Annotated in this window: 46 protein-coding genes and 2 pseudogenes; 28 read left to right on the top strand and 20 right to left on the bottom strand. The window is 61.2% G+C overall.

The window, feature by feature from the left end:
* From AB7F49_RS20615 to AB7F49_RS20585, 7 genes are all read right to left on the bottom strand, one after another.
* The coding region (locus tag AB7F49_RS20615) for a ketopantoate reductase family protein (protein WP_428525761.1) at positions 1-447 on the bottom strand (447 nt) is incomplete at its 3' end.
* Between the two features lie 38 nt (positions 448-485).
* On the bottom strand, positions 486-1271 hold the full coding sequence (locus AB7F49_RS20610; RefSeq protein WP_428525759.1) for a polysaccharide deacetylase family protein: 786 nt from the start codon (positions 1269-1271) through the stop codon (positions 486-488).
* A complete protein-coding gene (locus AB7F49_RS20605) occupies positions 1268-2104 on the bottom strand; it encodes a polysaccharide deacetylase family protein (protein ID WP_428525757.1) in 837 nt (278 codons plus the stop codon). The genes AB7F49_RS20610 and AB7F49_RS20605 overlap by 4 nt, the downstream gene beginning before the upstream one ends.
* 20 nt (positions 2105-2124) lie before the next feature.
* Positions 2125-3141 (bottom strand): ABC transporter ATP-binding protein, encoded by a 1017-nt coding sequence (locus AB7F49_RS20600; protein WP_428525755.1) that lies wholly within the window; start codon positions 3139-3141, stop codon positions 2125-2127.
* The gene (locus AB7F49_RS20595; protein WP_428525753.1) at positions 3131-4126 is read right to left on the bottom strand and encodes an ABC transporter ATP-binding protein; all 996 of its coding nucleotides are present in this window, start codon (positions 4124-4126) and stop codon (positions 3131-3133) included. Before AB7F49_RS20595 ends, AB7F49_RS20600 begins: the two co-directional genes overlap by 11 nt.
* A 1-nt stretch (position 4127) precedes the next feature.
* On the bottom strand, positions 4128-5057 hold the full coding sequence (locus tag AB7F49_RS20590) for an ABC transporter permease (protein WP_428525751.1): 930 nt from the start codon (positions 5055-5057) through the stop codon (positions 4128-4130).
* Positions 5054-5995 (bottom strand): ABC transporter permease, encoded by a 942-nt coding sequence (locus AB7F49_RS20585; protein WP_428525749.1) that lies wholly within the window; start codon positions 5993-5995, stop codon positions 5054-5056. Before AB7F49_RS20585 ends, AB7F49_RS20590 begins: the two co-directional genes overlap by 4 nt.
* Before the next feature lie 325 nt (positions 5996-6320).
* Between AB7F49_RS20585 and AB7F49_RS20580 the strand changes: the two genes are divergently transcribed.
* Positions 6321-7718 carry an MmgE/PrpD family protein gene (locus AB7F49_RS20580; protein ID WP_428525747.1) on the top strand — a complete coding sequence of 466 codons (1398 nt, stop codon included), beginning with the start codon at positions 6321-6323 and terminating at the stop codon, positions 7716-7718.
* Positions 7719-7740: 22 nt separating this feature from the next.
* Here the strand turns inward: AB7F49_RS20580 and gcvA are convergent, their stop codons facing one another.
* A complete protein-coding gene (gcvA, locus tag AB7F49_RS20575; protein WP_428525746.1) occupies positions 7741-8631 on the bottom strand; it encodes a transcriptional regulator GcvA in 891 nt (296 codons plus the stop codon).
* 457 nt (positions 8632-9088) lie between these two features.
* On the opposite strand from gcvA, the gene AB7F49_RS20570 reads away from it, so the two are divergent.
* Together AB7F49_RS20570 and AB7F49_RS20565 are read left to right on the top strand one after the other, a co-directional pair.
* Positions 9089-10255, top strand: coding sequence for an acyl-CoA dehydrogenase family protein (locus AB7F49_RS20570; RefSeq protein WP_428525744.1), 1167 nt, complete (start codon positions 9089-9091; stop codon positions 10253-10255).
* A gap of 9 nt (positions 10256-10264) precedes the next feature.
* Positions 10265-12328: an acetate--CoA ligase family protein gene (locus AB7F49_RS20565; RefSeq protein ID WP_428525742.1), complete on the top strand. Its 2064-nt coding sequence runs from the start codon at positions 10265-10267 to the stop codon at positions 12326-12328.
* A 262-nt stretch (positions 12329-12590) separates the two neighbouring features.
* On the opposite strand, the gene AB7F49_RS20560 is transcribed toward AB7F49_RS20565, so the two are convergent.
* Positions 12591-13436, bottom strand: a complete 846-nt coding sequence (locus AB7F49_RS20560; RefSeq protein ID WP_428525741.1) for a universal stress protein — start codon at positions 13434-13436, stop codon at positions 12591-12593.
* A gap of 145 nt (positions 13437-13581) precedes the next feature.
* Here AB7F49_RS20560 and AB7F49_RS20555 point away from each other — a divergent pair, with 145 nt between their 5' ends.
* Genes AB7F49_RS20555 through AB7F49_RS20545 form a run of 3 tightly spaced genes read left to right on the top strand, consistent with a single transcriptional unit; the run spans position 13582 to position 16612 of the window.
* A complete protein-coding gene (locus AB7F49_RS20555; RefSeq protein WP_428525739.1) occupies positions 13582-14685 on the top strand; it encodes an MlaE family ABC transporter permease in 1104 nt (367 codons plus the stop codon).
* A 3-nt stretch (positions 14686-14688) separates the two neighbouring features.
* Positions 14689-15480, top strand: coding sequence for an ABC transporter ATP-binding protein (locus AB7F49_RS20550; RefSeq protein WP_428525737.1), 792 nt, complete (start codon positions 14689-14691; stop codon positions 15478-15480).
* 10 nt (positions 15481-15490) lie between these two features.
* Positions 15491-16612, top strand: coding sequence for an ABC-type transport auxiliary lipoprotein family protein (locus AB7F49_RS20545; protein ID WP_428525735.1), 1122 nt, complete (start codon positions 15491-15493; stop codon positions 16610-16612).
* Between the two features lie 57 nt (positions 16613-16669).
* Here AB7F49_RS20545 and AB7F49_RS20540 read toward each other — a convergent pair whose 3' ends face one another.
* Positions 16670-16873, bottom strand: coding sequence for a hypothetical protein (locus tag AB7F49_RS20540; protein WP_428525733.1), 204 nt, complete (start codon positions 16871-16873; stop codon positions 16670-16672).
* A gap of 26 nt (positions 16874-16899) precedes the next feature.
* On the opposite strand from AB7F49_RS20540, the gene AB7F49_RS20535 reads away from it, so the two are divergent.
* From AB7F49_RS20535 to AB7F49_RS20500, 8 genes are all read left to right on the top strand, one after another.
* Positions 16900-17214: a hypothetical protein gene (locus AB7F49_RS20535; protein ID WP_428525731.1), complete on the top strand. Its 315-nt coding sequence runs from the start codon at positions 16900-16902 to the stop codon at positions 17212-17214.
* Positions 17215-17332: 118 nt separating this feature from the next.
* A complete protein-coding gene (locus AB7F49_RS20530) occupies positions 17333-18583 on the top strand; it encodes an MFS transporter (RefSeq protein WP_428525729.1) in 1251 nt (416 codons plus the stop codon).
* Between the two features lie 31 nt (positions 18584-18614).
* Positions 18615-22373 carry a nitrate reductase subunit alpha gene (locus AB7F49_RS20525; RefSeq protein WP_428525727.1) on the top strand — a complete coding sequence of 1253 codons (3759 nt, stop codon included), beginning with the start codon at positions 18615-18617 and terminating at the stop codon, positions 22371-22373.
* On the top strand, positions 22370-23902 hold the full coding sequence (gene narH, locus AB7F49_RS20520) for a nitrate reductase subunit beta (RefSeq protein ID WP_428525726.1): 1533 nt from the start codon (positions 22370-22372) through the stop codon (positions 23900-23902). The genes AB7F49_RS20525 and narH overlap by 4 nt, the downstream gene beginning before the upstream one ends.
* A 10-nt stretch (positions 23903-23912) precedes the next feature.
* Positions 23913-24542, top strand: a complete 630-nt coding sequence (narJ, locus tag AB7F49_RS20515) for a nitrate reductase molybdenum cofactor assembly chaperone (protein WP_428525724.1) — start codon at positions 23913-23915, stop codon at positions 24540-24542.
* 3 nt (positions 24543-24545) lie between these two features.
* Complete coding sequence (narI, locus tag AB7F49_RS20510) at positions 24546-25265, top strand: respiratory nitrate reductase subunit gamma (protein ID WP_428525722.1); 720 nt, start codon at positions 24546-24548, stop codon at positions 25263-25265.
* Positions 25262-25978: a peptidylprolyl isomerase gene (locus AB7F49_RS20505; protein WP_428525720.1), complete on the top strand. Its 717-nt coding sequence runs from the start codon at positions 25262-25264 to the stop codon at positions 25976-25978. Before narI ends, AB7F49_RS20505 begins: the two co-directional genes overlap by 4 nt.
* 107 nt (positions 25979-26085) lie before the next feature.
* Positions 26086-28797 (top strand): bifunctional acetate--CoA ligase family protein/GNAT family N-acetyltransferase, encoded by a 2712-nt coding sequence (locus tag AB7F49_RS20500; RefSeq protein WP_428525718.1) that lies wholly within the window; start codon positions 26086-26088, stop codon positions 28795-28797.
* Positions 28798-28816: 19 nt separating this feature from the next.
* Here the strand turns inward: AB7F49_RS20500 and AB7F49_RS20495 are convergent, their stop codons facing one another.
* Entirely contained in the window at positions 28817-29026 is a 210-nt protein-coding gene (locus tag AB7F49_RS20495) for a hypothetical protein (RefSeq protein ID WP_428525716.1), read from the bottom strand.
* Between the two features lie 59 nt (positions 29027-29085).
* Positions 29086-29763: a helix-turn-helix domain-containing protein gene (locus AB7F49_RS20490; RefSeq protein ID WP_428525714.1), complete on the bottom strand. Its 678-nt coding sequence runs from the start codon at positions 29761-29763 to the stop codon at positions 29086-29088.
* A 386-nt stretch (positions 29764-30149) separates the two neighbouring features.
* Between AB7F49_RS20490 and AB7F49_RS20485 the strand changes: the two genes are divergently transcribed.
* The 7 genes and pseudogenes from AB7F49_RS20485 to AB7F49_RS20455 all read left to right on the top strand — a co-directional run.
* On the top strand, positions 30150-31439 hold the full coding sequence (locus tag AB7F49_RS20485) for a PAS domain S-box protein (protein ID WP_428525712.1): 1290 nt from the start codon (positions 30150-30152) through the stop codon (positions 31437-31439).
* Complete coding sequence (gene fixJ, locus AB7F49_RS20480; RefSeq protein ID WP_428525710.1) at positions 31429-32052, top strand: response regulator FixJ; 624 nt, start codon at positions 31429-31431, stop codon at positions 32050-32052. The genes AB7F49_RS20485 and fixJ overlap by 11 nt, the downstream gene beginning before the upstream one ends.
* A 385-nt stretch (positions 32053-32437) precedes the next feature.
* Positions 32438-33235, top strand: a complete 798-nt coding sequence (locus AB7F49_RS20475; protein ID WP_428525708.1) for a helix-turn-helix transcriptional regulator — start codon at positions 32438-32440, stop codon at positions 33233-33235.
* Positions 33236-33370: 135 nt separating this feature from the next.
* Positions 33371-35704 carry a TonB-dependent siderophore receptor gene (locus AB7F49_RS20470; RefSeq protein WP_428525706.1) on the top strand — a complete coding sequence of 778 codons (2334 nt, stop codon included), beginning with the start codon at positions 33371-33373 and terminating at the stop codon, positions 35702-35704.
* 82 nt (positions 35705-35786) lie between these two features.
* On the top strand, positions 35787-36620 hold the full coding sequence (locus AB7F49_RS20465; RefSeq protein WP_428525704.1) for a siderophore-interacting protein: 834 nt from the start codon (positions 35787-35789) through the stop codon (positions 36618-36620).
* Positions 36589-37425: an alpha/beta hydrolase gene (locus AB7F49_RS20460; protein WP_428525765.1), complete on the top strand. Its 837-nt coding sequence runs from the start codon at positions 36589-36591 to the stop codon at positions 37423-37425. The genes AB7F49_RS20465 and AB7F49_RS20460 overlap by 32 nt, the downstream gene beginning before the upstream one ends.
* Positions 37376-38374: pseudogene (locus tag AB7F49_RS20455) on the top strand (ABC transporter substrate-binding protein); the annotation flags it as partial. The gene AB7F49_RS20460 and the pseudogene AB7F49_RS20455, both read left to right, overlap by 50 nt.
* A 124-nt stretch (positions 38375-38498) precedes the next feature.
* Here AB7F49_RS20455 and AB7F49_RS20450 read toward each other — a convergent pair.
* Positions 38499-38912 (bottom strand): oligopeptide/dipeptide ABC transporter ATP-binding protein, encoded by a 414-nt coding sequence (locus AB7F49_RS20450; protein ID WP_428525763.1) that lies wholly within the window; start codon positions 38910-38912, stop codon positions 38499-38501.
* Positions 38913-38990: 78 nt separating this feature from the next.
* Between AB7F49_RS20450 and AB7F49_RS20445 the strand changes: the two are divergent.
* The 7 genes and pseudogenes from AB7F49_RS20445 to AB7F49_RS20415 all read left to right on the top strand — a co-directional run.
* Positions 38991-39446 (top strand): annotated as a pseudogene (locus AB7F49_RS20445) (amino acid ABC transporter permease); the annotation flags it as partial.
* A gap of 52 nt (positions 39447-39498) precedes the next feature.
* Entirely contained in the window at positions 39499-40224 is a 726-nt protein-coding gene (locus AB7F49_RS20440) for an amino acid ABC transporter ATP-binding protein (RefSeq protein WP_428525702.1), read from the top strand.
* Between the two features lie 441 nt (positions 40225-40665).
* Positions 40666-40794 (top strand): hypothetical protein, encoded by a 129-nt coding sequence (locus AB7F49_RS20435; protein WP_428525700.1) that lies wholly within the window; start codon positions 40666-40668, stop codon positions 40792-40794.
* A gap of 307 nt (positions 40795-41101) precedes the next feature.
* A complete protein-coding gene (locus AB7F49_RS20430; protein WP_428525698.1) occupies positions 41102-41941 on the top strand; it encodes a succinate dehydrogenase iron-sulfur subunit in 840 nt (279 codons plus the stop codon).
* Positions 41942-41949: 8 nt separating this feature from the next.
* Positions 41950-42339 (top strand): succinate dehydrogenase, cytochrome b556 subunit, encoded by a 390-nt coding sequence (gene sdhC / locus AB7F49_RS20425; protein ID WP_428525696.1) that lies wholly within the window; start codon positions 41950-41952, stop codon positions 42337-42339.
* 1 nt (position 42340) lies between these two features.
* Positions 42341-42724, top strand: a complete 384-nt coding sequence (sdhD, locus tag AB7F49_RS20420; RefSeq protein ID WP_428525694.1) for a succinate dehydrogenase, hydrophobic membrane anchor protein — start codon at positions 42341-42343, stop codon at positions 42722-42724.
* A 16-nt stretch (positions 42725-42740) separates the two neighbouring features.
* On the top strand, positions 42741-43274 hold the full coding sequence (locus AB7F49_RS20415; protein ID WP_428525692.1) for a CBS domain-containing protein: 534 nt from the start codon (positions 42741-42743) through the stop codon (positions 43272-43274).
* Positions 43275-43436: 162 nt separating this feature from the next.
* On the opposite strand, the gene AB7F49_RS20410 is transcribed toward AB7F49_RS20415, so the two are convergent.
* From AB7F49_RS20410 to AB7F49_RS20380, 7 genes are all read right to left on the bottom strand, one after another.
* Positions 43437-45275, bottom strand: a complete 1839-nt coding sequence (locus AB7F49_RS20410; RefSeq protein ID WP_428525690.1) for a heavy metal translocating P-type ATPase — start codon at positions 45273-45275, stop codon at positions 43437-43439.
* 148 nt (positions 45276-45423) lie between these two features.
* Positions 45424-46059, bottom strand: a complete 636-nt coding sequence (locus AB7F49_RS20405; protein ID WP_428525688.1) for an ABC transporter ATP-binding protein — start codon at positions 46057-46059, stop codon at positions 45424-45426.
* A gap of 79 nt (positions 46060-46138) precedes the next feature.
* On the bottom strand, positions 46139-47272 hold the full coding sequence (locus AB7F49_RS20400) for an ABC transporter permease (RefSeq protein WP_428525685.1): 1134 nt from the start codon (positions 47270-47272) through the stop codon (positions 46139-46141).
* Positions 47269-48510, bottom strand: a complete 1242-nt coding sequence (locus AB7F49_RS20395) for an efflux RND transporter periplasmic adaptor subunit (protein ID WP_428525683.1) — start codon at positions 48508-48510, stop codon at positions 47269-47271. The genes AB7F49_RS20400 and AB7F49_RS20395 overlap by 4 nt, the downstream gene beginning before the upstream one ends.
* A gap of 482 nt (positions 48511-48992) precedes the next feature.
* Entirely contained in the window at positions 48993-49184 is a 192-nt protein-coding gene (locus AB7F49_RS20390) for a hypothetical protein (RefSeq protein ID WP_428525681.1), read from the bottom strand.
* A gap of 105 nt (positions 49185-49289) precedes the next feature.
* Positions 49290-50420, bottom strand: a complete 1131-nt coding sequence (locus tag AB7F49_RS20385; RefSeq protein WP_428525679.1) for a PLP-dependent cysteine synthase family protein — start codon at positions 50418-50420, stop codon at positions 49290-49292.
* 240 nt (positions 50421-50660) lie between these two features.
* The coding region (locus AB7F49_RS20380; RefSeq protein ID WP_428525677.1) for an ATP-binding protein at positions 50661-50965 on the bottom strand (305 nt) is incomplete at its 5' end.

Genomic DNA, 50965 nt, shown 5'->3' with positions numbered 1-50965 from the left:
GCCGAGCATCAGCGGCCCACGGCCGCCAAATTCGATGTGTCCGGGCGCGATATAGTCCGCCCCGAAATTGATGAAGCAGCCCATCGTGCGATCCCGCCCGATGAGATCAGCGATCAGGAGTTCATTGAGGCCGTTCTGCACGGAGACGAGGAGGCCATTGGAGGAAAGATGGCCTCCGATCATATCAACCGCCGGCTTGGTATGCTGCGCCTTGACCGCCAGCAAGATCAGATCGAACGGGCCCTCGATCTCGTCCGGCGCCGATGCGTCAAGAGCCACGGTGAATTGCGCGATAGGGCCCGTGATCCGCAGACCCTTGGCTCGGATCTCCGCGACATGATCCTCCGCAAGGTCCGCCACGGCAACGGGATGTCCGGACCGCTTAAGAAAAGCGGCGATCGTGCCGCCAATTGCGCCGGCCCCGCAGACCAGCATCCGCTCGAACATGACGGCCCTCGCCTCCCGTGCCTGCCTACGCGTCGCGCTCACGCCGCCAGTGCGGTCTTCGCGATATCGGCGCATGTCTTGAAAACAACGGGCTGAGGGCTGTACTGCGTGTGACGCAAGAACTCCTCCAGCTTGATCATTCGCGGTGCCCGCCCGACCCCGTAGTCCTGTCTCGGGTGCAAGGTCTGACAAACGAACGCGCCGACACTCCGCAGTCCTTCGAATTCTTCCTTCCAGTTCTTCAGAACGCGCGCGTCCGGCTGTTTGATCGAGAAGAGATTCTGATCGATCAAAGTCGGGTTTTGCGGAATCTCGATCATGCCGACGCCGCCGTCGTCATCGAGACGATAGGGAAAATCGTCATCCTGGAAGCTGCTGTCGTAGAGATAGCCAAGCTGAGTGAGATAGCCGAGCGTCTTCATCGACATCAAACCATCGGGAGCGCGCCATCCGAGCGGCGCCTCGCCGAGAAAGTCGCTCATGATCCCATGCGCCTTCTTCAGCGCCTCGAATTCCGCATCACCCAGCGCCGAGTGGTCCTCAAGAGCATATCCGTTCGCCGCGATCTCGTGGCCGGCATCCCGGATCTCCCTGATGAGTCCCGGATGCCGCTCGATCTCACGACCGGGCACGAAGAATGTCGCGGGAACATTCAGCGCCTGGAAGAGACGAAGCAGCCGGTCCACGCCGTTCGGCATGTAATTGCCGTAGGCATAGCGCCCCACCAGACGCTCCTCATTCACGGCGCGGAGCTCAACGGAGGCACCGTGAACGTTCACCGTCACGGCCATGAGGCCGCCGGTCGCCTGTTCGATTTGTGTCATTGCCGGCCACTCCAAGGATGCGTCCGCTCAGGCCAAAGGTCGGGATTCTGCAAGCACCAGCGCGCGGTTTCGACCTGCCGTTGAAAGAGCACGCCCGGGTGCCGCTGGATGTAGAGGATCACGTTCTCGAGAGCCTTCGCGCGCGTCGGCCCGCCGGAGCCGAAGCCGCTGCGCGGGTGAACGATGAGATCGTAGTAGCCGCCTTCCGCGTAAGCCGTGTCGAACTCGGCCTTCCACTGCTCGCAGACTTCGGACGGCGGTGTCATGCTGTCCCGGTAGAACGGCGCGTCATCCAAGCTCGATGTGTTATCCGGAAGATTGACGAAATCGCGCAGCCGCTGCCCCGCGACGACGGGGAAATAGGGAAAGTCGGCAGCCTTCTCGCTCGAGTCGTAGATGTATCCGAGCTCGCGAAGGACCTTGATCGTCAGGTCCGATTTGCCGCCGCCGGGATTGCGCCAGCCGACGGGCGACGCACCCAATAAGTCGGTGAGGATTTTATGCGTCTTGCGCAGATAAAACGGCTCCTCTTCGCCGAGATCGTAGGCTTCATGCAGGTAGCCGTGAGCGCCGATCTCGTGCCCTGCGTCGGCGATCGACCGGACGGCCGCGGGGAAGCACTCGGCGTCGTAGCCCGGCACATAGAAGGTCGCCTTGATACCGAGCCGCTCGAACAGTTCAAGAAAGCGTGGCACGCCGCGTTTCGCGGAATAGCGCCCATGCGAGTATTTTCCGATCGGAAGCAGCTTTTTGCCGGTCTCATTCGACAAGCCGTCGAAATCAACGGTTATGTTGACAACGCAGCGCGCGTCCTGTGGCCATCTCGACGTCATTCCCGTTCTCCTAAAATCCCTCAAGCCGACAGCACCGCCGGAGTCGAAGCGGGCATTTCCGGCAGTTCCGGCAGGTGGCAGGCGACGAAACGATCGCCGCCGCGATCGCCCAGTTGAGGCTCTTCCTTGCGACAACGGTCGAAGGCAAACGGACATCGCGTGTGAAAGCGACATCCGGTGGGAGGGTTCGTCGCACTCGGAATCTCACCCTGAATGACGCCGTTCGTTCGCCGCCGCGTCGGATCCGGTATCGGAACGGCCGCCAATAGCGCGCGCGTATAAGGATGGTGAGGCCGCGAGATGATGTCCTTGGTTCTCGCCGTTTCGACGATCTTGCCGAGATACATCACGGCGATGCGATGCGCGATGTTCTCAACGATGGCAAGGTCGTGAGAGATAAACAGGAAGGCAATGCCCGTCTCCTGCTGCAGTTTCCGCAGCAGATTCACGATCTGCGCTTTGACCGATACGTCGAGCGCGGAAACGGCCTCGTCACAGATGACAAGTTGCGGATTCGTCGCAAGGGCGCGAGCGATCCCGATGCGTTGACGCTGTCCGCCGCTGAATTCGTGCGCCCAGCGGTCGGCACAATCCGGCGGCAGCCCGACCATTCGCAACAACTCGTCGACTCGTGCATCCGTCTCGCGGCGCGAAGCCGTCTGACGGAAATTCTCCAAAGGCTCCGCTAGAGCGTCCCGGATGCGCATTCGCGGGTTGAGGCTGCTGAACGGATCCTGAAAGACGACCTGAATCTTCTTACGCCGAGGGCGGAGTTGGCGTTGGCGCAGGCCATCGATCCGCTCTCCGTCCAGGTAAATCTTCCCGGCAGTCGGCTCGATCAGCTTCAAGACACATCGACCGACGGTCGACTTTCCACATCCTGACTCACCGACGATCGCAAGCGTCTCGCCTTTCATCACCTCGAATGAGACATCGGACACCGCATCGATCGTCAGGCCGCCAAATCCGAACAAGCCAGCCCGGATGGGAAACTGCTTCTTCAGGCCATGCACCTTCAGCAGAGCGTCACTGGTCATGACGACGCCCGACTTCTTCTGGAAAATGGCAAGCGTAGAAATGCCCGTCGCCCTCCTCCCGCATCCCCGGCCGAACCGTTCGACAGACATCCCTCGCCGACGCGCAGCGATTGGCAAAAACGCACCCCACGGCCTTCTGCAGCGTGCTCGGCACGCTTCCGGGGATCTCCGCGAGCTGCCAGTTTTCGTTCTTCAGCGAGGTGCCGAGAATCGGCATCGCTCCGATCAGACCGACGGTGTAAGGATGGCGCGGCCGCTCGAACAGTTGCACCGTCGACGCTTCTTCGAGCTTATGGCCGGCATACATAACGATCACACGGCTTGCGACTTCGGCAACCACGCCGAGATCGTGCGTGACGAAGATGATCGACGTTCCGAACTTGTCCTTCAGATCTCGGATCAGGCGGAGTATCTGCGCTTGGATGGTGACATCCAGGGCCGTCGTCGGCTCGTCAGCGATGAGGAGACGCGGCGCGCACGCGAGCGCCATGGCGATCATCACGCGCTGGCGTATTCCGCCGGACAGTTGATGAGGGTACTCGCCGAGCCGGCGCGCCGGCTCCGCGATGCCGACGCTTCGAAGCATTTCTTCCGCCTTAGCCATCGCGGCGGCACGATTGATGTGCTGATGCAGGATCAGCGATTCAGAGATCTGATATCCGACGGTAAGAACCGGATTGAGCGCCGTCATGGGCTCTTGGAAGATCATGCTGATCTCGTTGCCGCGAAGACCTTGCATGTCCTTTTCACTCAGGTCCCGAAGCGGTCGTCCGTCGAAGCGGATAACGCCGGCGATCCCTGTGCCGCTCTCCGGCAGAAGCCGAAGGATCGACATCGAGGTTACCGATTTACCGGAACCGGATTCCCCGACGATCGCGACGATTTCGCCGGCCTCGACGCTGAATGACAGCCCGTCGACCGCGCGATTAATTCCTTTCAGCGTTCGAAAATGGACCTGCAGGTTTTCGATTTCCAACAGCGCCATATCAAACCTTGCGCGCCATGCGCGGATCGAGCGCGTCGCGCAGCCCATCCCCGACCAAATTGATCGCAAGGATCGTTATTGAAAGCGCGACGGCGGGAATGAAGATGATGGCGGGCTTGATCTGCCACAGAGCCCGCCCGTCGGCCATGATGTTGCCCCACGACGGCACGCTCGGGGGGATTCCAGCGCCGATGAACGAGAGGATCGATTCAAGCAGCATCGCCGCCGCGCAGACATACGTCGCCTGCACCATCAACGGCGCCATCGTGTTTGGCAGGATGTGCCGATACATGATCTTCGGTGTCGAGGTGCCGGCCGCGATGGCCGCCTCGACGTAAGCCTGCTCGCGAATGCTGAGCGCCACGCCGCGGACGAGCCGCGCAACGCGCGGTATCTCGACGACGGTGATCGCGGCGATCACAGTCCCCAGCGAGCCCCCGGAAAGAGCCATCATCGCAATGGCGAGCAGAACGCCCGGAATGGACATCACGCCATCCATCAGCCGCATGATAGGACCGTCGAGCCACCGAAAATACCCGGACAGCAATCCGATGAACAAGCCAACGCCGGACGAGAGAATAGCGACGACGAACCCGACCGAAAGCGAGACGCGCGTGCCGTAAATCACCCTCGCATAGATGTCGCGGCCGAGCATATCCGTGCCGAAATAATGCTCGGCGCTCGGCGGTCTCAGCCGCGTCATCGGAGCGATCGCAGACGGATCATGCTTGGTCAGATAGGGCGCGAAAACTGCGATCAGGATCATCGCCAGCGTGATGAATATTCCGAAGCACACCGCCTTGTGGCGCCAAACGAGCCCAGCCAATCCCGTCAAAGTCCGTTGCGGCGGAAAGACGTCCGGCAGTTCTGGCGCCGGAACGATCTCACCCCCTTTTGCGATATCGCGCTTAAGGCGGGCCTGGCTGGTCAATAGCGTATCCTGGGATCGATCAGCGTATAGGCGATATCGACGAGCAAATTCACGACGACATAGATGAAGCTGAAGAAGAGAACGACCCCCTGAATTATCGGATAATCTCGCTGCAGGATCGCGTCGATCGTCAGCCTCCCGATACCGGGAATGGCAAACACGCTTTCCGTGACCACGGCGCCGCCGATGAGAAGCGCCATGCCGAGCCCAATCACCGTGACGATCGATACGGCCGCGTTCTTGAGCGCGTGAATGAAAAGAATGTTGATGCGCGACTGTCCCTTGGCGCGCGCGGTCCGCACATAGTCCTGATTCAAGACTTCGAGCATCGACGCCCGCGTAATGCGCGCGATCAAGGCCATGTAGACGCTGCCGAGAGAAATCGCTGGCAGAATGAGATGCGACAGCCAGACGCCGACTCCTCTCGACAGCGGGGCGTATCCTTGGATCGGAAACCACTTCAATTCGATCGCGAAGACGTATGCGAGCAGGTATCCCGTCGCGAACACCGGAACCGAGAAACCGAAGATGGCGAAACTCATCACCACGCGGTCGATCCACGAGCCGGCGTAATTTGCCGCGAGAATCCCGAGCGGGATTGCCGTCGAAATCGAGAAAACGAGGGTCAGCGCCATCAACGAGAACGTCGGCTCCAGCCGCGATGCGATGAGTTCGAGCACCGGCTTTCCGCTGAACACCGAGGCGCCGAGATCACCGCGAGCGACTTCGGCGAGCCAACTGAGAAAGCGCACAAAGAACGGTTGGTCCAACCCCAGCGACTTGCGGATTGCGGCAATGTGCTCAAGGGTCGCGTTATCGCCGGCCAGAATCTCCGCCGGGTCGCCCGGCGCGACATAGAGAAGCGCGAAAACCAGGAAGGCGACAAGCACCATCACGGGAATCACCGAAAGGCTGCGCCTGACGATGTACAGAGCCATAAGTTCCCGCCCCCGCCAAAAGCTCCGGACCGACCGCAACGGCAGTCAGTTTCGCCATCTCGCCTCGCATCGGCGGTCACCGTAGGTTCGCATTCCGCAACCCTCAACTACCAAAAGCGCATCACATTGTTCGCATTCCGAATGCCACGATGGTATCGTCGTCGAAGCATGACGCTACCGCATGGCGCCTTGCTTCCTGCTCACTTGGAAGCGCTCGCAAGAGCTGATCAGATGGAACAGAGGCGGCTTTTGGCTTTCTACGGGCTGACAGTCGCTCGCGCGCCCTCGTCGAGGTAGACGAGTGGGCCTGTCGTTAGGAGTGACGGTGACCGCGATCGACGTGAAGGAAAGATCGGCTGCCGACACGGCCGAGCCCATGCCCGTTGCTCTGCGCTTTGCGGACCTGGCGATAGAACAATCGAATTGCGGCCAGCCCAAGAAAGTCATTCACGACGCGAAGCGCTGTATCATCGATTGGTTCGCGGCCTCCCTGCCGGGCGCGGTCAGCCTGCAGGCGCGCGCTCTTGAAAACGGCCTCGTCGACGGTCTCGGCGTAGGCAACGCCTGGACACTGAGCGGGCGGCGGGCTCCCGCCCGATTGGCCGCGCTCATCAATGGAACCGCGTCGCATGCGGTGGAGTTTGACGACATCTTTGCGCCGGCCATCTTCCACCCCGGCAGCCCGACGATCGCGGCCGCATTGTCGGCCGCGCAATCGCTGAACAAGACCGGCCTCGACCTCATCGTCAGCGTCATTGCCGGATACGAGGTTTCGACGCGCATCGGCGAGGCTATGGGCCGGAACCACTACAAGTATTGGCACAACACCGGTACGGTCGGCTGTTTCGGAGCAGCGGCCGCCGTCGGCCTTTTGCACGATCTCGACCGCCAGAAACTTGCCAACGCCTTGTCGACTGCGGCGACCATGGCGGCAGGCCTCCAGCAGGCTTTTCGCGGAGACGCAGGGATCAAGCCTCTCCATTCGGGTCACGCTGCCGACGCCGGACATGTCGCCGTCGCAAGCGCCGCGGGCGGCGTTCTCGCAGCGCCTGACATGATCGAAGGTGATTGCGGCTTCGGCGCCGCCATGGGCCGAAATGTCGACTGGGACGCCGTGCTGCGGAATACGGACTACAATATCTCTCGCACCACGATAAAGAATCACGGTTGTTGCGGTCATATCTTTGCGGCGCTCGACGGCGTTCTGCACCTGCAAGAGAGGCACGGCTTCACGGCCGAGAACGTTGCCGGCATCGAGATTGGCGGCTACTCCGCGACATTCAATGTCACCGGCAACTACAGAATAGACACGCCCGCTGCAGCGAAGTTCTCGCTTCCGTTCATCGTCGCCAGCGGCATTGTTCATAAGAGTATCCGCCTCGACGCGGCGACTCCTCAACGCCTCAGCGATCCGCGTGTTCTCGATTTGATGCCTCGGATCGTGGTTCGGCTCGATCCGGACATCGACAAGCTATTCCCGGCTCAGCGAGCCGCGAAGGTGAGCATACGGCTCAAAGACGGGAGCACGCTCGATCATTTCCAGCCACATCGCGTCGGCGATCCCGAGCTTCCGCTCGATGACAAATCGCTGAACGACAAGTTCATGGAATTGGCAAGCTGTGTGATGCCGAAGAAGGACTCGGAAGCGCTGCTGGAACACCTGTGGACTCTCGAAACGTCCTCAGACCTGAGCTTCACGCACGCCTTGAAACTGAAGCAATAGCATCCAGCCGCAATTGGCCTTCCTAACGCTTGGCGGCGGCATAGAGCCAGTTCAGGAACTGCCGCATATTATTGCTCAGGGACAGCTCTTTTGGCCACATGGCGTAGTAGCCCATGTCGCGCTTAACGGGCCCATCGAACAGGTACATCAATCGCCCCTCGCGCACGTCGCTTTCAACGAGCGAGAGCTGCCCCATGGCAACGCCGAGGCCAGCGGCGGCCGCTTGATACGCTAAATGAGAGCTCGGGAACTCCATGAAAGAACCGTCAGGCGCGGAACGGCCGCGCGCCGCAAACCAATCCTTCCAGTCGAGCGAGCGAAGGCGCGCCGAGATCAACTGCACTTTGGCAAGATCATCGATGGTCTTTATGCCGCCGGTCTGCTTGTAGAATTCCGGGCTGCAGACGGGCTGAATCTCGTCATCCATGATCTTTCTACACGAGATGTCCGGCCAGTTGCCCGCCCCGAACTGGATTGCGATATCGACCGTATCCCGCCCGAAATCCACCGGCTGCACCGCCGTATTCATGCGCAGCTCGATTCCAGGGTGCCGGCTTTTGAATTCCGGAAGGCGCGGGATGAGCCACCGCGCGGCAAACGAACTGTACACCCGTAGCTGAAGCGGATCGGAAAGGCGATTAGCGCGGATCTCGTTGGTCGCCCAGAGAATGCGCGCGAACGCCGGCCCCACCTCCTTGCGATAAGCCTCGCCGCACTCCGTGAGCGCAATGCCCTCGCGCTCGCGCCGGAACAGCTTGACGTTGATCGCGGCCTCCAGCGCCGCGATCTGTCTGCTGACCGCCGACTGGGTGACGTTCAGTTCGGTCGCCGCCTTCGTGAAGCTGAGAAGGCGGCTCGCCACCTCAAAGACGTGGAGCGGATTCAATGGCGGAAGTTCGGATTGCTTGGACATTGTCGATGTCGGTCCGTGCGGCTCATCTCGGCTTCGGGTTGGCAGGCTCCGCCATCGAAGCGAATCGCCCGCACTGGATGAGCATGTCTGGAATAACCAAAAGTCATCCTTGAAAATCATTTCAGAGGAGGACCAACTATTCGTCAAGTCCGCCAGCTGCGCAAAAACAGCGCAATTGAGGCTACAATTGTTAGCTGCGGCGAAGAAAAATCCGATTGGTCCGCTCGCTCGGCCCCGACGGGTGAAAACTGCCCGGGACAGTCCAAGGCAATAGCGTATGAGCGGGAGTACATTTGTTGCGGCACGGTTTTCCGAAATCCCCCGCTAAATTTTCGTCATCGCAAAAGTCATAAGGCTGCAACCTCTGTGAACTTGTCGGAGGGAGTGCGGAGCGGCATGAGTTCAGCAAACTGCATCACCGCGTCGGTGCAATCGAAAGGTCTCGAAGGCGGAGCCCATGGATTTTACGTTATCCGAAGAGCAGCACGCGTTTGCGGACTCCGTTCGCCGCTTCGCGGAACAGCATCTCGCCGCCGACCGTCTCGCGCGCGCCCACAATCCCGCCTTTCCCTTTGACGTCGCGCAACTCATGGGCAAACAGGGTTTGCTCGGCATCGCAATGCCTGCCGCAGACGGAGGCCAGGGCGGCACGCTGATGGATTCCATCATCGCCATCGAGCAAGTGGCCGCAGTCTGCCCGCGCAGCGCCGACGTGGTCCAGGCGGGTAATTTCGGCCCGATACGAACCTTTGCCGAATATGCCACGAAAGAGCAAAAAGAACGCTTCCTATCGGACCTGCTCGCCGGCCGCAAAGTCATCAGCCTTTGCATGACCGAACCGGAGGCCGGTTCCGCATTGACGGAACTCAGAACGTCCGCCAGGCAAGACGGCGACGACTATTTGATCAACGGGACGAAGATTTTCTCCACCCATAGTCCCAATGCCTCACTCTTCCTCGTTTATGTGCGCTTCGGCCCTGGCGTCGGCGGGATCGGATCGGTTCTGGTCGAACGCGATGCGCCCGGCCTGACGATCGGAAAGCCCTCCGCACTCATGGGCGGCGAGGAGTGGTCTCAGCTCTATTTCGAAGACTGCCGCATCCCCGCAAAGAACGTGCTGCTCGGTCCCGGCGGGTTCAAAAAGCAGATATCCGGATTCAATGTGGAACGGCTCGGCAATTCGGCGCGCGCGCTCGCCGTCGGCCGTCATGCCTTCGAGCTCGCGCGCGAGCATGCGTCGACGCGCGTACAATTCGGGCGGCCCTTATGCGAATTTCAAGGACTCCAGTGGAAATTTGCGGAGTTGCATCTCAAGCTCGAAGCCGCTCAGCTCTTGCTTTATCGCGCGGCCGCAGTGAGGGATGACGAACTTCCATCAGCGATCGACACGGCGCTCGCCAAGCTCGCGTGCAATCAAGCCGGATTCGATGCGGCCAACGAAGCCATGCAGATCATGGGAGGGCTCGGCTACAGCACCGAGGCATTGGCCGAATACTGCATGCGCCGGACGCGGGGATGGATGATCGCGGGAGGTTCAACCGAAATCCTGAAGAACCGCGTGGCCGAGCACATCTTCGATCGTCGGTTCGGACAGCGCCGGCCGCAGACCCTGGCGGCGGAATAGGCGCCCATCATGCAGTCCGAGCTCGCGCGCGCTTTACTGCGGCCCAAGAGCGTTGCGCTTATCGGCGCGTCCGACGATGTCGGAAAAACAACCGGTCGCCCCCTCAGATATCTGCGCGCGGCCGGGTACAAGGGAGCTATTTATCCGATCAATCCGCGACGGCCGGAAGTGCAAGGCGAGCGGGCATGGCCTTCGCTCGGCGCGCTGCCTGAAACACCGGACCACGCCTTCATCCTGACGGGCACGGAAGCGGCGATCGAAGCGCTGGAGGACTGCGCCACCCACGGCGTCAAAGTAGCGACCATGCTTGCGAGCGGCTTTTCCGAAGCAGGCGTCGCGGGCGCGAAACGCGAGCGCCGCGTACGCGACATCGTCGAGAAGACTGGAATCCGATTGGTTGGGCCCTCGAGCCTCGGCGTCGTCAACCTCCACGAGGGGTTGACGCTTACGGCAAACGCCGCCTTTGCGGAAAGCGACCTGCCCCGTGGCTCGATCTTTGTCGCTTCGCATAGCGGAAGCATGATCGGAGCGCTCCTGTCTCGCGGAAAAGCGCGGGGAGTCGGCTTTGCCGGTCTGGTTTCGCTCGGAAACGAGGTGGATCTTTCTCTCGGAGATCTTTGCGCGGCGACGCTGGAGGACGATCGGATCGGCAGTTACATGCTGTTCCTTGAATCCACCCGCCATGCCGAGAGGCTGCGCGAGTTTGCACTCGATGCTCATCGCGCCGGCAGGCCTGTGCTGGCCTACAAGCTGGGCCGCTCGACAGAAGCGGCGGAGCTCGCCACATCCCATACCGGCGCGCTCGCGGGAGACGACGATATCGCCGACGCTTTTCTACGCGAATGCGGCATCGCGCGCGTAGAGACGCTCGACGGGTTCATCGAATCGATGCCGTTGCTGCGTCGGGCGCCAATGCTGTCGCCGGCCGCCAAACCACGCATCGGCGTCGTCACGACCACGGGCGGCGGCGCGGCCATGGTGGTTGACCAACTCGGCGTGTGCGGCCTGTCGGTATCCGCGCCTTCTTCCAAATTGGCGGACGCCATCGGCGCCTTCGTCCCGATAGAGCGCGCGCGCGTGATCGACCTGACGCTCGCCGGAACGCGCGCAGACGTCATGAAAGGCGCGCTCGCCGCCATGCTCCAATCGGGCGAGTACGATCTCGTCGTTGCGGTCGTAGGCTCATCGGCCCGTAATCACCCTGAACTCGCGGTCGCTCCCATTGTCGAGATGGCGGAGGATGGAAAACCGCTCGCGGCCTTTATCGTGCCGGATGCTCCGGCCGCGCTCGAGATGTTGGCTTGCCATGACGTTCCGGGGTTTCGCACGCCGGAGTCCTGTGCCGATGCGATCCGGGCTGCGTTTGCGCGCGAAACGCCGCGTGCCCGGGAGATTCAGATTCGCACGACCGAAAGCTTTGCTATCGACGAACAGGAGGCATACGCGCTCTGCGATCGGCTGGGCATTCCCCGGGCGCCGACGGTTGTTCTCGCGCCGGACGCACGGCTGCCGTCCATCCCGTTCGCCTATCCGGTTGCCGCCAAGGTGCTGTCTCGCGATATCGCCCACAAAAGCGATATCGGCGGAGTTCTTCTCAATATTGCGGACGCTCAAGCCCTACTGGCCGCCGCCGAGCAAATCCGTAGCCGCGTGGCCGCTGCCCGCCTGGCGCCGAACGTCGCTCATGTTCTGGTTCAGCCGATGGAAAAGGGCGTCGGCGAGGCCTTGATCGGCTATCGCATCGATCCTCAGGTCGGACCGGTGGTCATCGTCGCCGCCGGCGGAACGACAACGGAGATCTATAAAGACCGCGCTCTTCGCCTCGCGCCGGTCACGCTCGACGCGGCGCGGGCCATGATCGCGGAGGTCAAGGGGTTCGAGACGATGAGAGGGTTTCGCGGTCATGAAAATGGGGACCTCGAAGCGCTCGCCCAAGCAGTCGTTCAATTTTCGATGATAAGCGTAGTCGAACCGCGTGTGATGGAGGCCGAACTGAACCCGGTCATCGTTCGCCGGCAAGGCGCGGGCGTTGTCGCCGTCGACGCCCTCATGCGGCTGGCGCCTCCCGGATAGCGCAGGCCCGGCCTTCATCGACATGATAGCGTCGCCCCCGCTCCACCTGGTCAGCCTCGCCCGCTCGAGAACGCGACCATCGGTTGGCGTCAACGCCAACGGCTGGAATCGGGCCCGATGGCGTTGACGACTTCCCTCGGCTTCGCCGGTCCATGATGCGCCGGAATGATCCCTTCAATATCTTGAGGCAGGTCGGACTGAGCGCCAGGAGTTCGTCGCACCAGCGCGCTGACGGCCCGGCGCCGGATTCCCTCTGCAACGTTCAGTGTGAAAGAAGACAACACACGCGCGTTTCATTGAGAAGATCGCGGGTTACGCCGCCAAAGATCCATTCGCGCGCTCTGCTTTGGCCAAAGGCCCCCGAGACGATGAGATCGGCGCCCTCGTCATCGGCGAACTGGATGATGTCGTCACCGACGGACCGCTCGCCTTCCGATCGAACGACGGGCTCGCCGGAGATTCCATGCCGCCGCAAATACACTGCAACGTCATCGACTGACTCCTTCATCTCACGTCGCCCTACTCCAAGAATGAATACCGTGTCGGCGCGTTTCAGGAACGGCAGGCCATCCCAGATCGCTCTCCGGGCTTCGCGCGCGTCTTTCCAGGCAATCACGATGCGTTTAAACGACGCACGCTCTTTCAGAGGAGGGAGCACGAGTATCGGCCTTCCGGCCGTCATCACAAGATCGGCGGGCGCCGCCGTCATCGGGCCTTGCTGTTCGTCATGAACGCCTTGCCGGCTCACAACGACAAGATCGCAAGCCCGTGCCTGCTTGCACAAAAACGGGGATGACTGGGTAACGTCGGAGCGCCATTCGGCGCTGCGCGCTCCGGCCAGGCGCTGAAACAGAGCCGCGGCCTGCTTGAGATCGGTCGCCACGCGCTGCTTCTCAAGCTCGATATAACCGGGCGTTCCACCAATCGAGCTTTCGAAGTATAAGGGCGAGACAAGCTCCTCCGCACCGATCCCCACGAGATGGCTTGAAAAACGATCGGCCAGCTCGACAGCGAATCTTACGCGCCTTTCGGCTTGAGCGCCGAGGTCCACGGGGACCATGATCGATGAAAGGGTCGAAAGCGGAGACACGTCAGGCAAAGGCGCCATGGCCGCCATCCTTCCTTTGAAAGCATTCCTTCCTTTTGGAAGTTCTTATTATCTCGCACCGGCGGATGGCCTTGACCTGCCGCAAATTGACCTGCCGCAAGGACGCGAAGGCCGGCAAAGATATCTGTGCGCCAGGGTCCAGACGATGACACATCCGCCGCAACTCACGACTTCCGCCCAAGGCCTCCTCGCGAGCGGAGCATGGACGACGGCCTATCTCGCCGCTCTGGAGCAAATGACGGACGACGCGGACGCTCGCGAGAGCAGCGGACGCATCGACGTCGCGGGCATCGTCGCGCTCGATACGTTCGGCGCGTGGCTTCTCGAGCGCCTGCGGCGGCGCATCGGTCCCGATGCCGAATTCGTCGGTGTCCCCGCCCACTTTCAAGGGCTGTTCGATAGCCTCTCCAAGGTCAATCAACCCTCGGCGAAGGCGGGCGCGGGCAATCCCGTCCTGCATCTGCTGGAGCGCGTCGGCCGGGCCGCCGAAAGCACCGGAGCCGATCTCCTTGCCCTCGTCGCGATGCTCGGGGCCCTCGGTGAAGCGCTCCTGCGCGTCCTGTTGAATCCGCGACGCCTGCGGCTGACGTCATCGGTACATCAACTCGATCGTGTCGCATGGCAGGCTACCCCGATCATCCTGCTGATCACATTCCTCATCGGCTGCATTATCGCGCAGCAAGGCATCTTTCATTTTCGCAAATTCGGCGCCGATGACTACGTCGTCGACCTCGTCGGAATCCTGATCCTGCGCGAAATCGGCGTTCTGCTCGTGGCGATTATGGTGGCGGGCCGCTCCGGCAGTTCGTATACGGCGGAGATCGGGTCCATGAAGATGCGCGAGGAAATCGACGCCTTGCGAACCATGGGGCTGAACCCGGTCGAGGTGCTTCTGCTTCCCCGCGTCGTCGCGCTCGTCATCGCCCTGCCGCTTCTCACCTTCGTCGGATCGATAGCCGCGCTCTACGGTGGCGGCGTGGTCGCATGGCTCTATGGCGGCATGTCGCCGGAGATTTTCATCGCGCGCCTGAAGGAAGCCATCTCCCTGGACCATTTCAAGGTCGGAATCATCAAGGCGCCCTTCATGGCGCTGATGATCGGCGCCGTCGCGTGCGTCGAAGGACTGAAGGTCAAGGGCAGCGCCGAATCGCTCGGATTGCAAACGACATCGTCGGTCGTCAAATCCATTTTCATCGTCATCGTTCTTGATGGCCTGTTCGCGATCTTCTTCGCGTCGATCGGGATGTAAGCGATGTCGGACGAAGCCGCCGTTGTCATCAGCGTCCGCGATCTTGTCGTCGGCTTTGGCAGCCGCGTGATCCTTGATCATCTGTCATTGGACGTGCTGCGCGGCGAAGTCATCGGCGTTGTCGGCGCATCAGGAAGCGGCAAGTCGGTGTTGCTGCGGACGATCCTCGGGCTGATCGAGAAACGGCAAGGCTCCATCACCATCCTCGGCATAGACCGGAATGCCGCCGACAATGACGAGCTTCGTGAGATCGGCCGCCGTTGCGGCGTTCTATTTCAATACGGTGCGCTATTCTCGTCCCTCACGGTTGTCGAGAACGTGGAGTTTCCGATGCGGGAGCATCTCGGGCTGCCTCCGGGCCTGCGCCACGACGTGGCGATGGCAAAGATCGAGATGGTCGGCCTGAAACCCGATGACGCACTGAAGTATCCCGCAGAACTCTCCGGCGGCATGACCAAGCGTGCGGCGCTCGCCCGCGCGCTTGCCCTGGACCCCGAAATCGTCTTCCTCGACGAGCCCACATCGGGCCTCGATCCGATCTCGGCCGAGGCGTTCGATTCGTTGATCCGCACCCTGCGGCGAACCTTGGGATTGACCGTCTACATGAACACCCACGATCTGGATACGCTCGCGACCGTTTGCGACCGCATCGCCGCGCTCGCGGACGGTCGCGTAGCCGCGCTCGGGGCGATGTCCGACATGCAGAGCTGCAATCACCCTTGGGTTCGGGAATATTTCGGCGGCACGCGCGCCCACCTCGCGGCGCACGGGCCGAAAACAACCGCAGCTACGTAAGGCCATCGCGATGGAATACCGCGCACGCTACGTCTTGGTCGGAACGTTCATAGTTGTCATCACGGCGCTCGCCTTCGGCTTCGTCTACTGGCTGCATGGCGCAGGCCGGTTATCGGAAGGGAGCATCTATGCGGTCCGTTTCGAGGGCTCGGTCTCGGGCCTGCGAAAGGGATCTTCCGTTCTGTTCAACGGAGTGAGAGTGGGCGAGATCACCGACCTTCGCCTGGATATGAACGATGCGCGTCATGTGATGGCGACGATTCTTGTCGATCCGTCTACGCCCATTCGGAGCGACACGCGGATTTCGATCGAGACGCAGGGCCTTATGGCTTCACCTTCTCTGACCCTTTACGGCGGAGCCGGTGTTCCCCTTCAGCCGCCCGGCGGAGGTGGCATTCCTACCCTGGTCGCGGACGCCTCCGCCGGACGGGATATGATGCAAAGCGCACGCGATACGCTCAACAGGCTCAATGATATTCTGAAGGAGAATGCCGAGCCGCTTCATAGTGCCGTGGTCAATATCGACACTTTCTCGGGCGCGCTTTCGCGCAACTCCGGCAAACTGGACGGCATCATCGACGGGCTGGCGCGGTTAACCGGCGCGGCCACCCCGCCGTCGCCCCGCCTTTACGATCTTTCCGCCGTTACTGTTCGCACGACGGAGCCCTTGCCGGACAAACAACTCGTCGTCGGCGAACCAACGGCCGTGATCGCGCTCGACACCAGAAAAATCGTGACGTTGGCCGCGGACGGAGAGCAGCAGGGAGCGCCGGACGCACAGTGGAGCGACAATATTCCAAAGCTGATCCAAGCGCGGATCGTGCAGAGCTTTGAAGACGCGAAATTTATGAAAGTGTCGCGCCCCCTCGACGGTCTTGCATCGGAGTTTCAGTTGACTCTCGACCTTCGCGGATTCCATGTCACCGTCGGCGACAAGCCGGAAGCGACCGTCGAATTCGCCGCCAAGATTCTGGACAAGGACGGCCACATCCTTGCCGGCAACGTCTTTCGCTCGACGCGTCCGGTGGCGGAATCCGGTACTTCGGCGACGGTCGCCTCTCTCAACGATGCCTTCGGCAAGGCGACGGCGGAACTTATAACCTGGACGCTGGCGACATTGCGCGGAGCATAGGCCCGTGTTTGCGTGACACGGAGCCTCGCGGCCCACCGCTCGATGAACCGGCTGACGTCAGCGCGCCATGGCGCGGCGCGCTCCGTCGGGTAACCCCGGCGCCTTGTTCGCCACCGGAGCGATCCTGGAGCAAGGCGCTTCGATGTCGCCGACACCCGCACAGGACCTACGCATTCGCCGGACTGCGCCCCACAGCCCCGCCGTAAGAATTGCGAAGGCAAAAACGGCACCGGCAATAATCAGAATATTCGCGGTCGACATGTCGATTCCTCGATTGTCACCATGCCATGATGATCGGCGGTCGACACCCATACGTTGATTTACCGCAAGCTTACGAAAAGCGTTTTGAGCATCGGTGCGCGGCCACGTTCCGTATTTTCGCGCTTTCCGGCCTGTTCCGCGGCATCGCCGCGCCGACGTTTACCTCGGCGGGGACGAGAGCACCCGGAGACGCCTCACGCCATCTCAGCACCGGTATTCTCGTCTCGGGCACGATTGTGATCATCCGCATCGGCATCTTCATTGTCTCATTGAATGAGACGCTGCCGGCAAAACCCGCGCGCAAATTACCGTTCGCATTCCTCTCGCCACGTCATTGCTGAAGCGCAAAGACACCGGCAAGGCCGTTGATAGAATTGGAATGCGGGCTCCAACATAAAGTTGTAGCGGCGTCCGCCACGCGCCATACTGATCGAACCAGCGCCGTTTCCAGAGGTCGGCATGTCAGCATCGAATCGCATCGCTGTTCTGCTCGTCAGCACCTGGGCATTCACGGTCTGCTTTGCCGTGTGGATGATGTTCGGCGTGACCGGCATCCCGATTCGCACCCAACTTGGCCTGGACGCGACGCAATTCGGACTCCTCACGGCCACTCCCGTCTTGACGGGCGCGCTCTTTCGCCTGCCGCTCGGCATATGGACGGACCGCTTCGGCGGCCAGCGCATCATGCTCTTACTGTTGATCGGCTGTGCCATTCCGGTTTGGCTGTCGGCCTATGCCACAGCGTTCTGGCAGTTCCTGCTGCTCGGCCTCGCTCTGGGTCTCGTGGGCGCCTCGTTTTCGGTGGGAACGCCATATGTCGCGCGCTTCTTTCCCAAGGAGCAGCGCGGGTTCGCGATGGGTTTCTTCGGCGCCGGCACGACCGGTGCGGCGCTCAATATGTTCGTCGCGCCCTTCCTTATCGATCGCTACGGCTGGGAAATGGTGCCGAAGGTTTACGCCGCCGGACTGATTGCGACGGCGGCCGTGTTCTGGATCTTCTCGGCGCGCGATCCAACGAGATCCGACGGCGCCTCGCCGTCGATAACGCAGCAGCTCACCGTTCTGCGCGATCCGCGCGTGTGGAAGTATTGTCAATATTATTCCATCGTGTTCGGCGGCTTTACCGCGCTTTCGATCTGGATGCCGCAGTACTTCAAGACGGAATATGGCTTCTCGATCGCGCAAGCTTCATTGCTCGCAGCCTGCTTCGCGCTGCCGGGAGGAGCCTTTCGGGCCCTCGGCGGCTGGCTGTCCGACAGGTTCGGAGCTCATGCCGTCACGTGGTGGGTTCTTTGGGTCGCGTGGATTTGTCTCTTCCTTCTCTCCTACCCGAAGACGGAATTGATCGTGCACACGGTCGACGCACCGCTGCGCTTCGGCATCGCACTACCGTCCTGGTTCTTCACTGGACTGCTCTTGATTCTCGGCATCGCCTTCGCGTGCGGGATGGCGTCTACATTCAAATACATCGCCGACGACTTCCCTGACCGTATGGGCGCGGTCTCCGGTATCGTCGGAATGGCGGGTGGTTTTGGCGGCTTCCTATTGCCCATCATGTTCGGCGCCCTCCTTGATGGGTTCGGCGTCAATTCAAGCTGCTTCATGCTGCTTTATGGCATCGTCGCCGTGTCGCTGATGTTGAGTTACCTGACCGAGGTGCGCCGCGCTCCTATCATGGGAGAAAAGATTTCGCCGCAGGCTGCGCCGTAAGCGCGTCCGCGTCCAACCAGGGAAAGAGCATATGAGCCATTTCCTCGAACGCCTTACGTATTTCTCTCGACGGCGCGAAGCCTTTTCCGGCAACCATGGCGAGTTGCGCGACGAAGATCGCATGTGGGAGGAAGGTTACCGCTCGCGCTGGCAGCACGACAAGATCGTCCGCTCGACGCATGGCGTGAACTGCACCGGCTCGTGCTCGTGGAAGATCTACGTCAAAAGCGGTGTCGTCACCTGGGAAACCCAGCAAACCGACTATCCGCGCACGCGGCCGGGTATGCCGAACCACGAGCCGCGCGGCTGCTCGCGTGGCGCGTCCTATAGCTGGTATCTCTACAGTGCGAGCCGCATCAAATATCCCATGGTGCGCGGCCGCCTTCTCAAGGCGTGGCGCGCAGCGCGCAAGACGCTTGCGCCCGTCGAGGCTTGGGCCGCGGTCGTCGGCGACACCGATACCTCTCGTGCCTACAAGGCGATGCGCGGCCGTGGAGGCTTCGTACGCTCCTCCTGGGACGAGGTCGCCGAGATCATCGCCGCCGCCAATGTTCACACCGTCAAAACCTGGGGGCCGGACCGCGTCGTCGGCTTCTCACCGATTCCCGCGATGTCGATGGTCTCCTATGCCTCCGGCGCGCGCTATCTGAGCCTGATCGGCGGCACGCTGCTCTCCTTTTACGACTGGTACTGCGACCTGCCACCGTCGTCGCCGCAAACCTGGGGCGAGCAGACGGACGTTCCCGAATCCGCCGACTGGTACAATTCCGGCTACATCATTGCCTGGGGCTCCAACGTGCCGCAGACGCGCACGCCCGACGCGCATTTCTTCGTCGAGGCGCGCTACAACGGCACCAAGGTCGTGGCAGTGACGCCCGACTATGCCGAGGTCGCCAAATTGTCGGACCTGTGGCTGCATCCCAAGCAAGGCACCGACGCCGCTCTTGCGATGGCGATGGGCCATGTGATCCTGAAGGAATTCTTCCTTGACCGGCAGACGCCCTATTTCCAGGACTATTGCCGGCGTCTCACCGACATGCCGCTGCTGGTGCGCCTGCGCCGGGACGGCGAGCGTTTCGTGCCGGACCGCTATTTGCGTCAGAGCGACCTGCCGGACGCGCCGGTGTCGCAGCGCGCGGCCTGGAAAACAATCGCGGTGGAGGAGGAGACCGGCGCGCTCGTCGTACCGCGAGGCTCGATCGGCTACCGTTGGCCCGCCGACGGCGAGCCGACGGGCCGCTGGAATCTCGAGGAAAAGGACGGCGAGACCGGGGACGACGTCAAGCTCAGCCTCAGCCTGATCGACCGGCGCGACGATGTGTTGCCCGTTGCCTTCCCCTATTTCGGCGGCACGCCGCATCCGCATTTCGCGAGCAACGATCAGGGCGGCGACGTACTCCTCCGCAACGTGCCGGTGCGCAGCATCAAGCTTGCCGACGGCGAGAGCTACGTGGCAACCGTGTTCGATCTCCTCTGCGCCAATTACGGACTCGACCGTGGCCTTGGCGGGGATTGCGCCGAGAGCTTCGACGACAATGTACCTTATACGCCCGCCTGGCAGGAGAGGATCACGGGCGTTTCGGCGTCCCATGCGATAGAGGTCGCACGCGGCTTCGCGACAAATGCCGAGAAAACCGAGGGCCGCTCAATGGTCATCATCGGCGCCGGCATGAACCACTGGTATCACCAGGACATGGGCTACCGTTCGATCATCAACATGTTGATGATGTGCGGCACGGTCGGCGTCTCCGGGGGCGGCTGGGCGCATTACGTCGGGCAGGAGAAGCTCAGGCCACAGACCGGCTGGACCATGCTCACCTTCGCGCTCGATTGGATACGGCCGCCGCGTCAGATGAACGGCACGTCCTTCTTCTACGCGCATTCCGACCAGTGGCGTTACGAGAAGCTCGACGTCTCGGAACTCCTGTCGCCGCTTGCCGACCCGGCTCCCTACCGTGGCAGCATGATCGACCTGAACGTCAGGGCCGAGCGCATGGGCTGGCTGCCTTCGGCGCCGCAACTCAACGTCAACCCGCTGACGCTCGCCGCCGAGGCGGAGAAAGCGGGCAGCGGCATCAAGGAGCACGTCGTCGCCGGCCTGAAATCCGGCAGCCTTTCCATGGCCTGCGAGGACCCCGACAATCCGGTCAATTTCCCGCGCAACCTGTTCATCTGGCGCTCGAATCTATTCGGCTCTTCCGGCAAGGGGCACGAATATTTCCTGCGCCATTTCCTTGGCACGCGACACGGTCTGCAGGGCAAGGACCTCGGCGAGGAAGGCCGCGAGAAGCCGCGGGATGTCGCTTGGCGCGACAAGGCGCCGGAAGGCAAGCTCGACCTCGTCACCACGCTCGACTTCCGCATGTCGACGAGTTGTCTTTATTCCGACATCGTGCTGCCGACCGCGACTTGGTACGAAAAGAACGACCTCAACACATCCGACATGCATCCCTTCATCCATCCGCTGTCGGCGGCGGTGGACCCGGTGTGGGAGTCGAAAAGCGACTGGGAGACCTACAAGGCCATCGCCAAGCGTTTTTCCGAACTGGCCGAGGGCCATCTCGGCGTGGAGCGCGACGTGGTGCTCACGCCGATCCAGCACGACACGCCGGCAGAGATCGCGCAGCCGTTCGATGTGAAGGATTGGAAGCGCGGCGAATGCGACCTCGTGCCTGGCGTCACCGCGCCGCAAATCACTGTCGTCGAGCGCGACTATCCAAACACCTATCGCCGTTTCACGGCTCTCGGACCGCTCGCCGATAAGCTTGGCAACGGCGGCAAGGGAATCGCCTGGAACACGGAGAGCGAAGTCGCGGGCCTCGGCAAATTGAACTACCGCGTCAATGACGGCGGCCCGACGCATGGGCGGCCGTGCATCGAAACCGACATCGACGCGGCCGAGGTTATTCTTTACCTCGCGCCGGAAACCAATGGCGAGGTGGCGGTCAAGGCGTGGAAAGCGCTTGGCAAGGTGACCGGACGCAATCACATCCATCTCGCCGAAACCCGCGAGGACGAAAAAATCCGCTTCCGCGATATCCAGGCGCAGCCGCGAAAGATCATCTCCTCGCCGACATGGTCCGGCATCGAGAGCGAGCATGTCTCGTACACGGCCGGATATACGAACGTGAACGAGATGATCCCGTGGCGCACGATCAGCGGCCGCCAGCAATTTTATCAGGACCATCGCTGGTTCCGCGATTTCGGCGAGAGCTTCGCCGTCTACCGGCCGCCGATCGATACCCGCACGGCGGCCGCCATGCTCGGGAAGAAGGCGAATGGCGAGAAGGAGATCGTGCTCAACTTCATCACGCCGCACCAGAAGTGGGGCATCCATTCAACCTATACCGACAATCTCATCATGCTGACGCTGTCGCGCGGCGGGCCGATCGTGTGGCTGTCCGAGATAGATGCGAGGAAGGCCGGCATCGTCGACAACGACTGGATCGAGCTCTTCAACCTCAACGGCGCAATCGCCGCACGCGCCGTGGTTAGCCAGCGCGTGCAGGAAGGCATGTGCATGATGTACCACGCGCAGGAGAAGATCGTGAACGTGCCCGGCTCGCAGATTACCGGGCAGCGCGGCGGCATCCACAATTCGGTGACGCGCACGGTGCTCAAGCCGACGCATATGGTCGGCGGCTACGCGCAACTTTCCTACGGCTTCAACTATTACGGCACTGTCGGGTCCAACCGTGACGAGTTCGTGGTTATGCGCAAACTCATCAAGGTTGAGTGGCTCGACCGCTCCAATCCCGTCGACCCGATCGCCGAGGAGGCCGCATCATGAAGATCCGTGCGCAAGTTGCGATGGTGCTCAACCTCGACAAATGCATCGGCTGCCACACCTGCTCCGTCACCTGCAAGCAGGTGTGGACCTCGCGGCAGGGCATGGAATACGCCTGGTTCAACAACGTCGAGACCAAGCCCGGCATCGGCTATCCCAAGGACTGGGAGAACCAGGAGCGCTGGAACGGCGGCTGGAAACGTAGGAAGAACGGCAAGATCGTGCCGAAGCAGGGCGGCAAGCTCGCCGTGCTTGCCAACATCTTCGCCAATCCGAATCTGCCGGAGATCGACGACTACTACGAGCCCTTCACCTTCGACTACGAGCATCTCCACGTCGCCCCCGAACTGCCGACCACGCCAGTGGCCCGGCCGCTTTCGCTGGTCACCGGTCGGCCGATGGAGAAGATCGAGTGGGGCCCGAACTGGGAGGAGATTCTCGGCGGCGAATTCGACAAGCGCTCGCAGGATTACAATTTTGAGGCCGTACAGAAGGACATCTACGGCCAGTTCGAAAACACCTTCATGATGTACTTGCCGCGGCTGTGCGAGCACTGCCTCAACCCGAGTTGCGTCGCTTCCTGTCCGTCAGGCTCGATCTACAAGCGCGAGGAAGATGGCATTGTCCTCATCGACCAGGACAAGTGCCGCGGTTGGCGCATGTGCGTGTCCGGGTGCCCGTACAAGAAAATCTATTACAACTGGACCTCCGGCAAAGCCGAGAAGTGTATCTTCTGCTATCCGCGCATCGAGGACGGCCAGCCGACCGTATGCTCGGAAACCTGCGTCGGCCGCATCCGCTATCTCGGCGTGCTGCTCTATGACGCCGACGGCATCGAGAAGGCGGCTTCCGTCGAGGACGAGCAGGCCCTTTACGAGGAACAGCTCAGGCTGTTCCTCGATCCGAACGATCCTGCCGTCATCAAGCAGGCCCGTGCCGATGGCATCGCCGACAACTGGATCGAGGCGGCAAAGCGATCGCCGGCGTACAAGATGGCGGTCGAGTGGAAGATCGCCTTCCCGCTGCATCCCGAATATCGCACGCTGCCGATGGTTTGGTACGTGCCGCCGCTCTCGCCGATCCAGTCACACGCAAACGCTGGCGCGATCGAGACGGTCGGCGAGATTCCGGACGTGCGTTCGCTGCGCATCCCGGTACGCTATCTCGCCAACCTGCTCACCGCCGGCGCGGAGGCGCCGATCGTCTCGGCGCTGGAGCGGATGCTGGCCATGCGCATCTACTTCCGCCAGCGACAGCTTGGCGAGGGTGACGGCACGGCGGTCCTGGCGCAGGCCGGACTCACGGCGGCCCAGGTCGAGGAGATGCACCGTTACCTCGCTATCGCCAACTATGAGGATCGCTTCGTCATCCCGACGAGCCACCGCGAACACGCCGAAGACGCCTATGGACTCAAAACCTCCTGCGGCTTCACGTTCGGCAATGGCTGCGATTTCGGGCCGCCGCACTCGACGTTGTTCGGCGGCAAGATGGGGCGCCGCAAACTCACACCGGTGCGGCCTGTGGACACATGAGACTAGCGCCATGCTGTTGTTCAAAGCACTAAGCGCTCTCCTCTCCTATCCGACCGAGGAAATGCGAGAGGCACTGACCGAAATCGCAGACGTCGTGCGCGCCTCTCCGCTCGTTGCGCCGCGCGAGCGTGAGGGTCTACTCGCGCTGATCGCCGAGATCGGCGATCGTGACCTGTTTGCCGCCGAGGAACACTATGTCGATCTTTTCGACCGCGGCCGCGCGCTCTCGCTGAACCTGTTCGAGCACCTGCACGGCGACAGCCGCGATCGCGGTGCGGCAATGGTCGAGCTCAAACGCATCTACGAGGCGGCGGGCTTCGAACTATCCGCGCGCGAGCTGCCCGACTTCCTGCCGGCGGTGCTCGAATATCTGAGCCGCCGCGAGCTCGCCGAGGCGCGCGACATGCTTGCCGACTGCGCGGACATTCTTACCGCGATCACCCGTTCGTTGGTCGCGCGGCGCAGTCGATATGCCGCAGCGCTCCAGGCCCTCCTGGTGATCGCCGGCGCACCGCCGGTCGACGTCGCCAAAGTGCCCCCGGCACGCGAGAGCGCGGAGACGCTCGACCGGGATTGGGTCGAGCGCCCTGCCTTTGCCGACACGGCCCCAGTGGCGCCCGCCAAGATGCAAGGGAGATAAGCCATGCTCTCCAATACCTACGTGAACACACTGCTGTTCGGGGTCTATCCCTACATCTGCCTCGTGGTTCTGCTGATCGGGAGCCTGATCCGCTTCGACCGTGAGCCCTACACCTGGAAGAGCGATTCCTCGCAAATGCTGCGCAAGCGCGAGCTGCGGCTTGGATCGAATCTCTTCCATTACGGTGTGATCGTCGTGATCCTCGGTCATTTCGCCGGCTTTCTCGCACCGCATTGGGCGATCGACTGGGCGCTTTCTCCGGTCGCGCATCAGCTCCTGGCGATGGTGGTCGGCGGCATCGCCGGTCTCGTCGCCATTACCGGCTTAACGATCCTGATCCACCGCCGGCTGACCGATCCGCGCATCCGTCTCAATAGTCGCAAATGGGATATCGCCATCACGCTGATGCTATGGATGCAGCTTGCTCTCGGGCTGCTCACGGTGCCGCTTTCGGCCTTCCACATGGATGGTGGACTGTTCGAGACGTTAACGAGCTACGTAAAAGGCATCGTCACGCTCGATGGCGGCGTGGCAGCACTGATGATTGATGTGCCGCTGACCTACAAGCTGCATGTTCTGCTCGGCTTCACGCTGTTCCTTGTCTCTCCGTTCACGCGCATGATCCACATCTGGAGCGGCGCCGGTGCGCTCGCCTATCTGTTTCGTCCTTATCAGATCGTGCGCACTCCGAAGACGCGAGCCGACGAGCCGGTTCGCCCATGAGCATCTCCGTCAACGGCGTAGCGGTCGAGATCAACGGGGTCTCGCCGGAATTTGCGGCGACACGCGAGCTTCTGCGCCAGCGTGCGGTCGGCCTCGGCCTCATCGAGGGCGCTGCCTACGACGACGACCGCATCGGCGCGGCGATCGAGAACCTGCTTGCGCGGGAGGTGGCGACTCCCGACCCCACGGAAGCGGAATGCCGGCGCTACTACGAGCAAAACCCGTCCGCCTTCACGAGCGGCGATATCGTTCACGCGCGCCACATCCTGTTTCAAGTGACGCCGCGGGTGAACATCCCGGACGTACGCGCCCGCGCCGAGAAAACACTTGCCACCTTGCTGCGTGAGCCGGACCGCTTCGCGGCGCTCGCCACCGAACTTTCCAACTGCCCCTCCGGTCAACAGGGCGGCAACCTCGGCCAAATCAGTCGCGGCGATATGGTGCCTGAATTCGAGAAGGTGCTGTTCCGCCTCGGGCCGACCGGCATTCTGCGCGAGCTCGTCAAGACGCGTTACGGCTTCCACATCGTCGCCGTGGACCAGCGCATTCCCGGCCGCACGCTTCCATTCGAGATGGTGCAAGAACACGTCGCCGCATATCTACGCGCGGCTGTTGAAGAAAAGGCGCTACGGCAATATGTGAGCATGCTCGCTGGCCAGGCCGATATCGAAGGGGTTGACCTCGCGGCAAGCGTTTCACCTCTCGTCCAATAAACCGGCCGCTCCGCGCGGCTCCTGACGGCCTTGCTGCGAAAGCATTCTTCCTTTTGGTTGGGTTCAATCGCGATCGCAGGGAATCGCGAAAACGCACGGCTCATCCTATGACGACTTACCGCCTCGAGAAGCTGTTTGCGCCGCGTTCGGTTGCGGTGGTCGGCGCAAGTCCGCGCGAACAATCGGTCGGGCGCAAGATTCTTAGCAATCTCAAGCGAGCCGGGTTCGCTGGAGAGATTAGGCTGGTCAATCCACGATACCCGGAGATTGACGGCACCTCCGCCGTTCCGAGCGTCGACGACCTGCCTGAAACGGACCTCCTGGTGATCGCGTCTCCACCCGCAACCGTGCCGGGAATTATCGAGAGCGCCAGCGCCCGTGGATGCGCCGCGGCCATCATCATCACCGCGGGGCTCGGAGAAGGAAAGGGCTCGCTGTCCGAGGCGGCGCAACAGATCGCGTACCGGAGCGGCATGCGGCTGTTGGGGCCGAATTGCCTTGGAATTCAGGTGCCGCGCTTGATGCTCGACGCGAGCTTCGCGGCGCATATGGCCGAGCCCGGCAGCCTCGCGCTAATTTCACAGTCCGGAGCCATCGCCGCGGGCATGGTGGAATGGGCGGCACGGCGCTCGGTCGGCTTCTCCGGCATCGTGTCTCTAGGCAACCAGATCGACGTCGATTTCGGCGATCTTCTCGATTACTTCGTCGCCGACAGAGCGACCCGTTCGATCGTTCTTTACATCGAAGCCATCCAGGACGCCCCCAAATTCATGTCCGCCGCGCGCGCGGCCGCGCGCGCGAAACCGGTCATCGTGATCAAAGCCGGACGGCACACGCAGAGCGCGATCGCGGCGCGCACGCACACCGGAGCGCTCGCAGGCGCTGACGCCGTCTATGACGCGGCCTTCCGCCGAGTTGGATTGGTCAGGGTTTTCGATCTGGATGAGCTTTTCGCCGCAGCGGAGACACTGGGTCACATCCGCCCCTTCGTCGGCGGCCGTCTCGCCATCCTGACCAATGGAGGCGGCATCGGCGTTCTCGCGGTCGATCGTCTGCTCGACTTCGGAGGGCAGCTCGCGTCACTCGGTGAGCAGACCGTGAAACTGCTGAACGAGCGACTTCCGCCGACCTGGTCGAAAGCCAATCCCGTCGACATCGTCGGAGACGCCGACGCCGCTCGTTATGCGATAGCGACCGATGCATTGCTCGCGGATCCGGCAAACGACGGGCTCCTCGTCATCAACGTGCCGACGGCGCTCGCGTCGGCGGGGGAAGCGGCCGACGCGGTCGCGTCTTCCGTACGCAAGCATCGGAATCAACGTTACCCGGCCAAGCCGGTCTTCGCGGTGTGGCTCGGCGACGATGGAGACGCCGAAACGAAACTCGCAGCCGCCAGCATTCCCCTTTATCGGTCCGAAAGCGAAGCGGTGCGCGGCTACATGCATCTCGTCCACTATCGAGAGCGCCTGGACGCTTTGATGGCGGCGCCGCCGAGCTTTCCGTCGGATTTTGTGCCCGACAGCCAGAAGGCACGAGCCATTGTTCACGGCGCGATCGAGAGCGGGCGAACATGGCTTGATCCGCTCGAAATCGCGGACGTCATGGGATGCTATGCAATTCCGATCGCGTCGGTTTCGCTCGCGCGGACGGCGGCGGAGACCGTTGAGCTCGCCAAGCCGCTTCTCGCAAAAGGACCCGTGGCGTTAAAGATTCTCTCGCCTGATATCGTGCACAAATCCGACATCGGCGGCGTTCAGCTCAATCTCGCCAATGAGAGTGCCGTGCACGCAGCCGCCGAGGCCATCTTGGCGCGAGCACGCGCCGCCCAGCCCGGGGCCCGCATCTCCGGGGTCACGGTCCATCCAATGATCGTCCGTTCTCACGCGCGCGAACTCATCGCCGGCATTGCAAGCGACGCCACGTTCGGACCGATCATCGCCTTCGGCAGTGGCGGAACCGCCGTCGAGGTGATCAACGACAAGGCGCTTGCTCTACCGCCGCTCGATCTCGCCCTCGCCCGCGATTTGATATCGCGCACACGCGCCTCCAGACTCCTCAAAAGCTATCGCAACATACCCGCGGCCGACACGGACGCCGTCGCACTGGTCCTCGTCAAACTCTCCCAACTCGCCGCCGATGTGCCGGAAATCAGGGAGTTGGACCTCAATCCGCTGCTGGCGGATGACAAGGGCGTTATCGCCCTCGATGGGCGGATTGCCGTCGCCCCCGCGCCAACCGGCTGGCGCGGCCATCCCCGTTTTTCGATCAGACCGTACCCTAAGGAATGGGAGCGCCGCACGCGGGCGCGTGATGGGACGCCGCTGCTCGTGCGTCCCGTACGGCCGGAAGACGAGCCGCTTTACACGCCGTTTCTGGAGAAAATGACGCCAGACGATTTACGTCTGAGATTCTTTGCGTCGGTGAAGAGCTTCACGCATGCGTTCATTAGCCGCTTCACGCAGATCGACTACGCGCGTGCCATGGCGTTCGTTATCATCCACGAAGCGACCGGGGAAATGCTTGGCGTCGGGCGGCTGCATGTCCTGACGTACAGCGACACGGCCGAATTCGGCGTACTGGTGCGTTCCGATTTGAAAGGTCAAGGCCTAGGCTGGCTGCTGATGCAGATGCTCGTGGAGTACGCGCGAGCGGAGGGAATTCATGAGATCGTTGGTGAAGTCCTCGCCGAGAATTCTGCGATGCTGCAAATGTGCGCCGAGTTTGGCTTTTCGATCGCCGAAAGCGGCGCCGACGGAAAAAACCGCCTTGTCAGACTGCGCCTCGCCCCCTTCCAAACCCCGAACCCAACGCCACCCTGACCGCCTGCGTCCTGGATTTCTATGACGGATATTCAGCCTCGGTGATCTGGATCCGATCCGCGTGCGTTGTCCAATCTCGAACTCGCTCGGCGGCGCAGAACTGTTTCTTAGCGAGGCTGAGCGCCGCTGATTTGCTGTTTGCGTCGACTTCCAGCCACCGTTGACAAATATCGACTTCGTAGCCGTTGTCTCCGCGGACGTGCTTCATGAACTTCACTAGATACCGCATGGCTTCCTCCGATAGGCTTCAGCCGTTGCAGCGCATATGGTCTCCTTCCATACGCAAAATCAGCTATTGAGCCGGCCAAGAGTGGCGCGGTTGCGTAAAACGATGCACCGTGAACTCGGCAGGGCAATGGCGGCGACACTCTCGAGACGGGTCATGGTTCGAGAGACCGTCTCGATCGTGAGGCCGAGATAATCTGCGATGTCTTGACGCGACATCGGCAACTGCACCTGATTTGCATCAGGCGTACGCTTCGCCATTTCGAGGAGGAAGCCCGCGACGCGCTCCTCAGCGCTTTTAATGAGAACGAGAACATGCTCCTGGACCCGCTCCAATTCGCGGCACGTGATCTGGTAAAGTTCACGAGCGACACTGTTGTCGCGAGCGGCCAAGCCTATGATCGCGCCGCGCTTGATAAGAACAACCTTCGAATCGCAGATCGCCTCTGCGGAGAACGCGTGACGGTCGGCGTTCTCGAGGCCAAAAACATCGCCAGCCAGGTAGAAGGCGCCGATCTGGCGGCGGCCGTCCGCAAGCACCTTGTAGGTGCGAACAGCGCCCGATACGACCTTGTAGAGGTAATCCGCAGGCTCGTTTTCGCCGTAAATTTCAGCGTTCCGTTTGAACGCCATCCTCGTACCCATGGCATCGATGATGCTCTCGGGCGCCTCGGACGGGATCGTTCCTCCGCCCGGAACACCTTTTATCGAAGGCCGAACCTGCGCCGCGTTATGGATCATCATCTTGCGCCTCCATCGTTCACCTAGGCGTAACGGGGGCACCGCGAGATGAAAATTCGGATATTCTCCCTAAGGGATATCCCTTAGCGGCGTGACGTTTTGGGAAGCGGTGATTTCGCGGCAATTCAGGCTCTACCATGGCTCGAGGCACGGACAGGAAAGCACGACAAGCGTGGCCTGCGCTGATCGTCAGGCACAAGCGCACGGTCGTCTACGGGCTTGCTTTGACGGTCATTGCCTTGACGCTCCTGATGCGCGCATGGCTCGGGCCGACGCTTGCAAATCAGGCGCTTTACATATTCCTCATTCCGGCCGTCATCATCGTCGGAGTCGTCGGGGGCCTGGGCCCCGGCCTTCTGGCGACGGCCGGAGCCCTGTTCCTGCAAATGTTCGCGACCGGCGACGCCGGTATATTGAGCGACGTCGACACCCCGCTATTTTTTCTCGAGATCGCGCGCGCCGTGACGTTCGTGCTCGTGGGAGCCGGTGTCGCCTGGTTCGGCGAGCGCCTTAAACGCACCCAGATTGAAGCAGCGCGAAGCACGGAATCCGCTTTGGCGGGCCAAGCCCATCTCCGGTCCATACTCAACACGGTGCCGGATGCGATGATCGTCATCGACGAGAAAGGAACAATCCAGTCCTTCAGCGCCGCGGCAGAACGGCTGTTTGGCTACGATGGCAAGGATATTGCCGGTCAGAACGTGAAGATTTTGATGCCCTCGCCATATCGGGAGGATCACGATCGATACCTTGAACGCTATCTCCAAACAGGCGAACGGCGTATCATCGGCATCGGTCGGGTTGTTGTCGGCCAACGAAAGGACGGCTCGACTTTTCCGATCGAACTTTCGGTCGGAGAAATGCACTCCACCGAACGGCGCTTCTTTACCGGGTTCGTCCGGGACTTGACGGAACGACAGACCACCGAGGCGCGGCTGCAGGAATTACAATCCGAGCTTCTCCACATCTCGCGGCTCACCGCGATGGGCGAAATGGCCTCCGCACTCGCACACGAGCTCAACCAACCGCTTTCCGCCATCACAAATTATCTGAAGGCCTCGCAACGTATCCTTGCCGGCCATCAGGACGAAAATTTAATCATGGTGCGCGAAGCTGTCGAAAAATCTTCCGAGCAGGCCCTTCGCGCCGGCCAGATCATTCGCCGCCTGCGCGACTTTGTCGGCCGCGGAGAAAGCGAAAGGCGTATTGAAAGCATCGCCAAGATCGTGGAGGAAGCAAGCGCGCTCGCCCTGGTCGGCGCGAAGAACCAAGGCGTTCGAACGCAGCTCCATCTCAATGGCAGCAAGGACTTCGTTCTTGTCGACAGGGTACAAATCCAGCAAGTCCTCCTCAACCTCATTCGCAATGCGATTGAGGCAATGCAGGATTCGAAAACGCGCACCCTCAGTATTTCCGCCGTAAGGGACGGTGACGAATTCGTGAGGGTTAGCGTCGCCGATACGGGGGTCGGCATTTTACCGGATTTGGCCAAGCAACTATTTCAGCCGTTCGTAACCACCAAACGGGAGGGCATGGGCGTTGGCCTGTCGATCTGCCGGACCATCGTGGAAGCTCATGGCGGGCGAATCTGGATTGAGCCGAATCCGGATGGCGGCACGATCTTTAGATTCACACTGAGGTCGATAACACGAGAGGATCTCAGCGATGCAAGATGAGCCTCTGGTTCATGTGATCGACGACGACGAGGCCGTGCGGCAATCGCTCGCTTTCCTATTCAAGACAGTCAAGCTGCCTGCCGCGGTCTACCCGGACGCGGAAGCCTTTCTAAGCGCGTTGAAACCGATTCAGGGCGGATGCGTGGTGACCGATGTTCGGATGCCCGGCATGAGCGGCATCGATCTTCTCAAACGCCTTCGCGAGCTTAACATGCTCATACCTGTCGTCGTCATCACAGGCCATGCCGACGTCCCGCTCGCGGTCGAGGCCATGAAGCACGGCGCGGTGGACTTTCTGGAAAAGCCGTTCGACGACGATCTACTTCTGCAAGCCGTTCGAACCGCCCTGCGCGATCAAGATTCGGAGAGAGAACGTCGCGCCGTTCGCGCCGCAATCGAGGAACGGCTGATGGGCCTCACCCCACGTGAGCGCCAGGTGCTCAACGGCCTCGTGGCCGGCCACCCGAATAAAACCATCGCCTATGATCTCAATATCAGCCCCAGGACCGTCGAAATCTATCGCGCAAATGTTATGACGAAAATGGATGCCAACAGCCTGTCGGATCTGGTCCGCATGGCGCTGATTTCAGGTTTACTCGACACGTCCAAATAGGATGCGATCTCCGTCCACGCGAACCGGTTCTCGCCTCGCTCGGAACGCCATAAGAACTTCGTATTGCTATCGAGCGAACCTGCAGAACACGCGGTTGAAATGAAGCCGATCTTCGAAAACGCCCATGCCTGCGCCGAGCCTCGCGCCGTTGTCATACGGCAATCGCCGCCTTGCGAAGACACCATTTATAACAATTCCAGTCTTAGCCGAGAAAACGAGGCGCCACTGTGTGCGATCCGCGCGTTGATCATTATATCGACGGCTTTGATCGCATATTGGTGGACGCATGCACGTTGGATCACGAGGACCAGCCAGGCTCGCGCCGGACATCGATCGGCGTTTGAGTGCGCGCCAATACGTAAGCATTTTCTCCGATCGATTGATCGTGTCCGCAGGCACCCTCGAAATCGACGCGCCGACCTCGGGCACGGGCCCGCTGAAGAAGGGGCTCAAGATCGTCGTTATTCTCAGCGGAAAAGAGCAAATCAAGGTTGCGGACCATCCCACGCTGGAGATGAACGGGCCGCAATCGTGTTTGATCTACAACGAAGACGACGCGAACAAAGTCCACTGGCTCGCCGCCGATATTCCTCTGCGATTCGTACTTGTGCAATTGGATCCCTCACTCACGCTCGACGAGTTCGGGTTCGACGCCGCCCAGATGCTGAGGAATCTCGGGCAAGGACGCAAACCGCTTCTTCACGTTCAGGCGGCCAGTCAGGTGCTCATGTCTCTCGCATCGCAGATCATTACATGCCCGCTGCAAGAGCCGCTGCGAAAGATGTATCTGATCGGCAAGGGCTTGGAGCTCGCGGCCTCGGCCTTGAATCCCGTAATTCAGAGAGCCCAAGATATCGAAATCAGCCTGTCAAGTTCCGACTTGCAGCGTATTCACGCCGCCTATGACCGTCTCACCGCCGCATTGGACAAACCGCCATCATTGGCCGAATTGGGGCGCGAGGTCGGCTTGAATACAACCAAGCTGACGATAGGATTTCGCCGCGTCTTCGGCGCGACGGTGTTTGCGGTGCTCCAGGAACACCGCCTGCAACAAGCTTATCGCATGCTGGCAAGCGGGCAGACGACCGTTTCCGAGGCGGCATATCGCGTCGGCTATTCGCCTGCGCACTTCGCCACGATCTTTCGCCGGCGGTTTGGCGTGGCGCCCAAGACACTCCGCTAGCCAGTCTTTCCCTGAAACGATGCAAAACAGAAACGAAAGAAACGCACTCGCTGGCGAAAGCATGGTCGATTGTCGCGGTTGCGATGCACACTAAAACTTGGCCCGCGATTTGAGCGGGGCTAAGTGCAGATGCGAATGACTGTGGGTCGGCGGTTGAGCCTGTTGTGTGCGAGCACATGCCTCTGCGCAGCCGCCGTTGTCTGGCATGGTCTCCCTTCGGCTCAGGCGCAACCCGGCCTGCGAACGGGCGACACCCTGCCACCGGTCCGCGTGACGGCGCCGCGCAAGCGGCCCGCAGCCCGTGGTCGTACGGCTGGCCGGTCCACGGCGCGCGCTGCGCCGCGGCGACTGACCGCGCCGCCACCGTCACCATCGGCGCCTGCGGTTCCTTCGGAAAGCGGAACGGGTCCTGTCCGGGGCTACGTCGCCACCCAGAGCACGATCGGAACGAAAAGCGACACGCCGATCCTTGAGAATCCGCAGTCGATTTCCGTCGTCGGCCGCGAGCAGTTGGAGCAGCAAGGCTCTCAAACCGTCGCGGAATCCCTGCGGTACACCGCCGGCGTCGTCGCAGGGTCGCGGCCGGGCAATCGTTTCGACGACATTTTCATTCGCGGCTTCGGCGGCTTCGGCTTCACCGCTGGCTACGTTCAATTCCTCGACGGCCTCAAGATACAGCGCGGCGTCTCCTACGCGATTCCGAGCATCGATCCGTATGGGCTTGAACGCGTCGAGGTCATCAAGGGACCCGCTTCGGTCCTCTACGGACAGAGCAATCCAGGCGGCCTCGTGAACATGGTGAGCAAGCGGCCGACCGAAAAGCCCTTCGGCGAGGTCGAATTCCAGCTTGGCAGTTATCAGCGCCTGCAGGCAGCGTTCGATGTCGGCGGCCCTTTGGATAAGGACGGGCATTTCCTCTATCGCGTGACCGGGCTGGGCCTCGATTCCTCGACGTCGGTTGATTACACCGATCAGCAGCGGATTTATTTCGCGCCGGCTCTCACATGGCGACCGAATGCGGACACGACTCTCACGTTCCTGAATAAGTATCAAAACGACCCGAAAAGCTTCCAGCCAAACTATCTCCCCGCGCAAGGCCTCCTGCCCGGCCGCCCGGGCGTTCCGGCCAACCCGTACGGGCGCCTGCCGACCAGCTTTTATGTCGGCGATCCGTCACACGACAGCTACAAGCGTGAATATTACGCGACCGGGTACGAATTCACGCATCGCTTCGACGACGTTTGGACGGTGCGGCAGAATCTGCGCTACCAGCACGTCGACAGTGAATTCTACGCCATTCCGACGCGCGGGTACCTCAATCCCGCCGATCCGACGACCTTGCAGCGGGTGAAGACCGCGGTCGACGAAACCTTCGATGGCGTTGTCGTCGACAACCAGGCGGAAGCCCGGTTCGACACCGGGCTTGTCCAGCACAAGATGCTCTTCGGAGTGGACTATCAGTATACGGATGCACGACGCCTGCTCGGACAGGCGATGGGCGTGCCGAGCCTGAACGTGCTCAACCCTGTCTACAATCTCAATATACCGCGCGCCGCTTTCCAGACCGATCAGACGCAGAACAACTCCTTCCTGGGATTCTACTGGCAGGATCAGATGAAGATCGACCGGCTGATCGTGTCTCTGGCCGCTCGCCAGGACATATCGGACATTCGGTTCAATACGCTCACATTGGCAAACGGCTCTCGATCGATCGTCGACCAGAATGACCGGGCGACGACCTATCGCGCCGGCGCACTTTATCTGTTCGACAACGGCCTGGCGCCGTACATCAACTTCTCCACCTCGTTCGAACCCGCGCCCTATATATCGGCAGGCAATGTGCCTCTGCAGCCGATGCGCGGCGAGCAGTATGAATTCGGCGTGAAGTACAAGTTGCCGGGCTACGCCGCGATGATCACGGCATCGTACTTCGACATTCGCCAGCAGAACGTGGTGAACCCCGACCCGGCGAATGCGGGATTCTATCTCCAGACCGGCGAGGTTTCATCCCGCGGTTTCGAGCTCGAGGCGAAAGCGAGCCTCTCGCCGAACGTCAATGTGATCGGCAGCTTTACCTACATCGATGCGCAAGTGACAGCCGACCGGATGCCGCAAAACGTCGGGAAGCGTCCCTTCGCTGTTCCGGAAGTCACGGCATCGCTGTGGGGAGACTACACATTCAGAAGCGGACCTTTGGCCGGCTTCGGCTTGGGTGCCGGTGTGAGATATATCGGCGACAGCGCGGGCGATCCGGCCAACTCGTTCTTCGTGCCGTCGGTCACGCTGATGGACGCCGGCGTCCATTACGATTTCTCGTATCTGAGCCCCGACATGAAGGGCTGGAGCGCGCGAGTCAACGCGAACAATCTGTTCGACGAAGAGTACGTCGCCGCCTGTTACGCTCTCGCAAACGGCTGCTTCTGGGGCGCGCGACGAAGCGTCGTCGCCTCGCTCAAAAAGGCGTGGTAACGCTCGATGAAGGCTTGTGATCGTGAGTGAGATGGAAACAACCGAGGAAGCAGTCGAACCTTGGCGCCTTCGCTTCCGAAGCATGCGCGTGCTCGAAGTCTTACGCGTCGCGCGCGTTACGCCGTTGATGCAACGGGTGACGCTCGGCGGGGATGAGCTGCGCGGGATTCCCGAAGGGCCGAACATAAAGCTCGTCATTCCACCGGCTGGCAACGGCGCGCCGGGATGGCCGATGCGCGGCGAGAACGGAAACGCGGTGATGCCGCCCGGCCGCCCGATGCCAATAACAAGGACATATTCGGTTCGCAGGCTGGACCGGGAGGCTGGCGAGTTGGACGTCGATTTCGTCATGCACGGCGAGGGCGTCGCCTCGACATGGGCGGAGAATGCGAAACCGGGAGACAAGCTTGGCATCGGAGGACCGGGAGGTCCGGAGGTGCGCCCCGCCGACTGGTACTTGATTGCTGGCGACCATGCGGCACTGCCGGCCATCTCTCGCATACTGGAAACGCTACCGGCGGGCGCGCGCGGCAACGTATTTGTCGAAGTCCCGAGCAAGGCCGAGGAGCAGGACATTCGCGGCCCGCGGGGAGTTGCATTGAATTGGGTCCACACCGACAGCACACGCGCGACGAATGCGAGCGCTCTGGAGCGCGCCGTTCGTGCGTCGCCCTGGCCGCACGGCAAGAAAATCTACGCATGGCTCGCGGCCGAATCCTCGACGGTAAGATCGTTGCGTGCGTATGTCCGAGACGAGCGTCGACTAGGAAAGCGCGAGTTTCTTGCTATTGGATACTGGCGTCGCGGCCTCGCCGAACCGGAGTATCATGACAAGTTCGATCACGATCGCGGCGAGGACTTTCATGAGGCCGTCCGTGAAGAACATGCCCGCGCGCAGCACGATCACGCCCATTGAGGACCGCACGCCTCACTCTATCGTCGGCGCATCGCAATTCGACATCACCTCCGCGGAAGCAGGACGCTATAGGATCTATCTCTACATTCCTCCCCTACCGGCGCCAGCGCGCGGATTTCCAATTCTCTATCTGCTCGACGGAAACGCAACCTTCGCGACCGCGGCCGACGCCGTCGCATTGCAGATGCGCCGGCCGGAGGCCACCGGCGTTGCCGCCTCTGTCATTGCCGGCGTCGGCTATCCCGTCGACACGCCACTGGACATGGAGAGGCGGCGTTTCGACTATACGCCGCCAAAAATGGGAGCGCTCGCCGGCTCCGGCAGCGGAGGCGCGGCGCAGTTCTGGAATTTCATCGAAACGCAGTTGAAGCCGACGATGGAAACAATCGTTCCGATTGATCGTGGACGGCAGGCCTTGTTCGGACACTCGTTCGGTGGGCTCTTTGCCTTATGGGCGCTGTTCGCCCGTTCGGGGGGATTTCAAGCCTATGCCGCGGCAAGCCCATCGATCTGGTGGGATGACGAGTGCATTCTCGCCTACGAGTCCGCGTTTGCCGCGCGGGCGCGGCAAGGCATCGTCGACGAGGCGCGCGTGCTGCTGACAGTCGGCAGCCTTGAGCATCGTTCCAAGGCCAAGATATCCGCCGACGGCACGACCGATATGGTCAAGGACGTCACATCGATGGCGCAGCGGCTCGGATCCTTGGCCCCCGATCGGTTGCGCGTGAAAAGTTTTGTGTTCGGGGACGAGAACCATGCTTCGGTCGTGCCCGCCGCGATCAGCCGAAGCCTTCGATTTGTCTAGGCTCATGACCAGGATCCGTAGTCGCTACAATCGTCTGGTGGCCGCCGCGCTGGCTATCGCGGCGACGCTCTGCGCCACACCGGTCGAAGCCCAGCAACCCATCCACGTCACCGACATCGCCGGGCGCGATGTCACGCTCGCCGGTCCGGCCAAGCGTATCTTATTGGGCCAAGGTCGGCACCTTCCGGCGCTTGCTCTCATCCATCCGGATCCGGTGAGCCTGCTGGTCGGCTGGCAGGGCGACATGCGTAGAACCGACGCGCCGACCTATGCGCTCTATCGCGACAAGTTTCCCGCGTTGGACTCGCTACCCATCGTCGGAGAGGGGAATCCGGAGAGCTTTTCGATCGAGAAAGCGCTTGCCCTTAAACCCGACGTCGCCGTCCTCAGCCTGTACGTCGCGGGGATGCGTCACGGCTCAACCGCTCCAAGCTCCATCGTGCAGCGTTTCGAGGCGGCGGGCATTCCCGTGGTCATCGTGGATTTTTTTGCAAACCCGCTGCGGGATACGGTGCCGAGCATTCGCATCCTGGGGAAGATCACGGGACGCGATCAAGCCGCGGACGAATTGGTCAACTTCTATCAGAAGCATGTCGCGTATCTTAAGGAGACGATCGCCGCAAACCATCCGGAACTTCCGACGGTTTTCATGCACGCGCATGCTGGCGGTAACGAGTGCTGCTACTCCTCCGGAAAAGGAACGTTCGACGACTTCATATCGCTGGCGGGCGGGCGCAATATCGCGGCGGGCGTGATCCCCGGTTCGACCGGCGAGATCAGCCTCGAATTTTTGATTGCGAAGAATCCCGATGTCTACGTTGCAACGGGTGGCGATCACCTTGCGCGTAGCGGTGGCTTCGTCCTGGGGACCGGCGTGGACGCGGCCGCAGCACGGACAAGGCTGAATGAACTCATAAGCAGGCCGGGTCTTTCCGGCCTCTCCGCCGTCACATCCGGCCGCGCTCACGGCTTGTGGCATATGTTCCCTTTCGTCAGTCGGCTCAACAGGACTGCCAAACGGCATCCGAATAGACTCTGGGTGGCCGACCTTTTCCGATACGCGCTGATTTCCCTCAACGCGGCGCCGAAGCTTTTGAGTTGGCGATCGAAACGCCACTCCTTTGGCGAGCCTCGGCATAAAGCGCCATCCGCTTCTCCGCTATCGGAGACACGGCAGCAGCCTCCGCATGCAAGAGCGGCGGAAGCTCAAAAGCGCGATGACAGGCTGTCAGATGACCGGCAGCGAACGGCGCCAACGGCGGCGCTTCGCGGCGGCAGATATCGACGACGTAGGGGCAGCGTGTATGAAATCTGCATCCTTGCGGAAGATCGATCGGGTTCGGCGCGTCGCCGCTCGGCAGCGATCGCTCCGTCTTGCGGATGCCGGCCCGCGGAATCGCAGCCATGAGACTGCGCGTATACGGATGGCGCGACTGAGCGAATAAAGTCTCCTTCGGCGCTAGTTCGACGATTTGCCCGAGATACATGACCGCCACCCGGTCGGCCACATGCTTTACCACCGCGAGGTCATGCGCGATGAAGAGGTAGGACAGCGACAAGCGCGCCTGGTGCCCCAGATCGCGGCCTGGCTCATCAACGCCAAGCAACCGGTGCAGGTCGGCGGCTTCATGTCTGCCGTGATCACCTTTGCGCTGTTCGAAGCGGCGTACTACTGCGAGATCATTCGGGCCGGCATTCGCTCCATTCCGAAATCTCAAGTCATGGCAAGTAACGCGCTCGGAATGACGTACTGGACAACGATGCGGTGGATCGTTCTGCCGCAAGCGCTTCGTACGATGACACCTGTCCTCTTCTCGCGCACCTTAGTACTTTTCCAAGACACGGCCTTGGTCTACGTCCTTTCGCTTACCGACTTCTTCGGAGCCGCCTCGCAGGTTGCTCAACGGGACAGCAGAATGGTCGAAATGTATCTTTTCGTTGCGGTCGTCTACTTCGTGATGTGCTTCGGCGCCTCTCTCGCCATCAAGACGCTGCAATCAAAAATTGCCGTCATGCGTTGATCTTCTTCGGACGAGCGAACAGTTTTTCGAAAGAACAGGGAGCCCGCGGCTGATGATTACCCTTGAGAACGTGAGCAAGTGGTACGCCGACTTTCGGGTTTTAAATGACTGCAGCACGAAGATCGAAAAGAGCAATGTGGTCGTCGTGTGTGGCCCCTCTGGGTCCGGAAAATCGACGCTCATTAAAGTCATCAATGGCCTGGAGTTATTTCAAAAGGGGCGCATCATCGTAGACGGCATATCGGTGTTCGACTCAAAGACTAATCTTTCCAAACTACGCTCTCGTATCGGAATGGTATTTCAAAGCTTTGAGCTGTTTCCTCATCTGACGATCGAGGACAATTTGACGATCGCGCAAGTCAAGGTGTTGGGGCGCAAGCGGGGTGACGCACTGGAGCGAGGCCTGAAATATCTTGATCGTGTGGGCCTGATGGCGCAACGGCACAAGTATCCTGCTCAGCTATCCGGCGGCCAACAACAGCGTGTGGCGATCGCTCGCGCACTTTCGATGGACCCGATCGCAATGTTGTTCGATGAGCCAACTTCGGCTCTCGACCCCGAGATGATCAATGAGGTTCTCGATGTGATGGTCGGACTCGCTCAAGACGGGATGACGATGATCGTCGTCACGCACGAGATGGGATTTGCACGGCGTGTCGCGGACCGCGTGATCGTTATGGATCAAGGGGCGATCATTGAAGATTGCAGCAAAGACGATTTCTTCGATACCCCTCGTTCTGAACGGGCAAGGGATTTTCTTGCTAAGATATTGCATTGAACTTTGAGTGTAATACGACAAGGCGCCGAGACACGGGAAGCAATCTCGCCGTCACGATCTGAGGAAGCGTTCGCAACCCCCGCGTCGCAACTGAATGCTCTCAAAGCTGCTTTGGTCAACTTTCAGAACACAATCGCCGGACGAACTCCTGCGCGAGGTGTCCGCTGAGATCAACAACCTTGGTGCAGGCGGCACTCCATCAGGGACGGCCATGCAAGAGCGTTGAAGCCTCTCATCCAATCGCGGTTCGACTGATGCAGCTCCGTGGAATCGACCCGACCTTGCCTCCGTCCTGGTCACCCGCAAGCCGTTTTCCCTTAACTCCGCCTGCTAGTCCTCCCGTAAGTCCAGCGACTTATCTCTTCTCGCGGTTGGTGGACCAATTGTTCGGCTGCCGCGGGTATCGGCGCCGGCTCAGTGAAGTGGACAAGCGTCGCATCGTTGAAGAAAATGGCGCATCCTGGCGCGAACGCCGTCGCGATGGCGCGCCGGTATGACATCGCTCAAGAAACCGCGATCATCGCAGCCGATTACATCGATAATCCAGCCCGAATTCATCCGGTGTCGTAAAGGCATTCCCATGAGACGGCTCGTCGACCCCACGCGCCTGGCGGATATTTATGGAAAATGACCCGCCACGTCTCGATCATGGGATCAGTCCGCCACGGCGACTGGACACTTGGCGATCAAGCGGCTTGATTGCAGCCACCCAGAATACGTTGCGCAGGAATATTGAGGAAGCGCGCGACGCGCAAAAAACCCTCGATCGATATGAGAAATATGGTTGCATGAACCGCCGAGAGGCAGAAGGTAGGTGGTCGGGAAAGATCCGGCGTTTCGGTGATCTAACCGCCAATCGAACCCGCGGAGGCTGACGATGCTTGTAACGCAATCCAGCGATACCCGGCGCAATCCGCTTCTGAAGCGCTTTCCCGTTCCGCATCGTGCGGGCGTCGATCCGATCTCACACATCGAAAAGGGAAAAACGTGGGCGGCGCCTAACGGCGGCACACGCCTGAAGCGCTTCGAAATTTATCGTTATGACCCCGATGCAAAGAAGAATCCACGTCTGGACATCTACGAAGTCGACCTCGATACCTGTGGGCCGATGGTCCTCGATGCGCTGATCAAGATCAAGAATGAGATTGATCCGACGCTAACCTTCCGTCGATCGTGCCGCGAAGGCATCTGCGGCTCGTGCGCCATGAACATCGATGGCACGAATTGGCTAGCCTGTACGCGATTTATTTCCGAGACGTCGAGCACAGCGTCGGTCTATCCGCTCAACAATCTGCCGGTCATCAAGGACCTCGTTCCCGATCTTGCGCACTTCTACGCACAATACGCTTCGATCGAGCCATGGCTGCAAGCGGCCACGGCGACGCCGTCGGCGGAGCGTCTCCAGTCGCAGGAGGAGCGCGCGCAGCTCGACGGTTACTATGAGTGCATCTTGTGCTTCTGCTGCACCTCCGGATGCCCGAGCCATTGGTGGAACGGCAATCGTTTCCTCGGTCCCGCTGTTCTTCTACAGGCTTGGCGCTGGCTGACCGACAGCCGCGACGAAGCGACTGGAAAACGGCTCGACGATCTAGAGGATCCGTTTCGGCTCTACCGGTGCCACACCATCCTGAATTGTACGCGAACCTGCCCGAAAGGCTTGAACCCCGGCAAGGCCATCGCCGAAATCAAGAAGATGGTCATGCAACGCCAATTGTGAGCCGCGCGATGCTCCAGGACCGCCCACACTCTCCTCACATCCAGATTTACAGGCCACAGCTAACCTCAGTCCTGTCGATTACGCATCGAATTACCGGCGTCCTATTGAGCACGGCAGGTGTTATTGCGGCGGTCTGGCTGGTCGTGGGCGCGCTCGGTCCCGAACCCTATGAAGCGTTTCTCACGATTGTGAGATCTTGGATCGGCGTGATCATCCTTTTCATCTGGACCCTCAGCGCCTTCTTCCACCTTTGCAATGGCATTCGCCACCTATTCTGGGACATAGGTCAGGGGTTCGAGCTCCGCTCGATCTACCTGTCGGGCTGGACCGTCATCATGGTCAGCGTGATATTGACGATTACCACTTGGTCCGTAGCTCTCTGGTATTGGGGAGCATGAGATGACGCGGCATACGTTCCGAACGCCGTTGGCACGAGCACGTGGACTGGGTTCGGCCAGATCCGGTGCGGGACACTGGTGGGCACAGCGCATCACCGCCGTCGCACTCGTGCCGCTCACACTTTGGTTTCTCGTTTCGTTCGCCCAGCTGATACGGACCGATCATGCAGCGTTCGTAGACTGGCTGCGGTTGCCGCCAAACGCCGTGCTCATGATTATGTTCGTGATCATCATGTTCCACCACGCTGCGCTTGGGCTCCGGACGATTGCGGAGGATTATCTGCATGACGATTTTGTGCGCGTTTCCGCACTGGTTATCCTGCCGATCGTCAGCTTGTTTCTGGCCATCACGAGTATAGTTGCCATTATTCGCGTGCTCTCGTGAACCCTACTGCGATGCGGTGAAAGCGGCAGAGGAAAACGCGACGGAAGCGACCGATGCGGAAATCACAAATCAGGGCAGCGCCAGCTCGCGGCGCGAGAACGAAATCATGAACGTCGAGAACATCCTTCCGACAGCACGAAAACGCTTGGTCACGATCAGTCACAAGGCACAACTCTTGGAGGCGGCAGGTCTTCTGAGTGGCGGGCAGATTGACCTCGTCGTGGTTTGTGAGGATGCAGGCAGAATGGTCGGCGTCGTCACACGCACGGACGTCGTCTCCCGGATCAGCCAATGCCGGGGGCATGCCTGCACCACGTCAGTCGCTTCAGTCATGTCGCGCAATGTCATTTGCTGCTGGTCGACCGACACGCTTAAAGCAGCGTGGGGACGTATGATGGAAAAGGGGTACACGCATATCCCGGTCGTCGATCCGGAGAGCCGTCCGCTGGGCACTCTCTACGCCCGCGATGCACTGCTGGCTCTTCTGAAAGAGTCCGAACATGAGGAAGACCTGCTGCGCGACTACGTGATGGGCATCGGCTACCGCTAGAACGGGACGAGGAAAAGTGTGGAGCGGTTTTCCGCCCGCATCCCGCTCTAAGTTATGAGAATCGATCACGTTCGTGATTTTGGATCGATTCGATCCAAAGTCATCGTGATCTAGGGACGGACTGGCCCGGGCAAGGCAGCCTTGGACGTGCTCACCATCGACTCACGTGACGCGAATGCCCAGCGCCCGCAGCGCATTGAGAATGACCGCGACGTCGATAACTTCCTGCAGAAGAGCACCCTGCACCGGCGTGAGGTAACCGAACGCGGCTGCGATCATGCCGAGGACCGAGAGGCCGATTCCGGCCCCGACGCTTTCGATGGCAATTCGCCGCGACCTTTTGGCAATCTGGATTCCGAGCTTCAGACGGTCGAGCCTGTCGACAAGCAACACAACGTCGGCCGCCTCGGCGGAGGCAGCCGCACCGCGCGCGCCCATGGCGACCCCAACATCCGCCGCGGCGAGAGCGGGGGCGTCGTTCACGCCATCACCCACCATCATCACCGGGCCGTTCTTTCGCTCGGAGAGGACGAGCAGCACCTTTTGGTCGGGGCTGAGTCCTGCTCGCAGTGCATCCAGCCCGAGGCCCTCGGTCACGCGCTCGGCGACCTCGATGCGATCGCCGGTGGCTAGCAGGATGCGGAAGATGCCTTCGCTCCGCAGTCCCTTCAGCATGGTGACCGTACCTTCCCGTAGCGGATCCGCCATCACGAGATGGCCGACCAGTCGACCGTCCACCGCTACTGCGACCAGCACCGAGCCGGCCGCCAGCGCCGGGGGGTTGCCAATCTCCTGCCCGGCACGCCGAGCCACGAAGCTATTCCCGCCGACGACCACTCCGTGGCCCTCGACGATCCCCGAGACGCCTTCGCCAGCGCTCTCCATCGCTTCCGAAGGAGCGGGGAGAGACAGACCCTGGTTCTTGGCCGCGGCGACAATTGCCTGTGCGACTGGGTGCTTCGACGCCTGGTCAAGCGCAGCCGCAAAGCGAAGGATGTCCCGCTCCGCCATTCCGAAATGGCTGTCGATCGACACGATCCGGGGGCGGCCGTCGGTCAAGGTTCCCGTCTTGTCGAGGATCACGATACGGACGTGCGCCATCGCCTCCAGCGGTTTGGCTCCTTTGACCAGCACACCGAAATGCGCGGCCCGCGACAGTCCCGCCACCAGCGCTACCGGCACGGCCAGGATCAACGGGCACGGTGTCGCCACGACCAGAACCGCGACAGCGCGAATTGGATCGCCCGTGAACCACCATGCAGCAAAAGCGAACACGACGGTGATGGCGAGAAAGCCTAGCGACCAGCGGTCGGCCAGTCGCGACATGGGTGCTTTCGACCGCTGCGCCTCCTCGACCAAACGGACAATGCCAGCGTAAGTACTTTCCCTGGCGCGACGGATGGCAGTCAGGTCGAACGCCTCACCGATGTTGGTCGATCCGCTCATCGCCTCAGTTCCTTGTGCGAGACGAACAGGCAACGACTCGCCGGTCAGCGCCGAAGTGTCGAGGAACGCCCCTCCTGACGTCACCGTGCCATCCACCGGCACCACGTCGCCCTGCCGGATCAACAGGCGATCGCCCGGCTCCACGCCGTCGAGCGGCACGTCCTCAAGGCCGCCGGCACGATAGCGCGCGGCGGTTCGCGGCACCCGCGACAAAAGGTTGTGCATCTCGCGTCGCGCGCGGCCTTCGGCATAGCTCTCAAGAAAGGTCCCGCCGGAATACATGACGGCGACAACGGCCGCAGCCAATGACTCACCGAAGGCAAGGGCCGCAGACATAGATAGGGCCGCAACGATGTCGAGCCCGACCTCGCCGCGCCTCAGGCCGCGCAAGATCTCGACAACGAGAGCCACCAGAACGGGTACGACGCCAATGTTCCAGACGACATCGGCCTGCGGACCGCGGCTCGCAAAATGCAGACCGAGCCCCGCGATAAGCCCGCCCAGTGCCGCGATTAGAAGCGCTGTCTTGACGCGATCACGATGCGGAAACCCCATGCGCTCACACCTTCTCGGCCCAAATCATTGCCAAGGGCTTTTGCAAAAACAGATACCTGACCCCTCGAGGCCGGATGCCGGTTTCGCCATTACGCAAGAGAAACAGAGCATTGGCCTCGCACCGGTTTCGCCCCTTTCGAAGGGCCTCTTAGTCAATCATGCCCTGTTCCAAGCGTCCGTCGCGGAGCTGGAATATGTGGTCGAAGCGATCGAAGATCTTTTCGTCGTGAGTGACAGCGATGACGGCGGCGTCACGTTCGATGGCAAGCTTGCGCAACAGATCCATAACGATGCCGGCTCGTTTGGAATCAAGCGCGGCGGTCGGCTCGTCGGCGAGGATGATGCGCGGGCTGTTGGCCAGCGCACGAGCGATGGCCACGCGCTGCGCCTCGCCGCCCGAGAGCTTGGCAGGCATAGCGTGTCCGCGATGCCCCACCTCGAGGTCATTGAGCAGTCCGCCTGCCCGTTTGCGTGCGGCCGTGATGTCGACGCCTGCCAGCTGTAAGACGACGGCAACATTGTCGGTCGCATCGAGAAACGGCAGTAGGTTGTGAAACTGAAAGATGAAGCCGATCTTGTCGAGCCGCAGGCGCCGAAGATCGCCGCGCTGCCACTCGCCATCGCGCAATACGAGTTCGCCGTCGAGTTCCATCGAGCCGCCCGAAGGATCGAGAATGCACCCGATGATGTTAAGGAGCGTGCTCTTGCCGGAGCCGGACGGGCCAAGCAGCGCCACTACTTGGCGGGGAAATACTTCGAGAGAAACCTCTCGCAGCGCATCCACACGCGTCTCGCCTTCGCCGAAATGCTTGGAAACGCCCTCAAGCCGCACCAGTGGTTTGTTCGGTTCCGGTCCTCTCATATCAGCCGCCAAGCGCCGTCGCCGGGTCGACCCTCAGCGCGGCCCGCACGCCGAGACCGCTGGAAAGCAAGCAAACCGCGAACACGATGAGGCCGAGAACAGCCACGTTATCAGGCTCCAGCACGACGCGCCGCGGGAAATAGTCTTTGGTATTGATGATCAGTGTGGCCCCGATGGCGAAACCGATCAGCCCGAGCGCCAGCGCCTGCTGCACGATCATTCCGATAATGGTGCGGTCGGGCGCCCCGATTAGCTTCAGGGTCGCGATCTGCTTCAGCTTCTCCATCGTCATCGTATAGATGATGAGAGCAATGATCACGGCGGAAACAATCAGCAGGAGCGACGTGAACAGTCCAATCTGCCGCCGCGCGCGATCGACAAGTGAGCGCGAGAGGATGAGTTCTTGATCCTCCTGCGTGATCGCTGCCAGATGCTTCCAGCGGCGGATCGTAGCGGCAGTGGCGTCGGGAGAGGCGTTCGGCCCCAGCCTGGCGACGACCGCATTGACGGTATCGAGGTTGGCGCCGCCGGAGCCGCGAGCCAGTTGAACCCGCGCCGCCGGCGGAGCGAGGTCGAATTGCAGTTTCTGCGCATCGGGTAGTGTGATGTAGACCGCAGGATCTCCGCCGGAGTTGACTTGGTGCTGAGTCAGGCCCACGACCGTGAACGTTTTGCGACCGAGCTGTATTCGTTCACCCAAGGACAATCCGGATGAGCGGTCGGCGACCATTTCATAGTGACTGCGAGCGATCTCGCGCCCTTCCGCGATCTCTGGCGGACCTCCGGGGCGCGTCAACTCGTAGCCGATGACGTAAAGTCGCAATTTGCCGCCCTGATGTTCAGCCTCGACGGTCTGATAGGTGATGCTGCCGGCGGCCGTCACGTCAGCGACGCGCGCCACCACCTCACGAATGTCACCAGGAATCCGGGAGGCTTCGGCGAAGGGCCCGCGCGTATTGGCCTCCACCACCCACAGATCGACAGCCGGGGCCCGGGCGATCGTCAGGGCGTCAGCGACGAGGCCACGATAGATGCCGATCATCGCCAATACGACGCCGAGCAGCAACCCGAGCCCCATGCAGGTCAGCAGGAAGCGGCCGAGATTGTGTCGGATATCGTGATAGGCAAGGTTCATCTGGACGTCGCCTCGGCCACGCGCGCCGCCCGGCCTTCACGTAGCCCGCTCTCCAGCCGGGTGACGACACGGGCATCCGCCGGAACGCCGGCGACGATCTCAAGTCGCGCATCCTCGGTGCGATGCCGGAATTGAACCAGGCGGCGGCGCAGGCGTCCGTCTTCGACTGTCCACACGGTGCCCTGCCGGCCATCGTAGCCATGCACCGCGGCAGAAGGCACGAGCAGCGCCTGGTCGAGCTTGGCTACCGTGATCCAGAACTCGGCCTGCTCTCCGAGAAAAACGCGCACCGGCGGGTTCTCGCCCCTGAGATAAACGCGTCGTTCCTCGGTGACTCGGTCACTTTCGAGTCCAATACGGACCACGCGGCCGGTGAAAGTTTCGAGCGGTCGGGAGCGCAGACGCGCCTCAACCGGTTGACCTTCCTCGATGAAGCCGGCGCGCGCCTCGTCAACATGGGCGAGGCCCCAATAGCTGCCGACGGCAATGAGAGTAAAGATCGGATCGCCGGCCTTGATCACCGAGCCCAGTTCCTTATGACGCTCGATGATGACTGCGTCGAAGGGAGCGACAAGCGTCCGGTGTCGCAGCATCGTCTCCTCGTACTGAAGCTGAGCGAGGGCGTCGGTCCGTTGCGCTTTGGCGCTTTCCGCCTCGCTCTCGGCAACGGCAACATCGGCCTTGGCCACGGCCTCGTCGCGGATCGCCTCCTCCACCGCTTGCTGCGAGACAACATCGCGCCCCGCCAGAGTCTGCTTGCGCCGATTGGTCTCTTGCTTCTGGGTGAACACCGCACGCGCCTTCTCAAGATTGGCGGCGCTTTTGGCTATATTGACCTCAGCGATCAGTCGTGCGGCGCTTGCCTTGGCAACCTTGGCATCCTGCTCGCCGGTAGCAAGGCGGGCCAACACTTGCCCTTTGCTGACACGATCGCCGTGATCCGCGTTAAGTTTAGCGAGTGTAGCGCCGACTTCGAATCCGATCTTCGAGAGAACACGGGCTTCGGTGGTCCCAAGGCCAAACACCCGGATGGGGATATTCTCCTCGATCGCTGCAACCTGAACATAGATCGGACGATTCGCGTAAGCGAAAGCCGCGGCGACAACGACGGCCACGAACCCGATTGCTAAAAGAGCATACTTCGTTGACGGTTCGCGCAAGATGATGAAGACGCGCCTTTTGCGCATCTGATCGCGCGACTCTCCAGGCTTGGCGGCCGGGATCATGGAATCATTCATGATCGAGCTTATCCGTCACCGATAAGGGATCTTCCGCGTCCAGACTTTTTCGGCTCTTCGTCCGGCCATCACTTTCTCCGGTCTGCAGCAATATTCGATCTAAAACCGAACCTTGCCGCGAAGCTCGACTCCAAGGCCATGCGCGCCGCGGCCGACGAATGCAGCGCGCTGCCGCGGCGCGACCGCATCATCGTCAGTCGCAGGGACGATCAGGCCATCTGATATCGGATTGCAAGCAAACCGACCCTCGCCATTATGCAGGTTCTTTTCGAAGCGTATTGCGCTGGATCAAAACCGCAGCCGGCGCGAAGGCGCAAATGATCAACCTGAATGTCAGTGTGACGCAACGTTGCGCTGACGGCGCGGTCTCCGCATCACATCGCAGCCTGCTACGGAGTCGATGACAGCTCTCGCAACAGAAACATCATGGCCTGTGATAAGCGTCTAGACACCTTACGCTCCATTAGCTGGCTCGGTTAGCCTCAAGACATCTCAGCATTTCGTGTGGTGGAGCGGCTCGTATCATAGTTGCCGACCTCGCGCCGGACGGAGATCGCCAACCTCTTCCAGCCGTTGATGGTGATTACCGACAGAGTTAGGTCGACAATTTCTTTGTTCGTGAAATTCTGCCGCAGCTCTGCGAAAAGCTCTTCGTCGATAACATGCTCGAACATGTGCGTGACCGCCCTGGTCCAAGCCAGCGCAGCGCGTTCGCGCACACTGAAGAAGGCGTCCGCGCCAAGCCTATAGTGTATACAGCCGTTGCGCTCTCCGCCGTTCTAACGGACGCTGACCTCGAAACGACCACCTTCGAGGAAGTTCTCCAGCATGGCCGTGTAGGGACGGATATCGATGCCCTGCTCAGCAAGCCAGGCGTCGTTGTAATAGGTCGACGCATAGCGCTCGCCGCTGTCGCAGATCAGCGTGACCAGCGAACCAGTCTCGCCGGCCGCTTGCATATGCGCGGCGATCCAGCAGAGACCGAAAAAGTTCGTTCCAGTCGAGCCACCGATCCGCCGCCCAAGCCGCTCTGAGAGAACCGTCATCGCCGCGAGCGAGGCGGCATCCGATACTTTGATCATATGATCGATAACGCGCGGCAGGAAAGAGGGCTCGACACGTGGGCGCCCGACGCCCTCGATGCGCGTCGGTCGAGAACAGGTCACGTTCATGTCGCCCGTCCGATAGGCATCGTAGAAGGCGGAGCGCTCGACATCGACCACACAGAGTCGCGTGTTGTGATTTTTGTAACGGATATAGCGGCCGAGCGTTGCCGAGGTGCCTCCGGTACCGGCACTCATCACCAGCCAACGTGGAACCGGGTTCGGCTCGGAGCTCATCTGCCCGAAGATCGATTCCGCAATGTTGTTGTTGCCGCGCCAGTCCGTCGCTCGCTCCGCGAAGGTGAACTGGTCAAGATAATGTCCGCCGCTTTCGCACGCGAGCCGTGCGGCCTCGGTGTAGATTGTCGTCGGGTCGTCGACGAGATGACATCTGCCGCCGTAGCGGCGGATCGCAGCGATCTTTTCGCCGCTCGTCGTACGCGGCATCACGGCGACGAACGGAAGCCCAAGAAGGCGCGCGTAATACGCCTCCGACACGGCCGTCGAACCTGAAGAGGCTTCGACGATCGTCGAGCCTTCCCGCACCTCGCCGTTGCATATCGCATAGAGAAAAAGCGAGCGCGCCAGACGATGCTTGAGGCTTCCCGTCGGATGTGTCGACTCGTCCTTGAAATAGAACGCAATACCCGGCAACCTCGGCAAGTCGAGGCTGATGAGATGAGTGTCGGCGGAGCGCCTCCCCTCGGCCTCAAGCAGATCGATCGCACGTCGCGTCCAGGCGCGCGACAAGCATTCCGGCAGCTCTTGCACCGTCGGACAAGATTGAAAATCGAGATCGGGGGGCATCTGTTTCTCGCCTCGTTTGCTAACTCTAGGGGCTGCGCGACCACGTCGACAAGTCCTGCTCCATCACACGCGGCCGCCGCCTTCAACGCGCCTATGAGACCGGCGGGGCGCTGCGCGCGTTTAATGATGTAATGCCGGCCGGCGCCGGCAAACTCGCAGTAGTCGAAGGCATAGAGCGCGATGGGCAGTAGTCCCCGATGCTGACAATCGATGTTAGCTATTTGGCAGATTTCACGAGATCTAAGCAGGCAATGGATCGGCCTCGGCTGAGAACGGCTGTCGGCCGGCCCTGACTTTCGGTGCGATCGTGGCCCTCAATCCACCGAGGGTCGAACGAGTCAGATCGAGCCGCCACTCGTAGGCGTCGAGAACGTCCTGGACGATCGCTAGCCCAAGGCCCGCGCCTTCACCGCGCTCGTCGAGACGAGCGCCGCGTTCGAGCACGCGGGGCATGTCGGTCGGGCTAAGTCCGCTTCCATCATCTTCGATTGTGATCGACTCTGCCAAGCCATGCTCGGCCGTGATGCGGACCAGCCCCGCGGCAT

The organism is Pseudorhodoplanes sp., assembly GCF_050250235.1.
Classification (GTDB): domain Bacteria; phylum Pseudomonadota; class Alphaproteobacteria; order Rhizobiales; family Xanthobacteraceae; genus Pseudorhodoplanes.
This window is presented reverse-complemented; position numbering and strand designations above follow the sequence as displayed.

Bases quoted from the DNA above. Each gene is read 5' to 3' on its own strand.
- AB7F49_RS20610 (WP_428525759.1), bottom strand. From the start codon at position 1,271: ATGACACAAATCGAACAGGCGACCGGCGGCCTCATGGCCGTGACGGTG.
- AB7F49_RS20605 (WP_428525757.1), bottom strand. From the start codon at position 2,104: ATGACGTCGAGATGGCCACAGGACGCGCGCTGCGTTGTCAACATAACC.
- AB7F49_RS20600 (WP_428525755.1), bottom strand. From the start codon at position 3,141: ATGACCAGTGACGCTCTGCTGAAGGTGCATGGCCTGAAGAAGCAGTTT.
- AB7F49_RS20595 (WP_428525753.1), bottom strand. From the start codon at position 4,126: ATGGCGCTGTTGGAAATCGAAAACCTGCAGGTCCATTTTCGAACGCTG.
- AB7F49_RS20585 (WP_428525749.1), bottom strand. From the start codon at position 5,995: ATGGCTCTGTACATCGTCAGGCGCAGCCTTTCGGTGATTCCCGTGATG.
- gcvA (WP_428525746.1), bottom strand. From the start codon at position 8,631: ATGTCCAAGCAATCCGAACTTCCGCCATTGAATCCGCTCCACGTCTTT.
- AB7F49_RS20570 (WP_428525744.1), top strand. From the start codon at position 9,089: ATGGATTTTACGTTATCCGAAGAGCAGCACGCGTTTGCGGACTCCGTT.
- AB7F49_RS20565 (WP_428525742.1), top strand. From the start codon at position 10,265: ATGCAGTCCGAGCTCGCGCGCGCTTTACTGCGGCCCAAGAGCGTTGCG.
- AB7F49_RS20560 (WP_428525741.1), bottom strand. From the start codon at position 13,436: ATGGCGCCTTTGCCTGACGTGTCTCCGCTTTCGACCCTTTCATCGATC.
- AB7F49_RS20555 (WP_428525739.1), top strand. From the start codon at position 13,582: ATGACACATCCGCCGCAACTCACGACTTCCGCCCAAGGCCTCCTCGCG.
- AB7F49_RS20550 (WP_428525737.1), top strand. From the start codon at position 14,689: ATGTCGGACGAAGCCGCCGTTGTCATCAGCGTCCGCGATCTTGTCGTC.
- AB7F49_RS20545 (WP_428525735.1), top strand. From the start codon at position 15,491: ATGGAATACCGCGCACGCTACGTCTTGGTCGGAACGTTCATAGTTGTC.
- AB7F49_RS20540 (WP_428525733.1), bottom strand. From the start codon at position 16,873: ATGTCGACCGCGAATATTCTGATTATTGCCGGTGCCGTTTTTGCCTTC.
- AB7F49_RS20535 (WP_428525731.1), top strand. From the start codon at position 16,900: ATGATGATCGGCGGTCGACACCCATACGTTGATTTACCGCAAGCTTAC.
- AB7F49_RS20530 (WP_428525729.1), top strand. From the start codon at position 17,333: ATGTCAGCATCGAATCGCATCGCTGTTCTGCTCGTCAGCACCTGGGCA.
- AB7F49_RS20525 (WP_428525727.1), top strand. From the start codon at position 18,615: ATGAGCCATTTCCTCGAACGCCTTACGTATTTCTCTCGACGGCGCGAA.
- narH (WP_428525726.1), top strand. From the start codon at position 22,370: ATGAAGATCCGTGCGCAAGTTGCGATGGTGCTCAACCTCGACAAATGC.
- narJ (WP_428525724.1), top strand. From the start codon at position 23,913: ATGCTGTTGTTCAAAGCACTAAGCGCTCTCCTCTCCTATCCGACCGAG.
- narI (WP_428525722.1), top strand. From the start codon at position 24,546: ATGCTCTCCAATACCTACGTGAACACACTGCTGTTCGGGGTCTATCCC.
- AB7F49_RS20505 (WP_428525720.1), top strand. From the start codon at position 25,262: ATGAGCATCTCCGTCAACGGCGTAGCGGTCGAGATCAACGGGGTCTCG.
- AB7F49_RS20500 (WP_428525718.1), top strand. From the start codon at position 26,086: ATGACGACTTACCGCCTCGAGAAGCTGTTTGCGCCGCGTTCGGTTGCG.
- AB7F49_RS20495 (WP_428525716.1), bottom strand. From the start codon at position 29,026: ATGCGGTATCTAGTGAAGTTCATGAAGCACGTCCGCGGAGACAACGGC.
- AB7F49_RS20490 (WP_428525714.1), bottom strand. From the start codon at position 29,763: ATGATCCATAACGCGGCGCAGGTTCGGCCTTCGATAAAAGGTGTTCCG.
- AB7F49_RS20485 (WP_428525712.1), top strand. From the start codon at position 30,150: ATGTTCGCGACCGGCGACGCCGGTATATTGAGCGACGTCGACACCCCG.
- fixJ (WP_428525710.1), top strand. From the start codon at position 31,429: ATGCAAGATGAGCCTCTGGTTCATGTGATCGACGACGACGAGGCCGTG.
- AB7F49_RS20470 (WP_428525706.1), top strand. From the start codon at position 33,371: ATGACTGTGGGTCGGCGGTTGAGCCTGTTGTGTGCGAGCACATGCCTC.
- AB7F49_RS20465 (WP_428525704.1), top strand. From the start codon at position 35,787: ATGCGCGTGCTCGAAGTCTTACGCGTCGCGCGCGTTACGCCGTTGATG.
- AB7F49_RS20460 (WP_428525765.1), top strand. From the start codon at position 36,589: ATGCCCGCGCGCAGCACGATCACGCCCATTGAGGACCGCACGCCTCAC.
- AB7F49_RS20450 (WP_428525763.1), bottom strand. From the start codon at position 38,912: ATGTATCTCGGGCAAATCGTCGAACTAGCGCCGAAGGAGACTTTATTC.
- AB7F49_RS20440 (WP_428525702.1), top strand. From the start codon at position 39,499: ATGATTACCCTTGAGAACGTGAGCAAGTGGTACGCCGACTTTCGGGTT.
- AB7F49_RS20430 (WP_428525698.1), top strand. From the start codon at position 41,102: ATGCTTGTAACGCAATCCAGCGATACCCGGCGCAATCCGCTTCTGAAG.
- sdhC (WP_428525696.1), top strand. From the start codon at position 41,950: ATGCTCCAGGACCGCCCACACTCTCCTCACATCCAGATTTACAGGCCA.
- sdhD (WP_428525694.1), top strand. From the start codon at position 42,341: ATGACGCGGCATACGTTCCGAACGCCGTTGGCACGAGCACGTGGACTG.
- AB7F49_RS20410 (WP_428525690.1), bottom strand. From the start codon at position 45,275: ATGGGGTTTCCGCATCGTGATCGCGTCAAGACAGCGCTTCTAATCGCG.
- AB7F49_RS20400 (WP_428525685.1), bottom strand. From the start codon at position 47,272: ATGAACCTTGCCTATCACGATATCCGACACAATCTCGGCCGCTTCCTG.
- AB7F49_RS20395 (WP_428525683.1), bottom strand. From the start codon at position 48,510: ATGAATGATTCCATGATCCCGGCCGCCAAGCCTGGAGAGTCGCGCGAT.
- AB7F49_RS20390 (WP_428525681.1), bottom strand. From the start codon at position 49,184: ATGTTCGAGCATGTTATCGACGAAGAGCTTTTCGCAGAGCTGCGGCAG.
- AB7F49_RS20385 (WP_428525679.1), bottom strand. From the start codon at position 50,420: ATGCCCCCCGATCTCGATTTTCAATCTTGTCCGACGGTGCAAGAGCTG.